The 57,671-nt window shown below is 42.4% G+C and carries 38 protein-coding genes and 6 pseudogenes (1 of these 44 running past the window's edge); 10 read left to right on the top strand and 34 right to left on the bottom strand.

Annotated features, from left to right (window positions below; genetic code table 11):
- Window positions 1-291: 291 nt before the first annotated feature.
- From IPH84_05190 to IPH84_05220, 7 genes and pseudogenes are all read right to left on the bottom strand, one after another.
- Complete coding sequence (locus IPH84_05190; GenBank protein ID MBK7172625.1) at window positions 292-537, bottom strand: hypothetical protein; 246 nt, start codon at window positions 535-537, stop codon at window positions 292-294.
- The gene (locus IPH84_05195) at window positions 534-728 is read right to left on the bottom strand and encodes a hypothetical protein (protein ID MBK7172626.1); all 195 of its coding nucleotides are present in this window, start codon (window positions 726-728) and stop codon (window positions 534-536) included. Before IPH84_05195 ends, IPH84_05190 begins: the two co-directional genes overlap by 4 nt.
- A gap of 181 nt (window positions 729-909) precedes the next feature.
- Window positions 910-1,270 (bottom strand): annotated as a pseudogene (locus IPH84_05200) (HipA N-terminal domain-containing protein).
- 404 nt (window positions 1,271-1,674) lie between these two features.
- A pseudogene (locus IPH84_05205) lies at window positions 1,675-2,274 on the bottom strand (heme-binding protein).
- A 155-nt stretch (window positions 2,275-2,429) separates the two neighbouring features.
- Window positions 2,430-2,903 (bottom strand): tryptophan-rich sensory protein, encoded by a 474-nt coding sequence (locus IPH84_05210; protein MBK7172627.1) that lies wholly within the window; start codon window positions 2,901-2,903, stop codon window positions 2,430-2,432.
- Window positions 2,904-3,100: 197 nt separating this feature from the next.
- The gene (locus tag IPH84_05215; GenBank protein MBK7172628.1) at window positions 3,101-3,682 is read right to left on the bottom strand and encodes a T9SS type A sorting domain-containing protein; all 582 of its coding nucleotides are present in this window, start codon (window positions 3,680-3,682) and stop codon (window positions 3,101-3,103) included.
- A gap of 4 nt (window positions 3,683-3,686) precedes the next feature.
- The gene (locus IPH84_05220; protein ID MBK7172629.1) at window positions 3,687-4,316 is read right to left on the bottom strand and encodes a hypothetical protein; all 630 of its coding nucleotides are present in this window, start codon (window positions 4,314-4,316) and stop codon (window positions 3,687-3,689) included.
- Window positions 4,317-5,088: 772 nt separating this feature from the next.
- Between IPH84_05220 and IPH84_05225 the strand changes: the two are divergent.
- Together IPH84_05225 and IPH84_05230 are read left to right on the top strand one after the other, a co-directional pair.
- A pseudogene (locus IPH84_05225) lies at window positions 5,089-6,442 on the top strand (sigma-54-dependent Fis family transcriptional regulator).
- Complete coding sequence (locus IPH84_05230) at window positions 6,432-7,775, top strand: HAMP domain-containing histidine kinase (GenBank protein ID MBK7172630.1); 1,344 nt, start codon at window positions 6,432-6,434, stop codon at window positions 7,773-7,775. Before IPH84_05225 ends, IPH84_05230 begins: the two are co-directional and overlap by 11 nt.
- Before the next feature lie 880 nt (window positions 7,776-8,655).
- Here the strand turns inward: IPH84_05230 and IPH84_05235 are convergent.
- The 20 genes and pseudogenes from IPH84_05235 to IPH84_05330 all read right to left on the bottom strand — a co-directional run bounded on the left by IPH84_05235 (window position 8,656) and on the right by IPH84_05330 (window position 37,511).
- Complete coding sequence (locus IPH84_05235) at window positions 8,656-10,095, bottom strand: TolC family protein (protein MBK7172631.1); 1,440 nt, start codon at window positions 10,093-10,095, stop codon at window positions 8,656-8,658.
- A 30-nt stretch (window positions 10,096-10,125) separates the two neighbouring features.
- Complete coding sequence (locus IPH84_05240; protein ID MBK7172632.1) at window positions 10,126-10,791, bottom strand: ABC transporter ATP-binding protein; 666 nt, start codon at window positions 10,789-10,791, stop codon at window positions 10,126-10,128.
- 45 nt (window positions 10,792-10,836) lie between these two features.
- Window positions 10,837-13,244 (bottom strand): annotated as a pseudogene (locus tag IPH84_05245) (ABC transporter permease).
- Between the two features lie 10 nt (window positions 13,245-13,254).
- Entirely contained in the window at window positions 13,255-15,645 is a 2,391-nt protein-coding gene (locus IPH84_05250) for an ABC transporter permease (protein ID MBK7172633.1), read from the bottom strand.
- Between the two features lie 10 nt (window positions 15,646-15,655).
- Window positions 15,656-18,053, bottom strand: a pseudogene (locus IPH84_05255) (ABC transporter permease).
- 15 nt (window positions 18,054-18,068) lie between these two features.
- Window positions 18,069-20,489, bottom strand: a complete 2,421-nt coding sequence (locus IPH84_05260) for an ABC transporter permease (protein ID MBK7172634.1) — start codon at window positions 20,487-20,489, stop codon at window positions 18,069-18,071.
- A 66-nt stretch (window positions 20,490-20,555) separates the two neighbouring features.
- Window positions 20,556-22,902 (bottom strand): annotated as a pseudogene (locus tag IPH84_05265) (ABC transporter permease).
- A 170-nt stretch (window positions 22,903-23,072) separates the two neighbouring features.
- The gene (locus IPH84_05270) at window positions 23,073-23,750 is read right to left on the bottom strand and encodes an ABC transporter ATP-binding protein (GenBank protein MBK7172635.1); all 678 of its coding nucleotides are present in this window, start codon (window positions 23,748-23,750) and stop codon (window positions 23,073-23,075) included.
- 378 nt (window positions 23,751-24,128) lie between these two features.
- Window positions 24,129-25,382 (bottom strand): HlyD family efflux transporter periplasmic adaptor subunit, encoded by a 1,254-nt coding sequence (locus IPH84_05275; GenBank protein MBK7172636.1) that lies wholly within the window; start codon window positions 25,380-25,382, stop codon window positions 24,129-24,131.
- A gap of 161 nt (window positions 25,383-25,543) precedes the next feature.
- Window positions 25,544-26,260, bottom strand: a complete 717-nt coding sequence (locus tag IPH84_05280; GenBank protein ID MBK7172637.1) for a response regulator transcription factor — start codon at window positions 26,258-26,260, stop codon at window positions 25,544-25,546.
- Window positions 26,253-27,284, bottom strand: coding sequence for a histidine kinase (locus IPH84_05285; protein MBK7172638.1), 1,032 nt, complete (start codon window positions 27,282-27,284; stop codon window positions 26,253-26,255). The genes IPH84_05280 and IPH84_05285 overlap by 8 nt, the downstream gene beginning before the upstream one ends.
- A 3-nt stretch (window positions 27,285-27,287) precedes the next feature.
- On the bottom strand, window positions 27,288-27,941 hold the full coding sequence (locus IPH84_05290; GenBank protein ID MBK7172639.1) for a hypothetical protein: 654 nt from the start codon (window positions 27,939-27,941) through the stop codon (window positions 27,288-27,290).
- Between the two features lie 139 nt (window positions 27,942-28,080).
- Window positions 28,081-28,833 carry an NADH:ubiquinone oxidoreductase gene (locus IPH84_05295; protein MBK7172640.1) on the bottom strand — a complete coding sequence of 251 codons (753 nt, stop codon included), beginning with the start codon at window positions 28,831-28,833 and terminating at the stop codon, window positions 28,081-28,083.
- A 71-nt stretch (window positions 28,834-28,904) separates the two neighbouring features.
- Entirely contained in the window at window positions 28,905-30,407 is a 1,503-nt protein-coding gene (locus IPH84_05300) for an NADH dehydrogenase subunit (GenBank protein MBK7172641.1), read from the bottom strand.
- A gap of 76 nt (window positions 30,408-30,483) precedes the next feature.
- Window positions 30,484-31,920 carry a hypothetical protein gene (locus IPH84_05305; GenBank protein MBK7172642.1) on the bottom strand — a complete coding sequence of 479 codons (1,437 nt, stop codon included), beginning with the start codon at window positions 31,918-31,920 and terminating at the stop codon, window positions 30,484-30,486.
- An 11-nt stretch (window positions 31,921-31,931) separates the two neighbouring features.
- A complete protein-coding gene (locus IPH84_05310) occupies window positions 31,932-32,564 on the bottom strand; it encodes a hypothetical protein (GenBank protein MBK7172643.1) in 633 nt (210 codons plus the stop codon).
- Between the two features lie 23 nt (window positions 32,565-32,587).
- Window positions 32,588-33,493: an NADH-quinone oxidoreductase subunit H gene (locus tag IPH84_05315; protein ID MBK7172644.1), complete on the bottom strand. Its 906-nt coding sequence runs from the start codon at window positions 33,491-33,493 to the stop codon at window positions 32,588-32,590.
- A gap of 1 nt (window position 33,494) precedes the next feature.
- A complete protein-coding gene (locus IPH84_05320) occupies window positions 33,495-35,510 on the bottom strand; it encodes a hypothetical protein (GenBank protein MBK7172645.1) in 2,016 nt (671 codons plus the stop codon).
- A gap of 8 nt (window positions 35,511-35,518) precedes the next feature.
- Window positions 35,519-36,328, bottom strand: a complete 810-nt coding sequence (locus tag IPH84_05325; protein ID MBK7172646.1) for a hypothetical protein — start codon at window positions 36,326-36,328, stop codon at window positions 35,519-35,521.
- Complete coding sequence (locus IPH84_05330) at window positions 36,267-37,511, bottom strand: hypothetical protein (protein MBK7172647.1); 1,245 nt, start codon at window positions 37,509-37,511, stop codon at window positions 36,267-36,269. Before IPH84_05330 ends, IPH84_05325 begins: the two co-directional genes overlap by 62 nt.
- 400 nt (window positions 37,512-37,911) lie before the next feature.
- On the opposite strand from IPH84_05330, the gene era reads away from it, so the two are divergent.
- Window positions 37,912-38,793, top strand: coding sequence for a GTPase Era (gene era / locus IPH84_05335; GenBank protein ID MBK7172648.1), 882 nt, complete (start codon window positions 37,912-37,914; stop codon window positions 38,791-38,793).
- Between the two features lie 119 nt (window positions 38,794-38,912).
- On the opposite strand, the gene IPH84_05340 is transcribed toward era, so the two are convergent.
- Both IPH84_05340 and IPH84_05345 read right to left on the bottom strand, forming a co-directional pair.
- The gene (locus IPH84_05340; protein MBK7172649.1) at window positions 38,913-39,911 is read right to left on the bottom strand and encodes a M28 family peptidase; all 999 of its coding nucleotides are present in this window, start codon (window positions 39,909-39,911) and stop codon (window positions 38,913-38,915) included.
- 60 nt (window positions 39,912-39,971) lie between these two features.
- Window positions 39,972-40,580: a nitroreductase family protein gene (locus IPH84_05345; GenBank protein ID MBK7172650.1), complete on the bottom strand. Its 609-nt coding sequence runs from the start codon at window positions 40,578-40,580 to the stop codon at window positions 39,972-39,974.
- A gap of 409 nt (window positions 40,581-40,989) precedes the next feature.
- Between IPH84_05345 and IPH84_05350 the strand changes: the two genes are divergently transcribed.
- From IPH84_05350 to IPH84_05360, 3 genes are all read left to right on the top strand, one after another.
- Window positions 40,990-42,381, top strand: coding sequence for an arginine decarboxylase (locus tag IPH84_05350; protein ID MBK7172651.1), 1,392 nt, complete (start codon window positions 40,990-40,992; stop codon window positions 42,379-42,381).
- A gap of 391 nt (window positions 42,382-42,772) precedes the next feature.
- A complete protein-coding gene (gene speB, locus IPH84_05355; GenBank protein MBK7172652.1) occupies window positions 42,773-43,627 on the top strand; it encodes an agmatinase in 855 nt (284 codons plus the stop codon).
- Window positions 43,628-43,685: 58 nt separating this feature from the next.
- The gene (locus IPH84_05360) at window positions 43,686-43,928 is read left to right on the top strand and encodes a hypothetical protein (protein ID MBK7172653.1); all 243 of its coding nucleotides are present in this window, start codon (window positions 43,686-43,688) and stop codon (window positions 43,926-43,928) included.
- A gap of 305 nt (window positions 43,929-44,233) precedes the next feature.
- On the opposite strand, the gene IPH84_05365 is transcribed toward IPH84_05360, so the two are convergent.
- The gene (locus IPH84_05365) at window positions 44,234-45,208 is read right to left on the bottom strand and encodes a deoxyhypusine synthase family protein (GenBank protein ID MBK7172654.1); all 975 of its coding nucleotides are present in this window, start codon (window positions 45,206-45,208) and stop codon (window positions 44,234-44,236) included.
- A gap of 298 nt (window positions 45,209-45,506) precedes the next feature.
- Between IPH84_05365 and IPH84_05370 the strand changes: the two genes are divergently transcribed.
- The 3 genes from IPH84_05370 to IPH84_05380 all read left to right on the top strand — a co-directional run bounded on the left by IPH84_05370 (window position 45,507) and on the right by IPH84_05380 (window position 51,489).
- On the top strand, window positions 45,507-47,138 hold the full coding sequence (locus tag IPH84_05370) for a T9SS type A sorting domain-containing protein (protein ID MBK7172655.1): 1,632 nt from the start codon (window positions 45,507-45,509) through the stop codon (window positions 47,136-47,138).
- A gap of 269 nt (window positions 47,139-47,407) precedes the next feature.
- On the top strand, window positions 47,408-49,204 hold the full coding sequence (gene typA, locus IPH84_05375) for a translational GTPase TypA (protein MBK7172656.1): 1,797 nt from the start codon (window positions 47,408-47,410) through the stop codon (window positions 49,202-49,204).
- Window positions 49,205-49,338: 134 nt separating this feature from the next.
- Window positions 49,339-51,489, top strand: coding sequence for a S46 family peptidase (locus IPH84_05380; GenBank protein ID MBK7172657.1), 2,151 nt, complete (start codon window positions 49,339-49,341; stop codon window positions 51,487-51,489).
- A 180-nt stretch (window positions 51,490-51,669) separates the two neighbouring features.
- Here IPH84_05380 and IPH84_05385 read toward each other — a convergent pair whose 3' ends face one another.
- Together IPH84_05385 and IPH84_05390 are read right to left on the bottom strand one after the other, a co-directional pair.
- Window positions 51,670-52,284 carry a hypothetical protein gene (locus IPH84_05385; protein MBK7172658.1) on the bottom strand — a complete coding sequence of 205 codons (615 nt, stop codon included), beginning with the start codon at window positions 52,282-52,284 and terminating at the stop codon, window positions 51,670-51,672.
- A gap of 115 nt (window positions 52,285-52,399) precedes the next feature.
- On the bottom strand, window positions 52,400-53,971 hold the full coding sequence (locus tag IPH84_05390; protein MBK7172659.1) for a T9SS type A sorting domain-containing protein: 1,572 nt from the start codon (window positions 53,969-53,971) through the stop codon (window positions 52,400-52,402).
- A gap of 274 nt (window positions 53,972-54,245) precedes the next feature.
- On the opposite strand from IPH84_05390, the gene IPH84_05395 reads away from it, so the two are divergent.
- Complete coding sequence (locus IPH84_05395) at window positions 54,246-55,265, top strand: 6-phosphofructokinase (GenBank protein MBK7172660.1); 1,020 nt, start codon at window positions 54,246-54,248, stop codon at window positions 55,263-55,265.
- A gap of 998 nt (window positions 55,266-56,263) precedes the next feature.
- On the opposite strand, the gene tnpA is transcribed toward IPH84_05395, so the two are convergent.
- On the bottom strand, window positions 56,264-56,710 hold the full coding sequence (tnpA, locus tag IPH84_05400; GenBank protein MBK7172661.1) for an IS200/IS605 family transposase: 447 nt from the start codon (window positions 56,708-56,710) through the stop codon (window positions 56,264-56,266).
- Between the two features lie 486 nt (window positions 56,711-57,196).
- A protein-coding gene (locus IPH84_05405; GenBank protein ID MBK7172662.1) for a TonB-dependent receptor crosses the window boundary here: on the bottom strand, window positions 57,197-57,671 show its final stretch. Its footprint extends 2,009 nt past the window's final position; the window shows 475 of its 2,484 coding nt (coding positions 2,010-2,484); the start codon falls outside the window, past its right edge; it ends in the stop codon at window positions 57,197-57,199.

The following is a 57,671-nucleotide window of genomic DNA, read 5'->3' on the forward strand; positions in this document are numbered from 1 at the left end:
ATCTTAAGCCCTGAGCCTGGAAAACCGGTCAGGCAAGAGATTTTTATAGGAAGATTTAAAGTCAGTATTTAAAAACTAATATCGATAAACTCCATCCATTTGTCAGGGGACTTATCCATTTTCATGAAGATATTTTCCTGTTGCTTCGCATCTAGCTTCAAGGAAGTGAAAGCAATACTGAAATCTTTCCGGTTTTAATTTTTCTTTTGCCATTTAATGTTGGCATAAATCTTCATCATCGGCGGGATTTACAAGTTACCAGCAACCATATCATAAGCCGGGGATAGTATATTACCAATTCCCGGTTGACGGATCAGAAAGAAATTCTTCAGAATGCATATCGGCATTGCGAGTGAGGAATGTAAAATAATACCTGTTCAAAGAAATTGATGACATCCCAATCCCCAGGTTGGCAGAAAACTTCCAAATAGCCTTCGCTACCTGTTCGTAAGAACCATGGTACTTATCTTCAGTTAATCGTTCAGTAACCTGGCATATGTCCTCCCATATGCAGTTTATTTCTTTTTCACGAGTCAATTCTCCTGGTCAGGTATGCTAAGTTGCCAGATTGCAGTCGAATTAGAGTGTGTGGCACCACCTTGATTTTGCAATTTCAGCCAGGTGCATAGTGAGATCTTCAACTTCAGGTAAATGTTGATAATAGGGGAGTAGGTTGGTTTCAGAATATAACTCCCAGACACCCATAATGGTGAAGCGTTTTGGCTCATTCTTTCCTAAACCCTTTTGACAAATTCAGTGATATTTTGGGGTTTGTACTCCTGTAACAGCCATCTGGCTGCTGATTACCTGCAGGGCCAGTTCTTCTATTGTGATTCATGATACTGGAGTTCAGGAATGGCCACCAAACATCTTTTTACTGCATGCGGTATGGAAATCTCTTCCTGTTTTCTAACAATCCGTAACAATATAACATCTCTTCATTAAAGTTTCCTCCCCGTTTACACTGTGAACACTTACTGCCCCGATACAATCTTTACAACATACCAATAACAATCCCATACGATCGCTTGGGTTTAATTTCCAGTTTTTTCGGCGATATCAAAGCAGCCATCCTTCCGGGGATAAGACCATCGAAGAATGGAAACAAGACCTTACTGTCAAAGGCTTATCCTGTGGTGGCAGGGGTACTCACCGGCACGGTATCAGAGGATTCCAGGAAAATCTTATCGTATTGAAAATGATACCCGTCTTCATCCTGTGTGAGCCAGCCTGCAGTTTTATCGTTCACTTTTATTTCAACTTTTCTCATCCGCAGCATATTTCGGTTTAATGGCATAGGCGCCCACTTCATAGCCCAAAGTTGCAGCACCTGATTGACCTTATCCAAACTTGGGTTTCTTTACCCTGTTCCGAGTTCACGGACAAATCGAAGACCTACGCTAGCCTTTCTGACAATTCAGGCTGAGTAAGGTTGGCTGGTCGCCTTTTTCTTTTACAAATTCATTTAAAGTCATAATATATACCCTTTCAGGTACAAATATAATACAATTTCCTTAAAATACACCCTTACGGGTATAAAACATTGTAATTATTTCAATTTTGCACCCTATAGGGTATAAAAATTTTATCATATATAGCAAAGTACCCTTACGGGTATATAATCTGTACCTTAAGTACTGAAAAGAAAGTGTCGAAGGGAAAGTCAGCCGTCACCTATTCCACTTTCCAACTGACTGAAACTATAATTTCATTGCGTCGGTTAAAGAGCTGGAAGGGTGGATTATATCCCAGGTACCTGGTATGTCCGTAGGATGTAATGCCTTTTGATTCAAGGATAGTATAAAGTTTTTCTGAATAGGATTTCAGTTTTCTGTCTGATGCAAAGCCCCCAAACTTTATCACAGCGACATATTCATCTGCGGGTTTTGAATCAGCACATTGGGATCATTTGGCTTTGGAAGGTTTTGTTCGGTATATGATGATGGCATTACAAAGCTCATGCTTGAAACGGAATCATTGATGTCCATATGAACAGGGGCAGTCATTGAGATGCTTGTGCTGCTCTCATTTCCTCCGAAAATATAGCCCGCCAGTTTGCGAAACCCGGGGTTTGCCAGTTCCTTGTAAGTTTTTGCATTGGATTTAATGGTCGCAATGGTAGGCCGATGGATAAAACCGGATTTCGAAATCCTTTTCCTGCAGGATTACAGTGTATTTCTGCTCTTCGGTTTTGGTGGATGGCATAAGCATGAAGGATTGAAAGATGATAAAAATAAATACTGCAATGGCGGATACTATCAAAAATGTTTTCATTCGCTTTATATTGTTAATATTATCAAGCAGTAAAATTCAAAAGACGTGTTTGTGTCAAGGATCAAAGGATGCGATTTTAGCGACTTATTCACTTGTTATGCAGAGGGTAAGATTATAGACAAAAACGATCAAAGATCGATTCTTTCGGTTTAACCTTAATTCAGGATAAAATACGCCGCATTCAGGGCCGTTGCAAAACTTACCCATAACAGGTAGGGGATGTTGAGGTAGGCCGCCAGTGGTTTTATCTTCCTGAAGTTGATCAGCATTAAAACGATCATTATCCAAAGGGCAATGATTTCTAATAAGGCAATCCCAATCAGATTGAAATAGAAAAAGAGGAAACTCCATCCGAAATTCAACATCAGCTGCAACATAAAAATCAGAATCGCCTGATTTCGCTGCTTGCCGGCCTCCTGTTTCCAAACCATGTACAACGAGATACCCATAAGGATATACAGCATGGTCCACACCGGTCCGAAAACCCAGTTTGGAGGATTGAAGGAAGGTTGATTGAGCGAAGCATACCATCCCGGAATTGCCTCTGTCGTAAACATTCCGGCAATACCACCAACACAAAGTGGCAACAGGATTGATGCAACTAATTTTCCAACCTGGTTTGCTTTCATCTGTCTTTATTTACTGAAGTACTCTTTCAGGAGACCTGTTCCTGCTTTCAGATTCTCATAAATCTGATAAGTTTTAGAATAATTGTATTTCCTGTTAGTCAAATATCGGCTTTCCTGACAGCTGTTTAACATTGATAGAACAATAATGCCTTATTATTCTGGCATACATAAGTCTTTTGCCTTTGTATAGCCAATTGCTACTGTATAATCAACTTTTGGTTTTTAGTCCCCTTGCTGTTTTGCAGAGTGACTACATATAATCCCTTCCCAAGCTGATCAGTGTAAATTTCTGTTTCCTGATCCTGAATGTTCATTGATAGGCATATCCTGCCACTCATATCCCGAATCTTCAGACTTGAGGCTTCTTCTGAATCATCAGTTTTAACAGTGAATTTACTGATCGCAGGATTAGGGGAAATGGAAAATACTGCTAATTCGAATTCCGGAATTGAAGTTGTGCTGTAGGCGCTTCTGGCAAAAGAGTAATTATCGCAGATAATTTCCGAGACCATAGAAGGCACATAACCCGCATAAAGTGTATTGTCAAGAGTGTTAAAAGCAATCATTTTTTCATTAAAAGCCTCATCAAATCCCACCAGCAGGAAAGTCCCCGAATTCTGGTCAAAGGAGGAGGAACCTGCCAGGTAATAAGGGAACCCTACTATCTGTCCCCTTTCAATTACCTCACCGGTTTGTGTGTTGATCTCAACGATCCACTTTGCGTCTTCATTAAAGGTTGAATCAAACTGGGTATTGACAGCAAAAAGAAGATTATTCACATTATCATAGTTTACACTGGAAAAATAATTGAAGGGGTGTAGTAGTCAGCAAGGTGGTCTTTATCCAGGAAAATCCGGATTTCTTACGGGGGATGCCATAAAGACAGATGGATGTTTCATCAAATCCAATATAATAGAGTATTCCATTGTTGGAGTCGAAACCAATGGCATCTGCAACAATGCCATTTACTCCCGGCTCAACTATGGTTCCAAGCAAAGTTTCAGCCCCTGTACTGATGTCGAATTCGTTAACACTGATAAATCCGACCGTATCTAATTCCAGGGAATAAAGCTTGCCGGTGCTCATATCAATTTCAGAAATATTGGAAAAAGCGCTGAAATTGCTCAGGCTGGGAGTATTGGTTTCTGTGTTAAATGAAAGCAACACACCCGTATCTGCTGAAAACCCGCTTAAATAGTAATTACTGTTGTAGGCATTGAATGAAGAAGAGGCAAAAAGGTATGCATCCAGGCCTGAGGGATAGCGTTCAACCGATGAAGAATCAAAAGCCTGCCATTTGACAATTTCAATGCCGCCATTGGCGCTAGAACTTGTTCCGACAAGATTGATCTGTGCCAAAGCAGTCGTGCTGATCAGGATAAATGAAATGAGAGTAAAAAGTATCTGTTTCATGGCTTATCGTGTATTGAGTGAATGCTTCGTTTGATTAAGATGGACAATTTTATTGTGGTTTCTATCAAATTTTAATTGTCTTGCGTCCTTGCGTTCCCCTTGCGTCTTTGCGTTAAAAAGTCTCTACCTCTTGATAATCCTGGCCATTCATCAATGCAATCGAGAAAGTAAGTTTCATTTTGTTCATAGAATTACATTTATCGTTAAACAAAGTTTAAAGCAATAATGTTCGATGGAGGTTCATAATTCCGGTAAATTACTATTGTTGTGGCAGATTTTCATTAGAATGTTGAAAGATTTTTCACCGCAAGGACGCAAAGAAAGCGCTAAGACGCAAGCGCTCCCTGACAGGAAGACCCTTTGCGAACTTTTTTTTAACCTTGCCTCTTTTCGGTTAAATGCGGGTTTGCTTTTTAGTTCACTCCTCAGCGAAGCAAAGAAGGCGCGAAGACTCAAGCGCTCTCTGACAGGAAGACCCTTTGCGAACTTCTATTTAACCTTGCGTCTTTGCGGTTAAAAAGAATTTGCCATTTTGCACCATTTTTATCTTCCGCTCAATTTCACAATTGTTGCATTGATATGAGCCAGGAAGCGAATTCTTACTAAATGAATATTTTCCTTGACCCATCTTCTTCCTCATTTATTTCTGCCTTACCTTTAATGACAAATTATCCGCCATCCTTAGTGTTTTAGTAAAAAGGCCAAAATACAGCCTCTCTTGTAACAAACTCAAAAGGCCAGACGTTTAATAGGGTTTAAGATCTTCCGGATTATGAGTTTATTAAAAGCAAGCATACTGGTAATTGATGATGATGTGGATGTGCTCACCGCCGTCCGCTTATTACTCAAAACAGAGGTGCAGCAGGTGGTCACCGAGAAAAACCCTGAAAATATCCTTTCCCTTATCAGCTCTCGCCCCTTCGACCTGGTGCTGCTCGATATGAATTTCAATGCTTCTATCAATTCCGGCAATGAAGGCCTCTACTGGCTGAAACGGATTAAGGAGCTGAAACCGAATATCGCCGTCATCATGATCACAGCCTATGGCGATATCGACCTGGCCGTCCGTTCTCTCAAAGAAGGTGCCGCCGACTTCATCGTGAAGCCCTGGCATAATGAGAAGCTTTTATCCACCATTTCTGATATCCTGAAGAAACAGGTTCAGCATACTGCTTCTGCCCAGCCTCAGCCTGCCAAATGTTCTTATCCCGACTTACTGGGGAATAGCGATGTGATGCTGGATATCTTCTCCAAAATCGGGAAGATTGCACCTACCGATGCCAATATCCTGATCCTGGGGGAAAACGGAACCGGCAAGGACCTGATCGCCAAAGCCATCCATGAGAAATCTCTGCGAAGTAAACAACCCTTCATAAAAGTAGACATCGGTGCCCTCACCGAAACCCTCTTCGAAAGTGAGCTGTTCGGGCATAAAAAAGGGGCATTCACTGATGCTAAAGAGGACCGCATCGGACGGTTTGAAGCAGCCAATGGCGGGACCTTATTCCTTGATGAAATTGGCAACATCTCACTGCAGCAGCAGGCAAAGCTGCTTTCAGCATTGCAAAACCGGCAGATCACCCGACTGGGTTCCAATCAATCAATCCCGGTCGATATCCGCCTGATCTGTGCTACTAATCTCCCCATGAGTGAACTGGCCAATGAGAGCAAGTTCCGCAAAGACCTGGTATACCGCATCAACACCGTGGAGATCATTGTCCCGCCACTTCGGAAACGCAAAGAAGATATCCGACTGCTGATCGACCATTTCGTGAAAATGTATTCAGCCAAGTATTTTAAGGCTCATATCCGTTTTTCCGATGCCACCCTGCAAAAACTCGAACAGTATTCGTACCCCGGTAATGTGCGCGAATTGCAGTATATCATTGAAAGGGTGATTATTATGTCGAATGAAAATGAGATCACCCCTGACGACATCATATTCTCCCCGATTGAATCTACTTCTTCGGAAGCCCGGACGGATGGGGATGAAACCCGGCTCAGCAATATTGAGAAAATACCATCCTGAGGGTGATTGAAAGAACAGCGGCAATATTTCAAAGCTGCCAAAGAACTGGGTATCACGCACCGCATTATACAGGAGGTTGAGCAAGTATGAAATTTAGGAAGAACAACCTGGGACTTTTCCTGAGGGTAATGCTCTTGATGATTACCCTTCTTGCCTTTGCCTTCACGGTATTGCAGAAGCAATATATCTATGATGCAGTGCTGGTTCCTGTCATTATTTTCCAGCTGGTGGACTTCTACCGTCTGCATAAAAAGGCTCAGGATGAGGTGGAGCAATTTGTGGAATCCATTCATTACCGCGATTTCTCGAAGTATTTCAATGTAAAGCAGGCTCCGTTGGAGGTGAAGTCGCTGAGGCAGGGATTTAATGAAATCAATACCACTTTCAGGGTGGTAAGCAGGGAAAAGGAGATGCAATACCAATACCTGCAGAAGGTGCTTGAATTGGTGGATACAGGGATACTTTCCTACGATACCAGCAGCGGAGAGGTTAAATGGATGAATGAGTCGCTGAAAAAGATGCTGGAGATGCCTTATATGCGTACCATCCACCTGCTGGAGAAAAGGGATCACCTGCTGTATACCCAGATTATGGGGCTGGTGCCCGGGGAGCGCATCATCAGCACCATTCAGCATGATAAGAACAGTGTGAAGGTGGTGCTGTCGGCAACAGCTTTCCAGACAGAAAATCTGCATTTTAAGCTGATCGCCTTTCAGAATGTGAATGAGGCCCTGGAAGAAACGGAATCCAAAGCCTGGCAGAAGTTATTGAGTGTAATGACCCATGAGATCATGAACTCTGTGGCCCCCATTTCATCCCTGGCTCATACCCTGCAGGGACGATTGCGACAGTTTAAAATGGATATCCCTGATCCGACAGGCCTTGCGGAGGATCTCGAACTGGGGATTGATACCATTCAGAAGAGGAGTGAGGGGTTGCTGAAGTTCACCGAGACATACCGAAACCTGAATAAGATAACCAAGGCTTCACTGGCAAAGGTGTTCCTGAGTGGATTGTTTGATAATATCCACCGACTGATGCAGCCCACGCTGGAACAGAAAAATATTGAAGTAAATGTGATTCTGAAGGACCCCCTGCTTTCGGTAGAGATGGATGTGGGTTTAATAGAGCAGGTGCTGATCAATCTGATCCTGAACGCTATTGATGCAGTGAAAGCCAAACCGGACCCGAAAATTGTACTTTCAGCTTATACTGATAATGATAACAAGGTAATCATCAAGGTAGCTGATAATGGCTCAGGGATGTCGAAGGATGTGCTGGAGAAGATTTTTATTCCCTTTTTTAGTACCAAGAAAAATGGCAATGGCATCGGCCTGAGTCTCTGCAAGCAGATCATGATGGTACATAAAGGAACGATCACTGTTCAGTCAAAGGAGAATGAGGGGACGGCTTTTTACCTGAGGTTTTAGTTTTTTATTTCGGATGTCGGATGTTTGATGTCGGATGTTTGATGTCTAATGTTTGATGTCTGATGTTTGATGTTTGATGTCGGATTTGGAGATGATGAGATCTTGGGATGTGGAGATGCGAGGGGGAATAAAGATGTCCCTTTAAAGGGGAGGGAGATTTTAGTTCCAGGAAGCCTTTGACTAAGAGATGTGAGAGTGATGAGTGAATTTAGTTAGAAGATTAGGAGATGTGGGGATGTGGAGATGCGAGGGTTCGGGATTGGGAATAAAAGATGTCCCCCTTTTTTAAAAGGGGGTGTCCGCTTTCGCGGACGGGGGATTTTGGCCCCAAATCACCCAGTGTTATTCTATAGAAATGGGGAGATATTGAGTAGTTTTTTTAGATTTAGGATTTTCCCGAGGGGAAGCCTTTGACTAGGAGATGATGTGATGATGTGGAGATTATGAGATTAGAAGATTAGGAGATTAGGAGATGTGGAGATGTGGGGATGTGGGGATTTGGGGATGCGAGGGTTCGGGATTGGGAATAAAAGATGTCCCCCTTTTTTAAAAGGGGGTGTCCGCTTTCGCGGACGGGGGATTTTGGCCCCAAATCACAAATTAAACTTCTTAAGAAATGATTTGATCCAAATGGTCGGTCAATCAATGGCTTTTTATTCCCAGAACTAAGGATTTTTACCAACTATTCAACTTAATCGCACAGAATTTCCATTTGTGTAAATTGCCAGCCCCTTAGCGATTTGTCCTTCCCCCGACGGATTTGTGTCCTCTTTATATTTATTTCATTCGTGTCCATTCATCCGGAACACTGATTCGTGCGAATTCGTGGATATATTTTGAACTTCATATTCCCATTCATCCCCAAAGCGCTACCCACATCTCACCACAAAGCCTTACTCTGGTAGAAATCCAGCAGTTTTGTCCTGAGGATATAATTGTACTTCATCGCCACCAGGTTCATCAGCACCCTGTCCAGGTTGTTCTTGGCAATGACATAATCCACCGTCGAAATGGCCCCGTCAGCATAACGCACCTCCGCAGCATAGAACGATTGCTCGAAATCTGAGGCTTGTGACACAAGAATTTTATAAGCAGCATAATCCGCATTCATATTCACGAAATCCTGCTCAATAGCCTGTCGCAGTAAGTTACGGGTTTGCTGAGCCTGCACGTTCAGCTGCTTTTCCGCCACTTTGGCCTGGTTCAGCCTGTTACGGACCTGCATTCCATTCAGCAAGGGAATCTGCAACCCCAGGCTAACAGCAGAATTGAAGTTATTGCCAAGCTGGGTCCCATATTGAATGGGAACAGAGTTGTAGGTAGATTGCGGCGTATAAACCGGGCTTTTTACATTATTCAGCCAAACATAGTCCGGGGTCTGGATATCGGTAGTATTCACAAACTCCTGGGTATTAGCCGTACTTGAATAATTGGTATAGAGTCCACCTGCTATATACAGGGTAGGAAGCATTTGTCCCCTGATGGCCTTAATATTTCTTGCGGCTCCGGCTACCTTGAGGTCGACGGACTTCACCATGGCCAGGTGTTGCAGGGCATTGTCATAAACTTCGCTGATCGAAGCGCTGTAGGGTTGCAGCTCAATTTCATCAGAAATAGGGGCAAAGGCCATATTCTCAGAATAGGGAATGTTCATGACTTGTGCCAGGGTGAGTTTGGCTGTTTCCAGGCTGCTTTTTGTTGTTACTACAGCCAGCTCATCATTTGCCAGTTGTCCTTTCATATCATACAGATCGGAAGGGGAGATTGCACCCTGCTCATTCTTCACCATCAGCAGTTCCACCTTTTTACGGCTGGCTTCTGCCTGGGAGAGGGCAATATTCAGTTGTTCCTGGTTACTGAGTACATAGAGATAGTTCAGGATCACACTTAACGTGATTTTATCCTTTGCATGCTGAGCATCCATTTTACCTGCCTCGTAGTTCAATTGATACTGTTTCATATAGTTATGCAGGCTAGAACCATTCCACAGCACCAGGCTGGTCGATAGCTGGTAACTGGCAGCATTGTTCTGCTCATTGATATAGGAATTGGTATAGGGATTAATGCTTCGTCCGTTGTAAGCCGAATGCGAGATCCCTGCGTTCAGGTCGGGAAGCATGCTGGCTTTGGACTGATTGTAATTCAATCGGGCCGATTCAGCCAGCAGTTCAGCCTGTTTAACATCGGTATTGTTCTTATATGCTGTTTCAACACATTGTTGAAGGGTAAACACCTCTTTGCTCCCGGTGCCCTGGGCGAACAATAGGGTTCCTCCGGTCAGGATTGATAATATGAGCAGCAGCGCTTTTATTCTTTTCATGGTAAAATACTTAAAGGAATTGATTGTATTCTAGTGTTCGATGGTTCCATCCAGCAGATGAATGATTTTTGAACCATATGCGGCATTCTTTTCGGAGTGGGTTGCCTGGATAATGGTCACTCCATCTTCGGTATTCAGCTGTTTGAATAGTTCCATAATTTCTTCCCCCTGTTTGCTGTTCAGGTTCCCTGTGGGCTCATCTGCCAGGATCAGGCGGGGTTTTGCCACCAGGGCACGGGCCACACCTACCAGTTGCTGTTGTCCACCCGATAACTGGGGAGGAAACAGGTCTTTCTTCCCGACGATATTGAAACGGTCAAGAATATCTGCTACAGCAGCCTGCCTTTCAGAGGATTTAATATTCTGGTATAACAGCGGAGTTTCGATGTTTTCATAAACGGTAAGTTCATCAATCAGGTGATAGGCCTGGAATACAAATCCGATATGGCTTTTGTACAGCTGCGACCTGTGTTTTTCCTTTAACTGGTGAACCGGTTGCCCGATAAAATTGTATACACCCTCATTGAATTCATCCAGCATGCCGATTACATTCAGCAGAGTGGATTTCCCTGAGCCCGATGGGCCCATAATACTGATAAATTCACCGGCCTGTATGGTAAGGTTGATATCTTTAAGCAGGAAGATCCGGTTTCCGCCGGAATTCACCCATTTGAAAATGTTTTTAAGTTCGATCATATCGGGATTGATTAATAGAGCATCAATTGGTCAGTATCAAGGTATTTATTCAGTTTTTAAACTATTCACAGGATTCGACAATGCTGCCTTCATGGTTTGAATACCAATTAACAGGGTCGTAATAAAGCCCAGCGTAATGATTGCTATGATGAAGGGAAGTGCTGTGATCTGAATTCTGTAAACATATCCGTTTAACCAGTGCTGCATGATATAATAGGCAATGGGAAAGGCAACACAGGCAGCAATGAGGGTGATAACCAGGAATTCTTTCATAAACAATGTGATGATGCCTGTTACTGATGAACCTAATACCTTACGTATGCCAATTTCTTTGGTGCGTCGCTGAATACTCATGGCTACAAGTCCCAGCACTCCCAGCATTACTATTACCATGGCCAGCAGGAAAGCGGTATAGGAGGCCTGCCGGAGTTGTATTTCTGTCTTATACAGCTTTCTCAGGGTTTCATCCATGAACTTATATTCAAAGGGTGCACCGGGCATGAGGGTTGACCATTTTTTCTGAATGGCTTCAATAGAAGTACTTATGTCACCCGGTTTGAGCTTAACAGAAAGATACCTGAAAATGGTGGAATTGCCTACATGTACAAAAATGATGGGAGGTACCGATTGTTGCATCGAACCAAAATGGAAATCTCTGGTCACTCCTGCAATGGTATATAGCTGCTCGCTGCCTGCAATCTTAACCTGTCGTCCAATTGCCTCTTCCGGTTGCGACCAGCCCAGTGCTTTTGCTTCAGTTTCATTAATGACAACGATGGTTGAATCATTAAATACCCCTGAAGGGCTGAAGAAATTGCCTGCCCTGAGCGGTATGCCGAAGGTGGAAGCAAAATGTCCGTCGGTATTCAGAAACTCGGTGGAAATTGCCGAAGTAGAGTCGGTTCCGGCCCTGTACACAGCTGCTCCCCCTGAATTTCTTCCGTCGGGGATCTCAAAGGAGAGGCTGACATTACTTACCTGTGGAAGGGTTGCGAGTTGTGCACGTATATTCTCCATTCTGCTTACCCCAGCGGCACTCCAATCCCTGGGCACCTGGGCCGATATGATAAACTCCTTATTATAGCCGAGGTTTTTCCAAAGAAATAATTGATCTGCTGTGTCACAATAATGGCACCTATCAGGACGATGCTTGCAATCGAAAACTGGAATCCCACCAGTGCCTTACGAAGCCAGATCTTTTCTTTCACCGTTGTAAGCTTACCCTTTAGTGAATCGACCGTCTTAAAGCCCGACAATACCAGGGCAGGATATATGCCTGAAAGAAATCCGACAAATACAATCAATGCTAGTGGCAGGAACATAAAAACCGACGGAAAGGCTGTTAGTTCCGGCAAAGCTTTGGCTAACACTCCACTGAAGTAATTCCTGCTCAATGTATAGGAAACCAATGCAAATAAGGTTGCGAGGAAAACCATTACCATCGATTCGGTGAGGAACTGAAGGATCATCTGTTTTCTGATTCCCCCAAGGACTTTACGAATGCCAATCTCCTTAAGCCTTGTGGCAGAGTGGCCTACAGACATATTCACAAAATTTACCACTGCCATCAGCAGGATAAAAAGGGCGATAAATGACAATACATAAATCATCCTTTTAACCAAACCATTGTCCTTATTGAGGTAATAGGATTTTAGAGGAACCAGGTACTGTGTTAGATTGGCATTGAAATACTCAGAGGAATTTTTTTTCATGAGTTGTTTGATCGGACCGGATAACTGCTCCGGTTTCACACCTTCACGTAACTCAATATAGCTTGCCACATGCGGGCTTTCCCAGGATGTCATTTCTCTGCCAAAGAACCTGGAAGCTTCGATAGAAGTGTAGAATTGGGTTTCTTTATCATCCAAAAGGGAAGAAACCGAGTTGCGGGTATGGTCTTTAAGGATTCCCCTGATCATGAAATCGTGTTTCTCCCCTGAGAAATTCTCAATACTCACTGTTTCGCCTACTGCATCAGTCTTCCCGAAGTATTTCACGGCTGCCTCTTCTGTGATTACCAGGGAGAATGGGTCGGCCAGGGCAGAAGAAGCATCTCCATGTAAAAGCGAAAACCCATACATCCTTAGCAGCGTACTATCCCCGATCTGGAAGGATTCCCGGAAATGTTTATCTCCTTTCGATACATTGGAAGTAACACCATCGAACCGGTAAAAATTGGCTACCAGGCTGGGGTATTCTTCGTATAAGGCTTTAGCCAGGGGGCCAAGGGTAACCAGTTCATTTCCCATATCAGGACTTGTCCAGCGGCTCTGAAGGATATATTGCTGTTCCGGATTTCTCAGGGCTGCATTCACCTGCAATTCACTCCAGGAGTAAACACTGATAACCATGGCAAACAGTATTCCTGCTGATAAACCCAGGATATTTACCAGGGAATAATATCGGTTCTTCAGGAGATTCCGCCAGGCTATTTTCAGATAGTTGAGAAACATATTCAGGACATTATTCTGTTTTCAGGATCTTCGAAGGATTGGTCCAGGCCGCTTTAGCCGAGTGATACATTGCAGTTCCGGCTGCGGTTATAACTATTACCAATGCCGATACGATAAAGGGAATCACGGATAATCCTGCATTGTAAGGAAATACCTTGAGCCAGTTATGCATAAAATAGTAGGCGATCGGGAAGGCAATTACCGCTGCGATAAGTGCTAACCACAGGTAGTTTTTGGTGATCAGGAAAACCACTTCCAGGGTGCTGGAACCCAATACCCTCCTTATACTGATCTCCTTCTGTTTTTGCTGTGTAGTAAAGGCCGTTAATCCTAATAAACCCAGGCAGGTTATAAGAATGGTGAGAATGGAGAAGGCTGCAAATATCTTTCCTCGTTTTTGATCAGCAACATATTGAGAATTGAAGTTTTCATCAAGGAATTTATACTCAAAAGGTAGTTGAGGGAAATATTTCTTCCAGACTGATTCAGCCTTGCTGATCGTGGATTTAATGCTCCCCGGATCCAGTTTCAACTGAATAATGTTATTGTTGGGACCATAGAATAAGAGCAACGGTGCAATCGGGTTGTAAAGAGATTTCTGGTTGAAGTCCTTCATTACACCTACTACTTCCAAATAATTTCCCGAGGTATCGCCCGGAAATTTCACTCTCTTCCCGAGGGCTTCGTCCCAGTCGAAATGCTTTACCAGGGCCTCATTCACAACGATGCTGTGCAATGTATCGGCCAGGCTGTTGAAATTCCGTCCTTTTATGATCCGGATACCCAGGGAGCCCATAAAGTTTTCATCAATCTGGTAGCATTCGATGCCTTTATCGACAAAGCCCGTATTGGTTTGTACCGTAAACAGGTTGAGGTTGATATTGCCACTTCCCGGGTAAGCGCTACCAGTCCCTACTTCCTTCACCCCAGGCATATTGCGGAATTCATTATTCATTGCATAGATCTTATGCCTTTCATCTTCCCCGGTATTCACGGTTACCGTCATTACCTGTTCCTTGTTAAAACCAAGGTCAATTTTGCGGAGATAGGCGAGCTGCGAATACACCACCCAGGTACAGATCAGCATGATCATGGAGATAGAGAACTGCAGCACGACCAGTGTGCGGCGGAGGTTCACATTGCCTGAAGCAGAAGATAAGGCGCCTTTTAAAATGCTTACAGGCTTGAAAGAGGAAAGATACAGGGCTGGGTAACTGCCTCCAATCAACCCGGTAAATAGTCCGATGCTCAGCAAAAGCAGGGTATTAAAGGGCTGCATCAGGGTGCTCAGGGTGAAAAATTTCCCGGAAATGGAATTGAAGTAGGGAAGTAGAAGCAGTACCAGTCCGGCACTGATCAGGACCGCAATAAAAGCAGTGATCAGCGATTCTCCCAGGAACTGCAACACCAGTTGTTTCTTGGAGGAACCGGTTACCTTGCGGATGCCTATTTCCTTTGCCCTGCGTGCCGATCGCGCCGTGGTTAAGTTCATGTAATTGATGCAGGCAATCAGCATCATAAAGAAAGCAACAGCTGAGAATATCCAGATATACGACATGCTCCCCAGCTCTTCAGGTTCGCCATCAAGGTCCGAATGAAGGTGGATGGCTGTAATGGGCTGGGCCTCGTACCTGATTTTAACATTATATTGGGCAAAGATGGGCGCCATATATTTATCATACATGGGGAGGAGTTTTTTGTTGAAAGCGTCAACATCCACGCCTGGTTTAAGCAGTATGTAGGTAAAGTTGTTGAAACTACCCCAGTTGTCAAACCCGGCCTGGTTTCCTCTCAGGATGGTTGAAAAGGAAATCAGCATATCGAATCGCATATGCGAATTCTGAGGGACATCCTCAATAACCCCCGTAACCTGGTAAACATCGTACACAGTTTTCAACGATTTCCCTACAGCTGCTGAATCCTCTCCAAAGTACTTATCAGCCAGGGTTTTGGAAATAACAATGCTGTTCGGTTTATTCAGCGCGTTTTTCGCATTGCCTTCAACGAATTTATATCCGAAAATATCGAAAAGGGTGCTATCCGCATAATAGATCTTGGTTTCATAGAAACTCTTTTCACCATACTTGAACAAGGTTCTCTCCCTGTTCAGCAAACGTGCCGACTCTTCCACTTCGGGGAAGTCCTTTTTAAGCGTAGCTGCAAGGGGTAATTGTGTGGCAGTCCAGTTGGTATTTTTATCCTTTTCCTGAATGTATGAGGCGATCCTGTAAATCCGGTCTGATTTATCGTAATACCGGTCATAATTAAGTTCATCGGTAACATAGAAGATGAGGAACAGGCTGAATGTGATACCGATGGTAAGCCCAAGGATATTCAGAAGGCTGTACCATTTGTCTTTTTTCAGATTACGGAGGGCTATGAGCAATATATTCTTAAACATGACAGTAGTTTTATTCGGTTCTTAAACTTTTAACTGGATTCGCGATGGCCGCTTTAACTGCCTGAAAACTAACAGTAGCAAGGGCTACGATGATAACAAGGGTGCTCCCTGCTGCAAAAAGCCACCAATCCAGGCTAACCCGGTAGGGATAGTTCTGAAGCCATTTGTTTGCGGCAAACCAGGCTAGCGGGACAGCAATAATCAGGGCAATGAAAACAAGAATGAGGAAGTCTCTTGACAGGGTAGTCACCACGCTATTTACAGATGCCCCCAGTACTTTTCGAATACCAATTTCTTTTGTTCTTTTTTCCGCAGAAAGCACTGATAATCCGAAAAGTCCGATACAGGAGATAAAGATGGTTAAAATGGCGCCAAAGAGGATAATCTGTTTCCAACGGGCTTCCGATTCATAATCCCTGAATCCTTTGTTCATCTTTGAAAACATAGGAGTATGGACTTAACGGGAAAAACTGCCGGAAGATTTTCTGTATGTACTTTAGGCTTTCTGTTTCTGTTCCCGGCCTTATTTTGATATTAAACATCCCATAACTGTTGGTATTTTTCATGGTAAACAATTGTGGGCCTATTTTCTGGTCAAGTGCCAGGGAATGATAGTTTTTAACGACCCCGATCACCTGGTAGATTTCATTGTTGTAAAAGAAATTCACCGTCTCCCCAATCGGGTTTTTCCATCCGGCTTCCTTGACAAAAGACTCATTCACAAGAATAGAATGGGTTGAATCGGAGGGATGCTCTTTTGAGAAATTACGCCCCATTACCAGGGGTATTTTTAAAGTCGGCAGGTAGGATTCATCGATGGTTTCATACTGGAAATTGATGGAAGAATCGTTGGCAAGCCTGGCACTGGTGCGCCATTGCCCGTTATTTTTGGCAGCTACATCTAAGATATTCCTGTTTTTAAGTATTTCAGACTTGAAAATCGCTGCTTCGCTATGGGAAACATCATATTTGTTAATTTCCACAATATTGCTGTCATCATAACCCAGGTCGGTTTTCGTGAGGAAATTGAACTGCCTGTAAATCGTGAATGTTCCGATGATCAGGAAGGAAGCCAGGGCGAATTGCAGCACAACCAGCGATTTTTGTGAATAGTTCCTGCCCGAAAACCTGATGCGGCTGTATAAGGTTGTCACGGGTTTGAATCCGGATAAAACCAGGGCTGGGTAAAAGCCGGCCAGTAATCCGGTAACCAGAAGTAATAACAGGTAGGCTGCGATTAACCGGGCATCGAAAAGGTAGGATAATGCCAGGGCTTTATTGGCAAGTCCGTTGAATAAGGGAAGGATAAGCTGAACAATGATCAGGGCCATCACAAAGGCTATAAAGGAAAGCAGGAATGATTCGCCCAGGAACTGGATGATAAGTTGTTTTCTGTCGCCACCGATCACTTTTCGTATCCCGATTTCTTTAGCCCTTTTCAGGGATCGTGCTACCGTGAGGTTAACAAAGTTGATACAAGCAATCAAGAGCACAAATAATGCAATTCCTGAAAGGATATAGGAATAGATAGGGTTGCTTGCATTTACCAACCCATTCTGTGCGGGGAGTTCAGTGCTCATATGCATATCTGTGAAGGGCTGCAGATGATAGCTCCCCATGGTGACATCCGGTCCGCCACCATATTTGGCAATCATTTCCTTAAAGGTTTTGCCGGCATCCCTCAGGTAGAAGCTCTGCATTTGTTTCTCAACAGTTTGCACACTGGTATTGGGATTCAGCACAACAAAGGTGTTCAGGAAAAAATTATACCAGTTATCGTTGTTTTGCGCATCTGCTTCCGATTCCCTGAAAGGTAACAATACATCAAACCTTATGGAAGAATTCTGAGGACAGGTTTTTGCAACTGCTGTCACTTTATAGGGTACGAATTGCCCGTTTTCCTTAAGCTGAACAGTTTTTCCCACAGCATCAGTGGTGCCGAAGTGTTGCCTTGCAGCCTCTTCTGATAAAACTATGGAATGAGGATCGGTTAAACAGGTTTGTGCATTCCCGCTCAGCAGGGGAAAGGAGAATACTGAAAAGAAGCCGGAATCGACAAACAACAATTCCTGTGACTGAATTTCTGTGCCTTTCCTGATGTCTTCTGCACCGCTCTGAACACGCACGAAAGTCTCAATCCCGGGAACGTTTTTTGCAAAACGGGGACCCTGGAGGAAGCCTGTATTGCCATCTTTAAATTCCTGTCCTTCTTGCTTGGTGTGCGTGACAATTCGATAGATATTTCCCACATTGGAATGGAACTGATCATAACTCACTTCATCTTTCACATAAAGAAGGATGAGCATGGCACAGGCAAGGCCTATACTTAATCCTGCAATATTGATGAAGGAATAGGTTTTATGTCGGGCTAAATTTCTCCAGGCGATTATGAAATAGTTTTTAATCATGGCTTTGGGTTTTTGTTATTCTGTTCGTAAACACTTCACAGGGTTTGCTGTAGCAGCTTTGAAAGCCTGGAAACTTACTGTGAGAATTGCTATCATCACTGATACTCCTCCGGCAAGTATAAATACCCACCATTGCACTGTTATCCGGTACATGAAATCCTGAAGCCAGGTTGCCATCGCCCACCATGCTATCGGTGTAGCTATAATCAATGCTATAGCTACCGGCCAGATAAACTCTTTGGTCACCAGGGTGGCTATGCCGCTCACTGATGCCCCCAGCACCTTACGGACCCCTATTTCTTTCACTCTCTGCCGGATGATGATTGAAGCCATACCAAATAAGCCCATACAGGAGAGTATAATGGCCACCAGAGCAGCAACAGAGAACATCTTCGATAGCCTTCCTTCATTTTCATACCAGCGTGCAATATTTTCATCCACAAACGAGCCTTTGAAGTCCACGCCGGGTTCAACAAGTGCATAGTTGTTTTTTATCATTTCCAGGGTGGTAACCGGGTTTTGTGTATTCACGCGGATCAGGATGTAACTGATAGCCTGATTATTATTCATGGCAATGGTAAGAGGTGTACTTTCCTCATACATCGAATACAGGTGGAAATCGGGTATTACGCCAACTATATTCCATTGTGGACGACTGCTATCCGCATAGAAAGAAGTGCCTACTATATTTTTTTCTGCAAATTGCCGGGCCATGCTCTCTGTAACAATAACAGTATTAAAGCTGTCAGCAACATATGCGGTTGAGAAATCCCTCCCTGCTTTCACCGGGATATCCAGGGTTTTAAGGATGTCGTAATCAGCCTGAAGAAAATCGGTATTGATGGATTTCCCTTTATAATCGAAGCCAAAACTCATCCTGCTGGTACTACCGTCTTTGCCAACCCCCAGGTTCACGGTTGTACCTGAAACGCTTACAACCGATGTTTGTGAAGCCAGTAAGTGACGCATCTTTCCCACTATTTCCTTGCCTTTCTCCTCATGTTTGATAGGGATACTTATAAGAGTAGAGGTATTATAACCTAATGGGGCGGTTCGTAAATGTGTGAACTGCTGATAAATAATGATGGTTGTGCACATTAAAACAATAGCAATCACAAACTGGGCTACGATGAGTGCATTGCGGAAGAATCCCGGCTTTTTAATGGATATTTTGCCTTTGAGAATTTCAACCGTCTTTAATTGTCCCATGATATATGACGGATAACCCGAAGCAATAAATGAAACCACCAGGAGGATTATCAACAGGTAAAAAATGATGGCCGGCTGGTACAACATTGCCGGATCGAATTTACCTTCCATGAATTTATTAAGGGCTTTCATTAAAATGACGGTAGCTATGATTCCCAGGACCATCGAAGCAAATACTGTAGCCAGGCTTTCTCCCCACACCTGGATCCACACCTGTCGCTTGCCTGCTCCCAGGCATTTCCTGATCCCGATTTCTCGGGTACGGGTAAACGACAATCCCAGGTTGAGGTTTATAAAATTGAAGCAGGCTATAAGGATAATCACTCCTGCAACAAGTAGTAAAATATACAGAAACGATTTGCTGACCGAATTCCCGTTGTTCAATTCATCATTGAAATGCAGTTCATTAAGGGGCAATAATTTCATGCCTGAATAGTCGCCATTGCTATCAGCCTTGTATCCCTTGTTTTTCAGGTATTCATTGTCGCTGGTTCTATACTTTTTACTGATCATCCGAAGCTGTTTTTCGACGGCCTCCTGGGTAGCATCCCTGCTCAGCTGGACAAAAACCGTATGATGCTGGTTATTCCAGTTATCTTTAGCTTCTGCATAGTCCGGGTCCAGTTCGGTGCGGGCCAGGACTGAGTATTCAATGGAGGAGTTTTCGGGAGCATTTTCCAGTACTGCCGATACAAGCAGCGTATTCCATTTTCCTCCGATTTTCACGTCGATGGGTTTTCCAATGGGATCTTCTGTTCCGAAGAGATTCCCTGCTGTTTTCTCACTCAACACTACATTGCCTGCATCAGCCAGAGGGTGTTGCTGCGTTCCTTTGATGATTTTAAAGGAAAACATGCTGAAAAAGTCATCATCAACGAGTCTGGTTGATTGTTCCAGTGATTTATCCTTGTATCGCACTTCCCGTCCGCGGTATTTGTACCTGCTGGCTTTTTCCACTCCGATTTTTTCAGATAACAGGGTACTTGCAACCGGGTAGCTCATAGCAGTGCCTTTTTCCACACCCTCAGGGGCATTGGCAAAGGCATAGACCTCATACAGCTGATCTTTATTTTCATGGAAATTATCGAAGGAAAACTCACGGTACACCAGTGTTATCAGCAGGATGCTGCAGGTAAAAGCTACTGTCAGGCCAATGATGTTAATGGCTGAGTGCAATTTGTTTTTCAACATGTTTCTCCACAGAGTCTTCAGATAGTTCCTGAACATATGCTGATGATTATTTTTGATGTAACAAACAATTTTCCTGTTGCCCTTTTTCGGGTATTCTACTCGGTTTCTCAGATTTTTTACCAGGTTGCTCAGAGCCGCTTTAATAGCCTGAAACTCACAGTCAGCAAGGCAATAAGCATGGCCAGTATTCCTGCAAAAAGGAAGACTGTCCAGCTGATATCAATCCGGTAAGCAAAGCCTTGCAGCCAGTCTTTCATGATCCACCAGGAAACAGGAAATGCTATGAGGCAGGAGATAGCCACCAGAATGAGGAAATCTCTTGAGAGCAAAGTGGCAAGTCCTTGTGTGCTGGCCCCCAGTACTTTCCTGATTCCAATTTCTTTGATTCTGCGTTCTGCAGTATAGGCCGCCAGTCCGAATAATCCAAGGCATGAAATGAAGATGGCCAGCATAGAAAAGATGCCTGCCAGTTTTCCTATCAGTGTTTCGGTTTTAAAGATCTTGTCGAATTCAGCATCAACGAAGCGGTAATGGAATGGGTAACCGGGATTATAGGATTTAATAACTTTTTCAATGGCTGGCAGAGCTTTTTCAAGATCAGCACCGGGTTTCATTCGCATTGTCATGGTGTAATTGGGAGATGCATCTGAAAAAGGATCAGGGGTGCAGCTGTTCCGTACATATCGTTATATACAAAATCATGAATAACACCCACAACGGTGAGATTGGTTTCATTGTTTGAAATAATGCTGCCTACCACATTTTTCTTCTTCAGAATTTTTGCCATGCTTTCATTAATGATGATATTGCTGCTATCGGTCTTGTTTCCAGGATAAAAGTCCCTGCCAGCCATCAGTTTCATCCCCATGGTTGAAATATATTCCCGGGCTTACACTTTCGATGGTGATCAGTACCTGCTTGTTTGGGTCCTTGCCTTCCCAGGAAAAATCTCCGGTATTGCTGCCCAACTGTAATACACTGTTATTACTTGTACAGGTGTTCTGAACATATCCTGAGGCTTTTAACTCATTCCTGATAGCTGTAAAATGTTGTTTCATCTGCCCCTGTAAGCCTGTGTATAGCAGGTCCTGCCTGTTATATCCCAGGTTACGGTCTTTAATATGAAGTATCTGCTGGTAAATCAGAACTGTACTTATAATCAGGATAACAGAAATCGAAAACTGAAGCACCACCAGGCCTTTTCTGATGTATCCGGCACTGTTGCTGTTTTGGATTCTGACGCCTTTAAGGATGTTTACAGGGTTAAAAGAGGAGAGATAGAATGCCGGATAGCTGCCTGCAATTAGGCCACAGACCAGGGCAATCAGAATAAGGCCCGAAATATGGACAGGTTGCAGAATATTTACCGTAAGTTGTTTCTCAACAATCGTATTGAATGCTGGTATTGCGAGGTAGATCAGCACTATGGCAATGGAGGCGGAAATCATCGACATAATAACCGATTCCCCGATAAACTGTCCAATCAGTTTTCCTTTCCGGCTCCCATCACCTTTTCTTACACTTCCCTGGCACGTTGTTCCGAACGGGCAGTGGAAAGGTTCATGAAATTTATGCAAGCAATAATGAGTATTATCCAGGCAATCAAACTGAATAAGTTGACATATTTGATCCTTCCGGCTATTTCTTTACCATTGTCAAAGTTGTCGTACATTCTCCAGCGGTTCATGGGATAAACCGACATCTTGGCAATAGAACCTTTGGCTTTGCTGTCAATGTAGTTATAAAGTTTTTTGTTGATAGACTCCACGTTTGCCTTAGGCTGTAATTCGGCATAGGTAATAATTCCATTGTTTCCCCATTCCTTCAGCCAATCATTCTGATTTACAAAGAGCTTAAAGGAGGCCAGCCAGTTAAACCTGAAGGATACATTGTCAGGCAGATCTTTAACTACTCCGGTAATACTATATTCCTGTTTGTTGTCTACCTTAATCGTTTTACCCACCACATCAGTCGTTCCAAAGAACTTCTCTGCCATGGATTTGGTAATAACCAGCGAATGCAGCTGGCTGAATGCATTTTTTGCATTCCCTTCAAGAAATTCGAGCTGAAACATCGTAAGAAAGGGTTCATCCACATAAAGGCCGGGTTCATAGATAGTTTTATCATTCAATGAAAAGAGCAGATTGGAGTCCCAGGAAGTTCTTGCCGTTTGTTTGATGCCGGGGATATCAGTTTTCATACCTTCTGCAAGAGGACCCGGTGTTGCATCAAAAGTATAGGTAGTGCCATCGTAGGTCTGACTGTCCTTGACCTTATAAAGATTGTCGCGGTTGCTGAAGTAATAATTAAAGGTAAGCTCGTCTTCAACCCATAAGAGGATGAGCGCCGCACAGGCAATCCCTACTGCCAGCCCGCCAATATTGAGCAAACTATATCCTTTGTTTTTCCAGAGGTTACGAAGAGTGGTCCTGAAATAATTCTTAATCATCGATTACCTGATAATATGTTTTCAAATACAATGCTTTATACTCAATGAGCTGCGGAGGTGCAATACAGTTAAGTCATGCCTGGTTGTGCAAGATATCCGCCAGATAGCGGATCACAAAAGGACTGGTCCCGGAATTAAGAGCAGGAGGGATACAACAGTAGTAGAATCCGCTATACGAGAATATTCTCTGTAACTGTTTGGCCGTCGAGCATCCTGATGATCCTGTGACTGAATTTGGCATCATGTTCACTATGTGTTACCATGATGATGGTTGTGCCTTGTTCATTCAGGTCGGTCAATAATTCCATCACCTCATTGCCATTGGCTGAGTCCAGGTTCCCTGTCGGCTCATCGGCAAGAATTAATTTTGGATTATTTACCACGGCCCTGGCTACGGCAACACGCTGCTGTTGTCCGCCGGAAAGTTGCTGCGGATAATGGTTACGGCGGTGCATGATCTTCATTTTATCGAGTACCGCTTCTACTTTGGCTTTTCTTTCTGCGGCTTTCACCCCGGTATAGATCAGGGGAAGTTCAACATTTTCATATACTGTTAATTCATCAATCAGGTTAAAGCTCTGAAAAACGAAGCCAATATTGTGCTTCCGCATTTCTGCCCTTTTCCTTTCATTGAAATTGGCCACTTCAACCCCGTTAAAGATGAAGCTGCCGTTATCGGCATCGTCCAATAAGCCGAGAATATTCAGCAAAGTGGATTTTCCACATCCTGAAGGCCCCATCACAGCTACAAACTCTCCCTCTTTAACTTCCATTGAAAGTTTATTGAGAGCTATTGTTTCCACCTCTTCTGTACGGTAGATCTTTTCCAGGTCTTTTATCTTAATCATAGTGTGTTTATTTTGAGTTTATTGGTTCTTATTTCTTGTTTTTGTTAATTTTCTGGCAAACAAAAATTCGCAATTTTAAGTGCTGAGAGCTGAGTGCTGGGTGCTGTGTGCCACGTAGAGGAGTCTTTTGCTCTGATCGCCCATGTGCCTACATGCCATGTGCCATTTGGAACCTGCAATCATCAGTGCCCCGAAGGGGATCCGTTGGCTCTGTGTGCCGGGTGCCGGGTGCTTCCTTCAGGAGCAATCCGAGTCATGCTCCTGAATAATCGCCAATCCGCAACTCCGCAATCCGCAATCCCCAATCCCCAATCCGCAATCCAACATCCGCCATCAAACATCCGACATCCGACATCCAACATCCGACATTCGACATTCCTACCTTTTCAGCACCAACTCCTGCATATCCCCATAATTCTCATAACTACTGGTAATCACCTTATCACCGGGCTTCAATCCTTGCAAGACTTCATAAAAATCAGGATTTTGATTGCCCAGCTGTATGTCAGTCTTATAAGCCGTTTTCCCATCAGCACTGAGTTTAAAAATCCAGTTACCACCTGTTTGCTGATAGAACCCACCCCTTGGCAATCGCAAAGCCTGTTTTTCATCACTTAGGGCAAGACGGATCTGCAGGGTTTGTCCGCGACGTATGCCTTCTGGTACGGTTCCTTCGAACTGCATATCCACCTGGAACCGGCCATTATTGACCTGGGTAAACACTTTGGTGATTTTTAGTTTGTAAACTTTATCAGCGAAGGTGAATTCACCCACCAGGCCAATATAGATGCGTGAAATATAATGTTCATCAATATCAACGCGAACCTTGTAGCCACTTAACACATCAATCTGGCCCAGGCGGTCACCTTGCCTTTTATTTTCACCAATTTCCGCATCCAGGGATGTGAGTTGTCCGTCGATGGGCGATTTCACGATCAGATCATTCACTTTCTGCTTCATCATATTCAGTGCTTCCTGGGAACCCTGGTACGAACGCTTGTCCTGTTCCAGCTGCTGAGCTCTCGAAATCGAATCCTGGTAAAGAATCTGCTGGGTTAATTTTTTCTTTTCGAGATAGTAGTTATAATCGTTCTCAGCTTTTTTGAATTCCTGTAAACCAATAACTTTCGAAGCGTAAAGGTTTTTATCAAGGTTGTAAATCCGTTCTGCTTCTTTAAACAGGCTCAATACATCTGCCATCTGGTTCAGCTTGCTCACAGTGTTTTGCTGGGCTGCATTGTTATTGATCTGCATCTGTGTCAGCGTATTATACACTGTATTCTGCTGACTCATCATGGTCATCAGCAGATCTGTATTTGAAAGACGGAGAATGGATTGCCCCTTTTTCATCATGGTGCCATCTTCCACAAAAACTTCCTCAACACGTCCGCCTTCGCTGGCATCGAGGTATATGGTAGAAATTGGAAGAACCACCCCGTTAACCGGGATAAATTCCTGGAAGGTCCCATTGGATACCTCGCTTACGGTAATCCGTTCCAGGTCGACATTTAACCTCGATTTCCCTGAGGTAAAATAGAAGCTGCCGGCAATCAATAAAACAATGGCTGCTATTCCAGCGATCGTGAAGATCTTTTTGGGAGTCCACTTTTTCTTTTCAATGATTCTATCCACTTTTCCTGATGGTTTTGATATGAATACTATAATGCACCTAACTGGCATAAATATAATGCCAAATAGTAAACCATCAGAAAATCAATGATATGTGGAGAAGCCTCAGGACAAAAGTGTTCGATACCGATACACAAACTGTATGATTTCGATACAACTTGCGATTACTGACTGTTTTTTAGTTTCTGTATAAGGGATTCTTTAAACATGGCACCGATCGGGATCATCTGATCGCCAATCTTGATCTGATTGCCTTCAATATATATAAGCCGGTGTAAAGGGATAATAAAGGATTTATGCACCTGGACAAACTGCTCTTCCGGTAATGAGTTGAGCAATGACTTAAAGGTTTCATGCACCACCAGGCTCTTCTCTCCCAGGTGGATTTTCACATAATCACCCAATGATTCCAGATAGGATATATCTGAAAGGTCTATTTTGTGCAATCGTTTATCGGCTCGTAGCATGATAAATCCGGAGGGTTCATTTCCAGTGACCTTGCCTTTATTGCTTGATTTAGTCTCCAGTCGCTCCATCGCACGATTCACCGCTTTCAGGAACCGTTCAAAGGAGAAAGGTTTTAGAAGGTAATCGATAGCATTTGCTTCAAATCCTTCTACTGCATACTCAGGATAGGCTGTGGTAAATATTACCAAAGGCTTTACCGGTAAGGTTTCCAGGAACCTGAGGCCGGAAATCACCGGCAGGTTGATATCAAGAAAGAGAAGGTCAATTTCATGCAATTGAAATGCTGGAGCGGCATCAGGGGCATTGGAATAGGTGCCTTTGAGTTCCAGGAATGAAACGGATTCAATATAACCGGACAGGGTGTCCTGTGCCAAGGGTTCATCTTCAATAATGAGGCAGGAAATCTTATTCATCTAATGGGACTTTCAGTTCGACCATAAACTCTGAATTGCTTTCCGTTACTGACAATTTGTGATTTTCAGGATAGAGTAAATCAAGCCTTTGTTTGAGATTCTTCAACCCGATGCCTTTGTATTTACTGTCAGTCTCTATCGAAACGCCTTTGTTATTGGTAAGGCGGGCTATGAAGAAGCCCGCCTCAATGATGAATTCAAAGTTTGCATAAGTGTTGGATACTGCTCCTTTAACTCCATGTTTGAAACTATTCTCAAGCAAAGGCAACAGTAAGAGGGGTGCAATTTTATAGCTGCCAGGGTCACCCTTAATTTCCAGGCTGATTGTCACTCCAGGCCCCGACCTGATCCTTTGCAATTCGACATAATCACTCATGGCAGCAAGTTCTACCGCCAGACTCACCCGGTCAGCTTCAGCTTCATACAGAATATGGCGAAGGAAATCTGATAGCCGTAATACAATGGTTGGTGTTTCCGGTGATTGGTTTAAAACGAGGTTGTAGATTCCTGAAAGGCTGTTGAACAGGAAATGAGGATTCAACTGACTCTTCAATGCCAGTAAGCGGGTTTCGGTGTTTTCCTTTTCCACCACCACCAGCTTGCTTTTAGTATCCATCAGCAGGAACCAGCCCTTGGATAGTTTTAATAAACTTGTTACCCCCATCAGGGCCAGGACGAACTTCAGCAGATCAAAGAACTCGTAATAGGAAATGAAATAGTAGCCAGGCAGGAGATAGTCGATGAACCTGGAAAAAACGACGATATTTAGTGCTGTCGATCCAATTGCCAGCACTGCAAAGGCAATTCCGAAGAGAATGTACTTTCTTTTTCCCAACAGGTGAGGGATGAGTAGCATCAGGTTGAGGTAAATACCTGGCAATAAGGTGAGGATAAAGATGAAGGTGTAAAGAATGTCAATTTGCAGCACTTCATCTGAAGATGAAAAGACTTTGAACAGCACATAGAAAGCACAGGCCCAGAATGCGAGATGTTGAAGAAGCCTGACTGAAAACAGCTTTTTCATGGTTTATTTTTTATTTGATGCTTTCTGCCTGGTCAGTATCATGGTGTAGTCGCTCTTATTCTTATCTGTGCCAAAAGCTTCCGGATCCTGTCCATATTTTCTGATGAATTTCTGCAGATCTGCAGTATTTGCTGTAAGAATCACCTGCTGATGATCCGGATCTTTGTCATCAAGGTCGTAAGGAGTCCGCTCATGTGCAATGCGTACCTTGTTCTGGTTGAAAAGTGTCATCAGCCATTCCTCATTGTACCATTTAATGGTCACTACATTATTGCTGATGCTTGCCTGGGCCAGGGAATGTGCCTGGACAAAGTGAAACCCTTCAAGATCGGTATGCCCGGCATCCTCTGCAGGATAAAAGTCGATATACAGTTGCTTGTCGAGCTGGAAAAGATGGGCAATAAACCGGCTTGTACCTTTTTCATCAGAATAAGCGATATCATAAGCTTTATCAGGGATATCAGCTTTAGCTAACCCTGCTTTTCTCATATGCCTGCTGATTTCCCAGTTAGAGTCATCCTTGCCGGTCCATTTGCCTAGCAGTTCCTCTTTATAAACCAGGTCTTTGTCAGTATAAAATGGATGGATCGATTTGATAAAACATCCCGGCAAAAGAGCCAGAATGAGTAGTGCGGAAATAATGATTTTTGTTTTCATGATTGTTTTGGATTGATTATGCAGCAAAATAAGCCTGCATTTCACCCCTGTAGAAATTATTTCGATGAACATCACCCGTATTTCGATGAACATGATTTTAGACTACGATTATCACATATCCACTTTGATAAATACATTTCTAAAAAGACCTTCTTGTTAGATCCAGTAAACCATTGATTACAGTAAGCGGATGTGCAGGATTTCCGGGAATATACAAATCAACAGGATACCGGTCCAGGAAGGAACGGTTAAGAGCGGGGCTTCCGGAAAAAAGCCCCCCGCTAATGGCATCCGTTCCTACCAGCACAATGAGTTTTGGATCCGGTGTGGCATCATAACAGATCTGAAGGGGTTCAGCCATATTCTCAGTAATCGGGCCGGTAATTACAATTCCATCTGCATGGCGGGGTGAAGCTACAAACTCAATGCCGAAGCGTCCCATGTCAAATTGCACATTATTAGCCGCATTCAATTCCCATTCACAACTGTTATCACCACCTGCAGATACCTGCCTTAACTTCAGTGAACGGCCAAACAGGCTGTGAATTTCTTTCCTGACTTTTTCGGGATTGATGGCTATTGGTTGGTCGTCTCCTTCTTTGACTATAAGGCCTTCACGCTCATTGGTCGAAATCTTGTAATCAGTAGTAAACTGAATTTTATCGGGGAAAGCCATCGCACATTCCCCACAGAACGTACATTTCCCAAGGTCAATGCTCACCGGGTTTGCCGATATGGCATGAGTCGGACATGTAGCCTGTAACCGTGACTCATCAACTTTCACAAGGCTAATAACCGGCCTTCCCCTGAAAATACCCGGGACTTTCGCTGTTGTAACATCAGGAATAAATTGCTTCCCCTGGTGATATAGTATTTTGAGATTGTTATACATGGGTCGTTGAGGATTAAAATGGTTAAATGAGCTTTTGCCAGGTAGTATGAGTCTAACTTCCTGAAACACATTTACAAATCATGCCCGCAATAGGATAAATTGAAACTTTTATTGCAAATAGGGAAATCAGAAATCTCATTATTTCTGACAGCCAATGCTAATGCCATCCAGTTGTGAAAGGATGGGTCCTTGATTTTATAATGCAGCAGTTCTCCTTCCGGACCAGTAATAGCTGCATGGCATATTTCTCCCCGCCAGCCTTCCACTAATGAAAGAGTAAATAAATTGGTTCCCGGGTTTAATAAATTGTCTCTTTCTGATGGACTAACTTCAGGGATTTCTTTCAGAAGTTCACGAATATGTTTTATTGACTGAAAAACTTCTTCTCTTCGAATCTGAACCCGTGAGTAGACATCTCCATGATGCTTTACAACAGGTTCGTGATTTAGCCTCGGATACATGCTGTAAGGGTGCGAATTTCTCACATCCCGCTTAAGTCCGGATGAACGGGCTGCCATCCCGACAACCCCGATGGTTATTGCATCTTCAGTCGAAACAACCCCTGTTCGTTCAAAACGTGAGAGTGCACTGGGCAAATTGGACAATTCTACATTCATTTCTGTAAAATCAGGCTCAAAGGTATCCAGTACTTCTAAGAGCCTGTCCGCCAGTTCCCTGGTCACAGGAAATCTATTCAGCCCGGGCCTGATAAAGCCCTTGGAGAGTCGGTTTCCGCACCATTCCTGCATGAAATTTACAATGGGTGTGCGTAATCGTCCAAATACAGCACTGCCGAGTTGATAGGCTATATCAGTGCATAATGCACTCAAATCACCCGTATGAATGGCAATCCGCTCCAACTCAAGGGCTATTGTTCGTGAGAAATCAATATCGGGAGTAGTTTGAAAGTTACAAAGGCTTTCCCAGGTATGGGCAAATGCAGTGGCATGCCCTACAACAGTGTCTCCTGCAATGTTTTCAGAAAGGGTTGCTTTTTCTTTCAGCGACTTGACATCAAGAAATAATTTCTCAATCCCCCGATGTTGATAGCCCAGTTGTATTTCCAGGTGCAGAATCTGCTCTCCGTTGCAAATAAACCTGAAATGTCCGGGTTCAATGACCCCTGCATGTATCGGGCCAACACCAACTTCATGAAGTTCCTCACTATCAATGGAATAAAAGGGGTACCCTGCAATTTCCTTATTCTTGTCAAAGCGATCATGCGAAAACCTGACCGGTTTTAACCACGGATGATCAGAATAATCTATTCCAAAATTTTCATGGATTTCACGCTCAAATTTTTCAAAGCAGAGCTGCTTCGCAGAAAAAGAATGATATGGATTTCCGGTTTCAACAAGGCATGAAGAAACATAAATCTGATGATCAGTATCGTCAGCTATGCAACAAATCAGCTTAATGGCATTGCCTTCTTTATAGCCGAAATAATTCACGCAATGCCGGGCTGTACTTTCGGATACCATGCCGGTGTTCAATATCAGGAAAGCCATGTAGGAAACCACTGGTATTTCCTTGACCAAAACCGGCTGATTGTTCTTTATGGTTAGGTAATGCATAGTCTGATTTTATAAGTTTTTTGTGGCAGGTTTTCAGCCTGATACTGTATTGCAGGCTTTATAACATGCACTGACTTTAAACCGGCAAAGTTGGCAGCAGGCTGACACTGTCTTTAAGTAATTCCACAAATACAGCCGGTGGATTAAGTCCCAGGTATACAGCTAAAACAAGAAGTACAAACTGGGTAACTGATTCCCAGGGACTGATTTTTTCAGCTACTGAATCATCAAATCCGATGGCAGGAACAAAAAGGATTTTAAAGATATTTTTCCCAAAGGACCAGATGATAATGGTAAGAAGCAATAATACCGGGATGAGAAGAAGGATCTGACCTTGATCAAATATTGATTTGAAGATCAGGAATTCACTCACAAACAAACCGGAAGGAGGCATTGCAGTTGCACTGATGAATCCCAGTAAAAGGACCATTGCACCTGTAGTATTGTATTTAAAGTAGTTCCCGATGTGATAGATGTTTTTGTTCTGAAAAACACGGTAGAGCTGATTGTATTGAAAGAAAAGACTCGACTTGACAAATGCATGCAATATGATGTGCAGAACTGCCGCATAATACCCAATTCCACCTGCGGCAACTCCCAGCATAACAATCCCCATATGTTCAATGCCCGAATAAGCAAACATACGTTTCACATTTTTAACTTTCAGCATATATACAGCTGAAACAAAGATGGAAAGAAATGCTGCTGTGCCTACAACCAGCTGTGCCCAGTGCAAAAGCGGAGTATTGGCGATCACAATGTAAAAACGAAAAATCCCGACAAAGCCCAGGTTCATGAGTACAGTTGCCAGTAAGGCTCCCGCCGGGGCAGGGGCTTTATCTTTTGCATCAATACCCGCTGTAAACATCGGGACTAAACCAAGTTTTGCTGTAAAACCGGTGAAAATGAAAAGAAATGCCATCCTGAGCCAGACAGGGTTCAGTTCTGCTTTGCGTGCTAACAGGTTGGTAAATGAAAGGTCATCAGAACCTGCATGCTGTAATGAAAGGCTAAGGAACAAGATGCCGATGAAAATAAATGTAATGCTGATGGCACAGATAAAAACATATTTCCAGGTGCCTTCAAGTGCGAGCTTGTTGCGATGGTGATAGATTAATGCTGAAGCACTTAAAGTGGTAATCTCAGTAAATATCCAGGTAACAGCAATGTGATTCGAAAGGTACCCGGCACTAATCGCGGTTATCAATAACACAATCGAGGTGAGGTAGATAGCTCTTGTCTGAGGATTCTCTTTATGATTTTCTATATAAATGTAACTATGTATCATCGAAGGGACGGCTATAATACTCATCGTGATAAGTAATATGATCCCCAGAGAATCAAAAGAAAAATAAATGAGTTCAGAACTTCCGTGATGTGCGCCGGCATAAATGGTAAATGCGGATTGTAAAAGCAGGAATAAACCTGCCAGTGAATAAACAAGCCATTTAGCCCTGCTAATAAACAGGATAATGGCGATGGCAAATGCAGTTATGAGATATATTCCAATCATCAGAGTCTCGTTTAATAGTCTTTTAAGTTACTTAGCTGATCCACATCCACATCTTTAAATACATCACCTATCTTGTTCAGGAAGATCCCTAGAATCAGTACACTGGCAAAAATATCCAGCATTATACCCAGGTTGACCAGCATGGGCATTTCATTGCCAATCGCTAATGATAAAACAAATACACCATTCTCAATGACCATATAGCCCATCACATGGGTAATGATCTTACGGCGGGTGGCGATAAGGTAAAGCCCGAAAAATAAGGTTGAAAGTGCAACAACAAAGAAAATCTTATCCAGGTTATCATCTTTTATGGTATTGGATATCAATATTGTAATGATGACTATCACCGTTGTGATCACTAAGGATACAAAATTTGGAAGAAAGGGCTCAGCTTCCCTGGTAATGTTATTTCGCTTAAGCAGGTATCCCAGGAAAATAGGGACTGCCAGCGACTTGAATACGATAGTTTCAAGCAGGATCAAGACCAGGTTGAGGGTATTGATTTCACTCAACTGGATAAATACCACGAAAAAAAGGAGTACCCCCTGTAGCGCCAACACCTTAATATACGTCATCAGCCGATTGGCGATGGCCATATAGAATAGAGTGATAATGAATGTGATAAGGAGAACATGTATCATAATTTCAAAGGTTTTGGAGCATCTTAAATGAACTTTTCAAGGATCAGTAAAACACCAAAAAATATCAGCAGGCTTACCGATGTTAAGGCAACAACAAATTGCGGATTATGACTCATCCTGAACCTGGCCATAAATGATTCAATCAAACCTATCGCTACAGCCATGAGGAACTGAATTCCAAAAAACGATGGAATGGCGTATTGGTAAGGTATTACCCCGATAAAAAGGTTTACAATGAGTGCTCCGTAAATGGCGAATTTCACATACCCGGCAGTTAGGATAAGTCCAAGATCAAACCCACTGTTATCTAATATCATAACTTCATGAATCATGGTCAGTTCAAGATGGGTTTTAGGGTCATCAATGGGCATCCGACTGCTTTCAATCATGGCTATCATCAATAAAACAAAGGTTGCCAGTGCCGCCAATGCATAGCTGATTTGTGATCCGATATGGAGGGCTGCAAATATTTCCTGGAAGGAGGTATGGCCGGACAACAAAGCCAGCGATCCCATCAGGATAAAGAAGGCTGGTTCGGCAAACATCGAATACAAGGCTTCGCGACTGGCTCCCATGCCTTCAAAACTGCTTCCGGTATCCATGGCTGCAATGATGCTGAAAAATTTTCCAAGGCCCAGCACATAAGCAAAGAAGATGAAATCTCCATTGAAACTCAGTACACCCCTCGATTGACCAAAAGGAACCACCAGCATAGCCATGATGACAGACGCAAAGTAAATGGTGGGTGCAATCTGAAAGACAAAACTTGTGGTTTCGCTATAAACCACACCTTTGCGAAACAAACGTACCACGTCAAATACCGGTTGCAGCAGTCCAGGTCCTTTTCGCCCGGAAGCCAGGCTTTTTGTCCGGATAATGACACCTGTAAAGAAGATGGCAGCTATCAGTATTAATATTACACTCAGCATTTTATAGTTGTTTTAAAAAGTCGATGAATGATTTCAGGTATTGATAAAGAATGGGTAAGCTTAAAACAGAAAGAATGAAAAGCACACCGTAAAGGATGTAAAACTGCAGTTTCCCGTTATTAAGAAATACAAACCGGCCAAGGAAGGCTTTATTGGTTTTCAAAGGACTGTCAATCAGCCATTTTTCCATCTTATCATATGGATGGGTATGATATTTTACTTCGTCAGGAAATATACCATGAACTTCATTTTCATGTTTTCCAATGGATAAAAAAGGAGCGAATAATTTACTATAAGTTCTCACAAATGAACTTGCTGTGTATTGCATTTTTGGTGAAGGTGAGCCATACCCACAACCCCATGTAGGACCGGTTTCAATTTTTCTGTGCTTTAATGCAAACTTCCTGAACATATAAATTGAGCCAGCCACCAGGATGAGTAATCCCGAAGCAAAACTTATAGGTTGAATAGAGCTAAAGGCTTCGTAATGTGCCGGGTTGAATGCTGGAGCACCATTTCCAGTCATAAGGCTGACCGGCTTAGACAAGAGAGTAATAAATATCATTGGAAAGAGCCCGATCAGGAGAATAATTCCAACTAAAAGGTACATGGGTAATAACTGTAGAAACGGGGCTTCCTTGCAGGATTGCGGCAACTCGCTCCTTGCATTACCCAGGAACACAATTCCGAAAGCCTTGGTGAAGCACAGCAATGCTAATCCTCCCACCATCGCAAGTCCTGCAGTGGAAAAAATAGCCGCCAGCAAGGGAACCATTGTTGCATCTGAAAGCCATTTATATAAACCGATGTAGATGATATACTCGGAAACAAACCCGTTAAATGGTGGTATCCCGCATATAGCAATGGCTGCAATCAGAAAGAGTGCTGCAGTTTGAGGCATCTTCCTGATCAGTCCGCCAAGTTTCTCAATGCTGATGGTATGTGTTGACTGGTAAACATTCCCGACAGCATAAAACAAAAGTGATTTGAAGAGCGCATGATTCAGGGTATGCAGCATGGCACCAGTAAAACCTAAAGTCGCCATCACCTGGCTCCCGGTTCCCATGCCTATGCATCCAATCCCGATTCCAATTCCTATGATCCCGATGTTTTCGATGCTATGATAGGCAAGTAGTCGTTTCAGATTATGTTGCACTATGGCAAGCATAACTCCATAAAGCCCTGAAATAACAGAGATGATTAAAATCATGTATCCAACCGATGTGATGTCGGTTACAATAAGCAAGATCATTCTCAGAATGCCAAAGATCCCGATTTTGATAATGACACCCGACATGATGCCTGATACATGCGATGGAGCTGCCGGGTGGGCATAAGGTAACCAGGTATGAAAAGGAACCAGTCCTGCTTTTATGGCAAATCCAATGAAGAATAGTACAAATAGCATAAAGGAAGAGGACACAGGAATACTGGCCGAATAGGTGGCAATGGCTTGAAAGTCATAACTTCCTGTCTTGGATGCCACCCATATGAAACCAATCATCATAAATAATATAGCCACATGGGCTTGCACCAGGTAATTAATACCGGCCTTTATGGTAATACTAAGTTCATGTTCGAAAATAATCACCAGGAATGAAGCAAGTGTCATGATTTCCCAGGCTATAAGAAATGCTAAGCTGTTCTGAATCATGCAGATACTTATCATTGCGGCATGCTGAAGAAAGAAGGCAATACTGTGGAGGGAAAGGTTATTCCGCTGTTCGCGGTAGGCTTTCATGTAAAACAGTCCGTAGAAGCCACCCGTTAAAAAGACCAGGTTAATAATCAGTATAAACCAACCTGACAGGGCATCAATGCGAATAGGAATGGTTCCAAAAACATATCCCCCGGGTAGCGATATACTGATCACTTCGCTTATAAGGCTCTGGATGGCATAATATCCTGATAATACCGAATTGATGAATACCAGGATAAATGCAGCAATTCCTTTGGCATTCACTTTCAGGAAAGGTATAATGATGATACCGCCGAAGATTATCAGGAATATTGCCATTACCATGCTCATGACACAACATTAAAAACGGTGAGTAGAAACATGGCTAAAATAAAAACGATACCATAGAGCACATAGGATTGTACCCGTCCATTCTGAATGAAGCTGAAATAATTAGCCGAATACAATAGCCTGCGGGTAAAGGGGCCAATCAGCCTTTTTTCAAAGAAATCCAGGTAATGGGATATATAGGATCTGCGCTCAGGGAAGATTTCCCCAGGTTTCAATTCCTGGTAACCTTTTTTCTCAATCAAAAGGAAGTTGAGGATCTTTCCCATCGGTTTGGAAAATGATTTACTGGTATATTGCATCCTGCTGTTGGGAGCGACATATCCGCAGCCCCAGGTACTTGCAGTTCGCTGAACCCTGTAGTGCATCATCCTGGAGCGAATAAACCAGGATATTGCGATTATACCCACCAGAAGGAGGGAGTACCAACTGATTTGGCTGACCGACACTGCATATTGGGTAAGGATAACCGAATCTGACAGGCTGGGATAAGCCTGATTAAGGGCATTTCCAACAATGTTGAGGTAGTAGGCTGGAATAAATGCTACACTCAGCATTACCAATATGATAAGATACTGAGGAATTAACATGATCTGTGAAACTTCACGTGGCTTTTCATGGAGTTCTTTACGTGGCTGTCCGAGGAAAATGGTACTGAAAGTCTTGGTGAAAGCCAGTAGTGACAAACCTCCGATAATACTTAAACCGGCTAATGACAGTACAAAGAGTAGAATCTGGCTGATACTGTTAGAACCAATTCCTTGAATAAGTCCAAGGTAGATGATGAATTCCGAAATAAAACCATTCAATGGGGGAAGCCCCACCTATGGCCAGGGCTCCGATCAGGAAAAGTCCTGCAGTTTTAGGCATTGATTTGATCAAACCACCAAGCTTTTCCATATTTCGTGTATGGGTCTGCTGATATACAGAGCCTGCAGAATAAAATAACAATGATTTGAATAAGGAATGGTTCAACACATGCAATAATGCTCCGCCGAATCCAAGAAAGTACATCACCGGGGAATGGTTCCCAATCCCAATAGTACCAATCCCAATTCCAATCCCGATGATTCCGATGTTCTCAATGGTGCAGTAGGCAAGCATTTTTTTAAAATCACGATGCACGGATGCGTTTATAATTCCATAAATGCCTGTCAATACTGAGATGGATAAAATTATTTCACCCATCAGAATGTGATCTGAATGCAGAAAAGTGATCATCCTGATAATGCCATAAATTCCAAGCTTTACGATCACCCCTGACATTACTCCTGAAATGTGGGATGGGGCCGCAGGATGTGCATGGGGTAGCCAGCTGTGAAGAGGAATGAATCCTGCTTTAAGACCAAAACCAATGAAAAAGAGCAGGAATAGCCAGGTATTATTGTTTGTTTGAAAAAAACTTCTGATCGCTTCGAAATCAAAAGAGCCGGTTGCACTATAAATCCAGATAAATCCAATCGTGAGTAATACAACACTGATATGCATCTGCACCAGGTAGTTAATACCAGCTTTCAAGGTCCGGGGTTTATGGTGATCGAATATTACAAGCATCATAGAGGAAAGTGACATCACTTCCCAGGCTAACAGAAAAGCAAAACCATTCTGTAACATACAAACCCATACCATCGACAGGTGAAACAGGATAAATAGAAACCAGTGGAGGTTGAGTTTTGAAGGAGTATTCTGATAAGCTTTCAGATACCCGGTTCCATAGAGCACTCCGGTGAAGGAAGTGAAGTTGATAATAAAGATAAACCAAGCAGATAAACCATCAATCCGGATAATAATATCACCAAGGAATGATCCGGCTCCAATTGAAAATTCGACGATTTGTCCATTCAACGCAGGAAAGGCAATCCAGGAAGTCAGCAAGGAGTTGATCAGGACTATGAAGGCAGCGGTATATGCTTTGTATGACGTTGAAGCGAAAAACATCACAAAGATTAGAAGAAGCGTAGCGATCCAACTTAGATGAACCATTTCTGTCATGCCCTGCATTCTAAGAACTTTTACTATGAGCCTGTAAATTTAGAAAATTAAACGGGTAGTTGTTCTTTAGAGTTCCTGACAGTTAATTATTAGGTGCGGAGATGATTTCATAAATGCATGGAAATAATGATGATGGTTTAAAAATCCATATTCCCCTTATCTGATATAAAGGAGGTTAGAGTTCGACAAATCAGGAGTAAAGAGCTTGTGCAAGGATTCATCATTAAATTCATTTTGAATTCTAACATGAGGCAATCGGCAATCATGCTTCATCATCTCTTTCCAATATAAGTATGTACCTTTGTCCTCAATTACTGCCACAGATACAGAGTAAGTTGAGATTTCTTCTGAGCAGTGATTCCCCCATTTTTGTTGCCATTTTAACCTTTTATTAAAGAATATGCCTCACAAATCCGGCTTTGTCAATATTATCGGTCACCCCAATGTTGGGAAATCCACCCTTATGAATATTCTCACAGGGGAGAAACTTTCAATTATTACACCTAAGGCTCAGACTACCCGCCACCGTATCCTTGGAATTGTTAACGGGGAGGATTACCAGATTGTTTATTCTGACACCCCGGGTATCGTAAAACCACACTATAAGCTTCATGAGTCGATGATGAAGTTTGTGCAGTCAGCCTTACAGGATGCTGATATATTTGTTTACCTCACAGAAGTAGGGGAGAACAGTTTTGATACAGAGGTAGTAGAAAAGATCCGTTTGTCAGGGAAACCCCTCATTTTTGTGATCAACAAAGTGGACCTGGTAAAGCCGGAAGAGGTGCAGCAGAAAATCGCCACCTGGCAGGAACAGTTGCCGGATGCATTGATTATTCCGACTTCGGCAAAGCTGAACTTCAATGTAGATAAGGTGATTCAATCGGTTATTGAGCGATTGCCTGAAAGCCCGCCTTATTTTCCAAAAGATGATGAATTATCGGACCGGCCATTGAGGTTTTTTATCTCAGAAATGATCAGGGAGAAGATTTTCCTGCAATTCCAAAAGGAGATACCCTATTCAGCTGAAGTGGTAGTGGATTCCTTCAAGGATGGGCCAAAGATCACGGTGATTATGGCCACCATTTATGTGGAAAGAGAAACGCAAAAGGCGATCATCCTTGGGCATCATGGGGCAGCCATCAAAAGACTGGGTACAGCTGCCAGGAGAGATATCGAAGCATTTATAGATGCAAGGGTTTACCTGGAACTAAGTGTTAAGGTGAGCGACGACTGGAGGCAGGATGAGCTGAAACTGAAGCGATTTGGGTATGAGTTCTAACTGAAAAAGTCTATGAGGGCAATTAGAAATCCACAAATGGACACAAATGATCCACAAATGATCTCAAATTGAAATATTTCTTAAGTCCTTTTTCGGCACGGAATTATAAATTCAGGCTTTTACTTTTCCATATAAACGGTAGTCAGTACGGTTTGGCCTACAGCATGAAGGGTTTCCTTACTAATGCCGGCAATATTGTCGTTTACAGTATGCCAGTGCTTATAAAACCCCGATTCAGTAGAAGCATCCCTCTGTATGATATCAATAGTCGGGATTTGCCGGATCTGATTGATATACACATGATCATCAGTAATAGCCTGAGTTTCTTCGGCTACAAAATAACTGCTATATCCCAGTTTAGCCGCCATTCGCCAAACCTTGTTCATCACATCAGGTGCATAATACATTGAGGTGCCCTCGAGAGTGAAAACAGCCCCTTCAGCTCCCACCATATCAAGCAAAATCCCGTATCTGGCAGTATAGGCTGTCTTATGAGGATTCCTCGACCAATACTGAGACCCTAAAGCCCAATCATTTTCAACTTCTGAGGTTTCATCCTGGGGAGCCCCATAGTCTTCACCATCGAGGAAAATGATATCTACACCGACATCAGGAGCTTTGATACTTAGCTGTCGCGCGATTTCAATCAGCACACCCACACCACTTGCCCCATCATTCACACCATCAATAGGGGTGCGGTGCTTCGATACATCCGGGTCGTTATCCGCGTAAGGGCGTGAATCCCAATGAGAACAAAGCAATATCCTGGTACCAGCCTGAGGATTAAAAGATCCGATGATGTTCTTCAGATCAAGAGGGGTGCCATTGTATGCCTTCATCTGGAAGGATTGCACAGTCACATCATTTGTGTATCGTCTTAGGGTTGTTTCCAGCCAGATGGCACATTTCTTATGCTCCGGGGTATTCGGAACCCTAGGACCAAAAGCAGCCTGTTTCTTAATAAATGAGAATGCTGAATCAGAGTTGAAATCTGCCTGGACCACCTTCTGTTCAGGGAGGTTGACTTCCTCCGTGCCCTCTGCAGGTTTAGGTGTTTGTTTACACGAGAAAAAAATACTGGCAGAAGCCATAACGAAAATCAGGAATAGTATGCGCATAGTAGATCGTTCGATGGATCAAAAGTACGTATTATCCTTGAATTTAAATCTTCACAGCCCTTATAGCAGGAATGATGCCTTCTCACCGAATTGCCCTGTAAAAACTGTTTCATCCAGTTGCCTTCGGGTTCGTGCTTCAAATTCCATCTTCCTGAGGTTAGGATGCAGTACTTCTGCATCACCTATATACCCAATGGTAAATGCAACCCTTACCTCGAAATCAGAAGAAATATTTAATAACTCTGCAGCTTTGTCCGCATCAAAACCAGCCATCTGGTGAACATACAATCCTTCTTCTGTTGCTTGTATACTCAGGTGGGCAACGGATTGCCCAAGATCATAAGCCCTTGTTTTATTTTCAGTTCCTTTAGGGTTATTCACCCTGCATATGGCAAGGCAAAGCACTGGCGCTGTTTTTACCCATAGTTGATTAAATTCTACCAGCGTTTCAAAGATCCCGGAATATACGGCATCACCTTTGAATCCAACAAGAAAATACCAGGGTTGTATATTAGATGCGGAAGGAGCCCACCGGGCAGCTTCAAAAATACGCTGAAGTTTTTCCGGCTCAACAGGTGCATCAGAAAATGCACGCGGACTCCATCGTTTATATAATAAATCATTGAGATGATAAGTGGTCTGGGGTTTCTTGATTTCTATCGGATTCATGAACTTATATAATTTATGCTCTCAAAGTTACGCTTTCTTAACAGGGAGTGTGTGTGAATATTCGAAATTTAACAACCTCCGGAGCTTTGCACGTGCTAATTGCTGATTTCAACCAATCTTTGGGTTTAGCTTATTCATGAAAATCATTCCTGTTTGAAAATTCAATGTTCCATTCACTCTACTCCATCCATCAGCAGCCTTTACCCGGAACAATTTTCAAAATGCTATCATCCTTGCATATAGCTAATTTGTGTAAAGAATTCAATTCCGAATTAAAAATATTGCCAATGTAACTTTCCCGGATACAAATAATTTTGACAATCCAAATCACTTGGATAGAGAATTATTATGAAACCCACTATGAATTTCCTACTTTTGTTCTGTCCATTCATCTTACACCCTTTACATCATGAAAAACAAATACCTGGACCTGATTGAACAAACTTTTGACTTTCCTACTGAAGAATTTAAGGTCGAGGATGGTGAGCTTCTGTTCAATAATATTCCTTTAATGGAAGTGATCAAGCAATACGGCACTCCACTGCGAATTACCTATCTCCCTAAGATCGGCAAACAGGTTCAAAAGGCAAAACGCCTCTTCAATGTAGCTATGGCAAAGGCTGCTTATAAAGGAAGTTATTCCTATTGCTATTGTACCAAGAGCTCCCATTTCTCCTTCGTCCTGGAAGAGGCATTGAAAAATGGGGTGCATATTGAAACCTCCTCTGCCTTCGATATTCCGATTATTGAAAGTTTATTCGAAGCAGGGAAGATCAGTAAGAGTAGTTATATCATTTGTAATGGGTTTAAACGCCCTCAGTATATTGAGAATATTGTTAACCTGATAGAAGAAGGTTTCGAGAATGTGATTCCAATCCTCGATAATAAGTTTGAGTTGGATGAGTACGACAGGAATATTACAAAGAAGATAAAAATAGGAATTAGAATTGCTTCGGAAGAAGAGCCCAAGTTCGACTTTTATACCTCCAGGCTTGGCATTCGATATAACGATATTATCCCATATTATGAGGAAGAGATAAAGAACAATCCTAAGTTCGAACTAAAGATGTTACATTTCTTCATCAATACCGGGATCAGGGATTCGGCCTATTACTGGAATGAGTTGTTGAAGTGCGTGAATGTATACTGTGAATTAAAAGCTGTTTGTCCGCAACTTACAGCACTCAATATAGGCGGAGGGTTTCCTATTAAGAATTCCCTGAGCTTCGACTATGATTATGAATACATGGCCGAAGAGATCATTGCCCAGATCAAGAGTGTATGCGATCGCACGGGTACACCTGAACCCGACATCTTTACTGAGTTCGGATCGTTCACTGTTGGTGAGAGCGGGGCAATCCTATATTCAATAATTGACCAGAAAAGGCAGAACGACCGTGAGGTATGGAATATGATCGATAGCTCCTTTATTACTACATTGCCGGATACCTGGGCAATCAACCAGAAGTTTATCTTAATGGCAGTGAATCACTGGGACCAGGAGTATGAACGTGTATTCCTTGGCGGACTTACCTGCGACAGCGAGGATTACTACAATGCCGAAGCTCATACCAATGCGATTTTCCTGCCCAGGCTAAAGGATGATGAACCCTTATATATCGGTTTGTTCCATACAGGAGCTTACCAGGATTCCCTGGCAGGGTATGGTGGAATCCAGCATTGCCTGATCCCCGCACCAAAGCACATTATTATCGATCTTGATGAGGATGGTGAATACACTACGAAGCTGTTTGCCAAAGAGCAAAGCCATAAGTCTATGCTGAAAATCCTGGGCTACTAGAGATTAGTGCTGGGTACCGGGTGCTGAGTGCTGAGGTTGAATGTGGTTCTAAAATTGTGAATAGAACATAAAAAAACGGATTTAGCAGATACGGACAGATAGAATTGTGCTAAAAAAGAGGATATAAATTTATTAGGAACCAAAGGGATCACAAATTGCACAAATCCATCACAAATAAACACAAATGAATAAGTCTGTAGGTTGAGGGATCTGAATTCCTAAAACGAACCGGACAGCAAACTCAGCACCCAGACTCAAGCACTCATCACTCAGCACCCAGCACCCAGCACTCAGCACCCAGCACTCAGTACCCCGGCACCCAGCACAAAATAAATTCGTAATTTTGCCACAGGAAACAAGAGACTCATCACAACCTCAAACAAGGCTTGCTATGAAACAATATGGAGATTTACCTAAGAAATTTACTGATTTTGAGACTGCTAAAGTAGTCATCATCCCTGTTCCTTATGATGGGACCAGTACCTGGTTAAAGGGTGCTGACAAAGGTCCGCAAGCTTTGCTCGAAGCATCTGCCAATATGGAAGTATATGATGTGGAAACAGATAGTGAAGTTCATAAGGTGGGGATCCATACCATGCATGCAGTGGCAGAAAGTAGTTCACCTGAAGCTATGGTGGATGCGGTTTATAACAGGATGAAGGATGTGCTGAAGAAGAAAAAGTTCCCTGTCCTGATAGGAGGGGAGCATTCAGTAAGTATTGGTGCCATCCAGGCTATTGCTGATCATTACCAGGATATTACCATCTTGCAGTTCGATGCTCATGCCGACATGCGCCAGGAATATGAAGGCTCTAAAAATAACCATGCTTGTGTAATGGCTCGTGCCAAGGAAGTTGCGCCAATTGTCCAGGTTGGTATCCGCAGCATGAGTGTGGAAGAACGTGAAGACATTCAGCCCGACCGGGTTTTTTATGCTTTTAATATTCATGAGCATAAAACCTGGATGTATGAACTGTTAAATAAGCTTACCCGTAATGTGTATATAACGATTGACCTGGATGTACTGGATCCTTCAATCATGCCTTCTACAGGCACTCCGGAACCCGGGGGATTATTGTGGTACCAGTTGCTGGAAATCCTTAAAACCGTTAGTGAGCAGGTGAATATTGTAGGATTCGATGTGGTGGAACTCCGCCCGCTCAAGGAAAATAAATCACCAGATTTCCTCGCCTCTAAGCTGATTTATACCCTGTTAACCTATAAGTATATAACCGGAATAAAATAAGTAGGAGGCTCGTCCGGATTGCATGTTTTCATGATTATCTTTGATAAAATGACTGAGGATGGAATCTTCTGACCTGAAAAGAAAGATTATTACTAAAATTAACGCTCTCGAAGAATATAAGCTGGAGGAGCTATATGGTTATTTATTAAATTCTTCAAATAGTAATTCAGATTTGTCGGATTGGACAAATCTAAGTGAAGAGCAAAGAAAAGGCATTTATAAAGCTATTCTTGAATTGGAATCGGGAGAAGGGATTCCAAATGATACAGTATTTAATAGCATACGTTCCAGATATGTCTGATGAATAAAAAAGTTGTATGGTCTACGGAAGCCGTAAATGATTTTATCTGTATTTCTGATTTTCTAAAAGCTCATTGGGAAACTAATGTGGTGATCTCTTTCATTGATTTGACACAATTATGTATTCGGGCCATTTCTCGCTTTCCCCGACAATATCCTGTTATAGAGCAAAGGAAAAAGGTTAGAAAATGTGTGGTAACAAAGCACAATTCTATATATTATAGGGAAGCTGGAAATCAGATTCATATTCTGAGAATCTTTGATACTCGTCAGAACCCTGTAAAGCTAACTTTCTGACCGAAAGTATTACCAATCCAGAAGCCACGCAAAAATCAGAGGTGCAACGATCGTAGCATCACTTTCAATAATATATTTTGGTGTATGAATATCGAGCTTACCCCAGGTGATTTTTTCATTGGGAACAGCTCCGGAATAACTGCCGTAGGAAGTGGTAGAGTCTGAGATCTGGCAGAAATAACTCCAGAACGGAACATCATGCCATTCAAGGTCCTGGTACATCATAGGAACAACACAGATTGGGAAGTCACCGGCAATGCCGCCGCCAATCTGGAAGAAGCCAACACCTTTTCCCTGTGAATTTTTTCGGTACCAGTCAGAGAGCCACATCATGTATTCAATCCCACCTTTTACAGTAGTAGGTTTCAGTTCACCTTTAATACAATAAGAGGCGAAGATATTGCCCATTGTACTGTCTTCCCAGCCCGGAACGATAATCGGAAGATTCTTTTCAGCTGCTGCAATCATCCATGAATTCCTTGGGTCGATTTCGTAATCGGGCTCCATGGCTTTTGAACGAAGCAGTTTATACATGAATTCGTGGGGGAAATACCGTTCACCACGAGAGTTGGCATCTTTCCAAATAATTTCAATATGATGCTGTATTCTTCTGAAAGCTTCTTCTTCAGGTATACAGGTATCAGTAACTCTATTCAATCCTTTTTCGAGCAATTCGAATTCCTGTTCAGGTGTCAGATCCCTGTAGTTTGGAATTCTTCTGTAATGAGAATGAGCAACAAGATTCATGATATCCTCTTCCAGGTTAGCCCCGGTGCAGGTGATGATCTGGACTTTGTCCTGGCGGATCATCTCGGCAAGGGATACACCCAGTTCAGCAGTGCTCATTGCACCAGCCAGGGTAATCATCATTTTGCCGCCTTCTTTCAGGTGCAACTCATAGGCTACAGCTGCATCAACCACAGTGGCAGCATTGAAGTGCCTGTAATGATGCTGCATGAATTGGGAAATCGGTCCTTTATTCATATTAATGGTTCTTTGTGCAAATATAGGGGATTGTTTAAATGTTTGATTGCTGGTCTTGAAAAACAAAAGTTAACAATTCTGATCTGATCCTTTTGGAAAAATATTATTCCCTCTCATCAGTTAAACATTGCAGTAAAAAATCCAGATGGGATTACAGGTTAATAAAAAAAACCACGATGAATAGTGGGCCCCCTCTTTTTGATACGCTGATTCCCATTTTTTACAATAAAGAGAACAAATGTGTCAAATCTATAGTTTTTGCAGTATTTTTGAATATTGTATTCAAATATTAAATATCATGAAAATCAACGTATTACTATTACTGACATTGACAACCTCGTTTGCTTATGGGCAGTATTCAATAAGCCACTTATCGGTTCATTCACCTGAAATGAATGTTCCTGCACTGGTCAACCTTACAGGTAACCATGATATTAAAGCAGTTGCCGGTACAACAACAAAATTGGACCGTGACGTTATTTCGCATTGGGATACCATAGTTACCTATTTACAGGATACTATTCCCGTATCGAAGTACATCCGTGTCTGTGACCAAAGAGGGGAACCCGTTGAGGAAATTACATTGAACTGGAATTCCGGTTTTGAATGGGTGAACGGGGGAAGAGTGCTCTATACCTATGATGCTTATGGATGGGTAGAAACATTGATTTATCAGCTCGGAAATGCATCCGGTGGGTGGGATAACAGCTCCCGTGAAATATATACCCATACACCTGACGGAAAGCAGCTTACAAAACTTATAGAGGTATGGTACGGACTTAGCTGGCACAATTCCCACCGGACGACTTCGGCCTATTCTGAGGCTGGCCATGTGCTCTCAACTTTACTTGAAAAGTGGAATTATAATATCTGGAAACAAGAATATCGCTATACTTATACCTATGATTTCGATGGACGGCTGATTATTTTCCAGTATTATGGTGCCGATACTGTATCTAATGGCAAAAGACACCAATATGCCTATGATTCACTCGGGAATAACGTTCAGCAACTGGCGGAGGTTCTGAATCAGGGTGTGTGGGAGAATAGTGAAAAATATACCTACACTTACAACTCCTCAAACCTCATGCTGACTGAAATGAAAGAAATATGGTCGGGGGGCTGGAATAACTATTACCGTTACACCTATACATATAACAACCAGGGTCAGAAGATTGCAGAGACCTATGAAATCTGGTTTTCAACTGAATGGCGGAACGCATCAAGATGGACTTACAATTATGATGGTAATGATCTTTGCATCTTGTTACAAATTGACATCTGGGAAAATGAAGAATGGCATCCTTACTCAAAAGAGGATTATGAATATGATGTATTTTTGCGCTTAATAAGGAACTCTTCTTCCATGTATTCTGAAAATGACTGGTTATATCAAAGCATGTATTCCTATCATTATGATGATTATTCAAATCTGACAAGCAGGAGTTTCTTTACCTGGAACGACAACCAGTGGATGAACTATGAACGTTGGATATTCACCTACGATAGTCTGGGTAATTCACTCACTGGTGCACATAACAGTTGGACAGAAACCGGCTGGGTGATAACTGAAGGAGTGCTGGATGTATATGAAAATGGTGTATGGGCCACGTCAGTGACATATTGTAGCAATTATCAGGCTCATTTCGGAAATTTATATACAAAACTGGAAGAACCGTTACCCGATTTTACTTCGATAGTCAGCATTTATCCAAATCCGGTTCATGATCAGTTTACTGTCAATTTCCCCTCGGGCAGCGAGACAGTGTTTCAATACCACATTTATGATATAAAAGGAATTTTGGTAATCTCAGGGACTAGCACCTTACAGAATTCCGCCGTGGATGTCCGAATGCTGCCCCTAGGTATGTATCTTTTAAGTATCACAAACGGTACATCTACATCAGGCTGCCGCTTTATCAGGCAATAAAAAGGTAATCATTAGTTCATATCAGATTGCTTCCATATCTGTCGGAAAAATCCTTACCTTTGCACCCCTGTTTCCAATGCATAAGGAATGTTGATTTTCAAATCTTTATATCTCTGTGCAAGGACAGAACGCTATACCAGATTGTATTTCCCTGAATTATTTAGTGCCAATCCATTTACATTGCCTCGCTTTTAACGAATGAATCATTAACGACTGCAGCACTCTAAATCGTCACTTTGTCTACTGCAAGCCAAACAAATAAACACCTTATGCCAAGCATCCGTAACATTGCCATAATTGCCCACGTCGACCATGGTAAAACTACCCTGGTTGATAAAATACTACATGCCTGCAAGCTATTCCGCGACAACGAAGAAACCGGTGATCTGATCCTTGACAGTAACGACCTTGAACGTGAACGTGGTATTACCATCACTTCCAAAAATGTTTCTGTAGAATATAAAGGTATCAAGATCAACATCATCGATACACCAGGCCATGCTGATTTTGGTGGTGAAGTGGAGAGGGTACTGAAAATGGCAGATGGAGTTTTGTTGCTGGTTGATGCTTTTGAAGGCCCTATGCCCCAGACTCGCTTTGTTACACAGAAAGCCTTGTCATTAGGATTAAAGCCAATTGTTGTAATTAACAAAGTCGATAAAGAGAACTGCCGCCCTGATGAAGTGGAAGAGCATGTATTTGAACTTTTCTTTAACCTGGAAGCAACCGAAGACCAGCTCAATTTCCCTACTATTTATGGTTCAGGAAAGAATGGCTGGATGAGTACAGATTGGAAAAAACCAACTGAAGATATCACTGCATTACTGGATGCAATTATTGAATATATTCCTGTTGCCCCAATTCCGGATGGCCCGCTCCAGATGCAGATCACTTCTCTCGATTATAGTTCTTATGTGGGTCGTATTGCCATCGGACGTGTATCCAGGGGACAAATTAATTCAGGCATGTTTGTCAGCCTGATGAAGCGTGATGGAACTATTGTTAAGTCACGTGTAAAGGAGTTATATGTATTTCAGGGTTTAGGCCGCGCAAAAGCTGATTCAGTGCATTCCGGCGATATTTGTGCGGTTGTTGGACTTGATGGTTTTGAAATCGGGGATACCATCTCTGATCCTGAATCACCGGAGGCTTTACCGGATATTCATATCGATGAGCCTACCATGAGCATGCTCTTCACAATTAACAATTCTCCTTTCTTTGGCAAAGAAGGTAAATTCGTTACATCACGCCACCTGAGTGAACGCCTGGCAAAGGAAACGGAAAAGAATCTTGCACTCCGGGTTGAAGATACGGGCTCTCCGGATCAGTTTCTCGTGTTTGGTCGTGGAATCCTTCACCTGAGTATTCTTATTGAAACCATGCGCCGCGAAGGTTACGAATTACAGGTTGGTCAACCCCAGATTATTGTAAAAGAAATTGATGGGGTTAAACATGAGCCTGTCGAATCCCTTATTATTGATGTTCCTGAAAACGTTTCCGGTAAAGCCATTGAATTGGTTACTCAACGCAAAGGGGAACTAGTGGCTATCAACCCTAAAGGTGATCTTCAGCATATGGAATTTAATATTCCCTCCCGTGGAATCATTGGTTTACGTAATGCAGTTATGACTGCAACAGCGGGTGAAGCTATTGTCGCTCATCGTTTCAAATCATTTGAGCCATGGAAAGGGGCGTTACCACAGCGCCTGGTTGGTGTTTTGGTCTCCATTGAAACAGGAATGGCTACAGCTTATTCAATCGATAAACTCGCCGACAGGGGAAGGTTTTTCATTGAGCCTTTCGAAGATATCTATGAAGGACAGATCGTTGGCGAAAATACCAGGGATAATGACCTTGGAGTGAATATTGTCAAGGCCAAACAAATGACCAATTTCCGTACAACCGCAAAGGATGAAGCTGTTCGAATGGCTCCTGTTGTGAAGTTTTCTCTGGAGGAAGCCCTGGAGTATATCCAGGTTGATGAAATGGTTGAGATAACCCCGAAGTCCATGCGTCTAAGGAAGATTCTATTGAAAGAGCATGAAAGGAAAAGAGCAGGGAAATAAGGTGCCTTGGGTTCCGTTGAAAATATATATGAATTTCTTGTTTCTGCAATCATCATCAGGATTAGCTTCCTGATGATGATTGTGAATTACGGTATACCTTCAATGAAATAAATTCATTCCAATACAAAATGATTATGAAAACCAGATTATTATTCCTTATTTACTTTTTTTCGGTTGTATCCATTTCTGTCAGAGCCGATGAAGGTATGTGGCTCCCGATGCTGATCAGCAAATATAATATCGCTGAAATGCAAAAAATGGGACTTAAATTGACTGCAGAACAAATCTATAGTGTTAACCAGTCTTGTCTTAAGGATGCAATTGTTTCATTGGATCACGGAGGGTGCAGCGGTTCCATCATTTCTTCCAAAGGATTGCTGATTACTAACCATCATTGCGGATTTGATGATATTGCAGGACAAAGTACAGTGGAAAATGATTATCTCACTGACGGTTTCTGGGCTATGAGGCCGGAAGAAGAATTACCGATCCCTGGTAAAAGTGTCTCATTCCTTGTTCGAATGGAAGACGTTACAAAGATCGTTCTCATGGGTATCTCACCTGAAATGGATGAAACTACCAGGAATCATGCAGTGGAACAGGCTGTAGATAGCCTGAAAAATCTTGCAATAGCCGATACAAAGTATGAGGCCAGTATTGAAAGCATGTTTGAAGGGAATGAATATTATTTATTCGTTTATGAGACATTCACAGATATACGAATGGTAGGAGCTCCCCCTTCAGGTATTGGAAAATTCGGCGGCGATACAGATAATTGGATGTGGCCCAGGCATACCGGAGACTTTTGTCTTCTTCGGGTTTATTCATCTCCCTCAGGTAAACCTGCTACCTTTTCAAAAGAGAATATTCCATATTCAGGTAAGCACTTTCTGCCTGTTTCAATGGACGGCGTGAAGGAAGGCGATTTTTCAATGATTATGGGATATCCCGGGGCTACTGATCGGTATCTTACCTCATTTGGGATCAAACAGAAGCTGAACCAACTTAACCCGGCTGATATTGCGTTGAAAACAGCTAAAATGGAAATCCTGAAAAAGTATATGAACCAAAGTGATGCATTGCGAATTGCCTATGCTTCTGATTATGCATACCTGGCCAATTTTCAAAAAAAATCCATCCAGGAAAGCAAAGCATTAAAGCGCCTGAAAGTTGAAGAAGATAAAGCAATACAGGAAGATGCTTTCACTAAATGGGCCATGAGTGAGGATACCCGGAAACAGCAATATGGTGAGGTTATTAATGAACTGAAAAAGGTATATGAGGAAAAGGATTCGCAACTGGCCGATGTAGCAATGATCTATCTTGAAGAGACTTTAATCGGGGCCAAAATTCTCTTTTGGGCTTATCAAACCAATGAACTGGTAAGCTCTCTGGAAGACAAGGACGATCTTGAGGAACAGGTCAAATATTTCCGCCAGAAATCGGAGGAGTTTTATAAGAATTTTAATCCGCAAGCTGATAAAGAAGTGCTGGTAAAAATGTTCAAACTCTATAAAGAGAATCTGCCGGAACAATTTTATCCGGAATTATTTACTACTATCGAAAAGCGGTACAAAAATGATTTTGAAAAATATGCTGATTATTTGTACAATTCTTCCTTCTATGCTAATAAGAAAAAATTCGATGCCTTCCTGGATAAGCCCTCTCTTAAGCGAATCATGAAAGATCCTGCTTTTAAAGCTGCAAATTCATTCCTGGCATCCTATATTCTTTCAACAGTATTACAAATGGGTACCGAAGATGCCTTCAATCTTAACAGGAGGAAATATATTGCCGGACTCAGGGAGATGTATCCAAACAAGCATTTTTATCCTGATGCCAACAGTACACTTCGTTTAACCTATGGAAAAGTAATGCCCTACGACCCGGCAGATGCTGTAGAATATGATTATTTCACAACATCAAAAGGAATACTGGAAAAGCAGGATCCTGAGAGTGATGAATTCAGGGCCCCAGGACGTTTGTTAACACTTTTGGAAAATAAAGAATATGGTCGTTATGCCGATAATGGGCATTTACCTGTGTGTTTTCTTACTACCCATGATATCACAGGCGGAAATTCAGGAAGCCCGGTAATGAATGCAAATGGTGAACTGATAGGTGTAGCATTTGACGGCAACTCAGAGGCTATGAGCAGCGATATCAAGTATGATGCAAATCTTCAACGCACCATTTGTGTGGATATCCGTTACGTACTTTTTGTAATCGACCGCTTCGCAGGTGCAGGTTACCTCCTTGAGGAGATGACCCTGGTTAACCATTAATAGATTTTTAGCTTTTATATAGAAACCACAATAGTAATTTCCTATTGTGCTCCTGTGGGTTTCCGGGAAGGTGAATTTCGACTCAGTAGATTTCTATTGTGTCTTCCTATTGTGTCCTATGTGTCTATTGTGTTTTAAAGCTCACAGGGCAAAATTGACAATAAGAAAAATAAGGAGAGATTAGAACTTCATGCACTTAACCTTCTTCTCATAATGCCTGATTCCGGCTTCATTGCAGATTCCCCGGATAAATGTATCAAACATCACATCGAATAAAGTATTGAAAGAGATTTCATCATTAGGAAAGAAATCGGGATTGTGCAAGTCAATCAGTCGGCTGATATAAATGCGTGAGACAAGTTCGGTACTAAGATCTTCACGATAGATTCCCTGGTGTATCCCATGCTCAATATTTCTGCGGATTTTTTCAAAGACAAATTTTATTCTTTTCTCAAAGAAGTTTTGCCTGGCTTCCGGGTAATAAATTCTTAAGTCGAAATTGAAGGAAGGCTGAATGTCTTTGAATCTCTTACTGATCTCTTTACTCACGAACAGTAATCCATCAATGGCATTCATCTCACTAAAACTGAAATTGGAAAATATAGCTTCAAGACTTTTCTGCTCATACTCCAGCACTTCCTCTACAAGGCCTGCCTCATTGCCAAATGAATCAATCAATGTTTCTACAGGTTGTTCAAGGTCAGTAGCAAGTGTGGAAAAACTGAATTCTTCAGGTTGATACCTGGAAAGATGCTTCCGGATATTTTCAATAAGGGAGACGACGGAATCCTGCATAAAAAATTGAAAAGGTAGGACCAATAGAATGCGTAAAAGTAAGCATTAAAAGCTTTCGAAATAAAGAGAAAAAGGAATCGATAAATGCCTAGACGGACAATGGTTACAGAGTTATTTACTTTTGATACACGACTTTCCTCTGCTGGTTGATTCCATTCCCTTTCAGGGAAAAATAATATACTCCGGAAGAAAGATTGTAGGCATCTGGATAGAAGACTTTAATGTATTTTCCTCTTTCTAACCATTCACCATCAATAAGGCTGGCAACTTTTCTGCCATGGATGTCGTAAATACATAGACTGATCTTATTTCCAGTACGTAACTTAAAAGAAAAAGCCGTACTCTCCGTGAAAGGATTAGGGTAATTCATCTCTGTAGCAAGTGGACCTGCTTCCGGCTCTTCCAATGAAGTTTGAAGGGTATCGACAATAGCTGTGTATATAGAAAGATCAAATTCATCCAGCCTGGTCCAGATGGGTCGTATTACTCCATTATGCGCAGTTATGCATGTGTAGTCACCAAAGAACACGGATGCACTGGGTATAAAAGGACTATCACTCACCTTGAAGTTGCTGAAAGTTAACCCTCCATCTGTTGAAAATGCAAGAAAGACATCAGTTTGATTATCATTATAATTCCTTCGGTCATAGAATACAACCCATATATATCCAGTCTCCTGATCAACCGTCATCCAATTGAAGAATTGTTGCTTGCCGGGAACATCATCATTGACCCTGATGGCTTCACTCCATGTATTTCCTCCGTCGCTTGATCTTGACAGCCAGACATCGGTATCATTAAGCCCATTCCTTTGATCACTCCAGCTGATATATACATTCCCTCTACTCGGACCATTACTTAGGTCACAAGCCGTTATAGGCATCCCATTTGCCCTGTATATACCGGGGATGGCATAATCCCACCCTCCTGGCATTTCATTCACAAAAATGTCATGATCAAGCCATGTTGAACCACCATCAAGGGAACGGTCGAATACAATGCCTGCCGGTCCGGCCCAGGATGTGTATATTTCTCCATTGGGCCCAATTGCAGGAACGGCTCCCTCTACTGTGCTGTCACTATCGACACAATTCCCTGAAATTTCACTGATGGTTTTGGCTTCTGTCCAACTCTCGCCCTGATCCGATGACTTGGAGAATCGAATGACTGTTTTCTGACTGGTATCTGCAACTCCATAACTATCAAATTGGGTCCATGTGACACATAATTCGTTATTAAAAGGATTCACAGCCACCCATTCCTTATCTTGCTGCTTGGGATCATTTTTGCCAATACCGGAACCATTGTTCCATGAGAGTCCGTTATTAGTCGAACGCTGACAAACAATCCTGTCTAACCACAAAGTAGGCTGCCCTTGTGGACTGGACAAATGAAAGTAGTAAAAATAGCCGGCAGTATCAATAACCAGGCAGGGGTCACCATAAACACCCAATGTTGACTGTAAGGCTCCATTCCCCCAGGTATAACCTCCATCATTTGAGTAATAAAAGGAACTTATATTGGCGCCAGCCACCAATTGACTGGTATTTTTTTTATTCATGTAGATGGAAGGCTCATTAGGCCAGTTCTGATCACTGATCAAAATATTGGGATATTGCCCAAACATAATGTTCGGGTTAAAAGCAAGCAAAATAAGAAACGATAAAATATATTGTATCTTTTTCATGCAAAATTGATTGAAAGGAGTTATGGTGAACACTGAATATGTTCGAATACAGAGTCCAACAAAGCAAAATTACAACAATTGACTGGCTGTATCCAATATTAAATTTTCATCTTTAAGTTGGTATGGAGATTTGAATCTATAAATTTGCATGGCCTTCCATATGTATTACTCGTTAATTCTGAAACAGATTTTGTTACTTCCTTGTTTATAATAACAAGTAATATAGTATTTGATTAATCTAAATTTGAACACCATGCCGAAAGAAACGAAGGGGATGAAGATAGGAATCCTTACTGCAGGAGGAGATTGTCCGGGGATTAATGCAGCAATTCGGGGGGTAGGAAAGACAGCTATCTACGAATATGGAATGAAAGTGTATGGTATCTCTTCCGGGTTCAGGGGATTGATTGATAACAATTACGCTGAACTGGATGAAGCGCAGCTGTCAGGCATCCTTACACTTGGAGGAACTATTCTGGGGACATCCAGGGATAAGCCTTTTAAGAATGATCCTACTGTTGAAAATAAATTGCCGAAACTGATCAAGAAAAACTACCAGGACCTTGGCCTTGATGCATTGGTAGTTATCGGGGGTAATGGATCCATGAAGACTGCTCATAAACTGAGTCTTGAAGGACTAAATATTGTCGGGATTCCTAAAACCATCGACAATGATGTCTGGGGGACTGATGTTTCATTTGGTTTTGATTCTGCTGTTTGGATTGCTACAGAAGCGATTGATCGGTTGCATTCAACGGCAAACTCACATAAACGTATAATGGTTATCGAATTAATGGGACATAATGCCGGCTGGCTTACCTTATATTCAGGAGTTGCAGGTGGTGGAGATGTGATCCTGATTCCTGAAATCGATTATGATATGGAACTGGTAGCCCGTTACCTTGAGAAAAGAGCTAAGAATAATAAACCTTATTCTATCGTTGCTGTAGCTGAAGGAATCCGACGTCCAAAAGGTGTTTCAGCCGCAGCCTATGTTTCTCAGTTTATTAAGGAAATCACAAAACTGGAAACGAGGGAAACAATTTTAGGATATATTCAAAGAGGAGGTACTCCCACACCAATGGATCGGATACTCTCTACCCGATATGGGGCCAAAGCAGTGGAATTTATCGCTGAAGGTAAGTTTGGGATAATGGTTGCAAAATCGGGTGAACATATCGTGCCTGTCCCATTGGAAGAGGTTGGTGGGAAAGTGAAATTGGTTCCTGCTGATCATTCACTGGTTAGAAAAGCCAGGAAAATGGGGATTAGTTTCGGAGATAGGAAAATGTGATTTCGCTTAACTTTTGTAATCTAAGTGTTTGATTGATCAAGCTTTCTTACTCACCTGCTTTCTGAAATTTTCTTGTAAGTTGAGAAGCCTGATGAAGTAAAAAAGGTTGAACCCTGCTAGGGGTCCAAATCTTTCTCCTCTTTCGGTTATTGATATTTGACCCTTCGGGTCGGGAGGCTTCGCCTTGTTTGCGGTTATTGATATTTGACCCTTCGGGTCGGGAGGCTTCGCCTTGTTTGCGGTTATTGATATTTGACCCTTGGAGTCGGGAGGCTTCGCCTTGCTTCGGTTATTGATATTTGACCCTTGGAGTCGGGAGGCTTCGCCTTGTTTTCGGTTATTGATATTTGACCCTTCGGGTCGGTAGGGCTTCGCCTTGTTTTCGGTTATTGATATTTGACCCTTCGGGTCGGGAGGCTTCGCCTTGTTTTCGGTTATTGATATTTGACCCTTCGGGTCGGGAGGCTTCGCCTTGTTTTCGGTTATTGATATTTGACCCTTCGGGTCGGGAGGCTTCGCCTTGTTTTCGGTTATTGATATTTGACCCTTCGGGTCGGGAGGCTTCGCCTTGTTTTCGGTTATTGATATTTGACCCTTCGGGTCGGGAGGCTTCGGCTTGTTTTGGTTTTGTATTTGACCCTTGGGTCGGGAGGCTCGCTTGTTGCGGTTTTGATATTGACCCGGGCGGGGCGGTGCGGGGAGGCCTTGGTTTTGATATTTGCCCTGGGTCGGGAGGCTTCGCCTTGTTTGCGGTTTTGTTTTGCCTGGGTCGGGAGGCTGCCTTTTGGGTGGGCGGGCCGGGCGGGGGCTCGCCTCTTTTGGTTATTGTATTTGACCCTTGGGTCGGGAGGCTTCGTTTTTCGGTTATTGATATTTGACCCTTGGTCGGAGGCTGGTTTTGCTTATTCTCAAAATATTGACTTTCCTAATCCCGAAGGGATTAAATATCAATAATCCAAAGAAGAATGAGAAAATCCAACCCCGAAGGGGTTGAATCCTTATAACAGATATTTGTCGTCATAAGTAATACCATGTTCTTTTAAGAGTGATATATATTCGTCTATAAAATTGTGTTTCATATGATGGGCTCTTTGATTCTCTACATAATTAATCAAATTTTCCTTTGCTGAAATAGAATACGTAAATGCTCCATAGCCTTCTTGCCATCCTTCAAATCTGCTAAAGACTCTTTCTCTGTGAATCCAATCTGATGTTCCTAGTTTGATGTCTTTTACTAATGAACTTAATGCAACAGAAGGATGTAGATGTGTTATAATATGTATGTGATCTTCCACCCCATTTATTATATATGGATGACATTTCTTATTCTCAAGAATTCCCCAAGTGTATTTGCTTAGTTCAGAGTATTTATCTAAGGAAAGGGTTCTTGTTCTTCTTTTTGTTGAAAAGACAATTTGATAGAGAATTTGGGTGTAAGTACTCATTTGGCCTTGATATTAAAAATTAAAACAAATAATGAAATTATTTTATCAACTAAAATTTAAGTTCATTCTTTTACAACTTATGTACCAAAAGTTTCCATTTTCAGACTTATTCTGAATCATTTCATGATTCGCTATCTCAAGTATAACTTTCTTCAGAAGACTATCTGGTAATATTGATATTTGACCCTTCGGGTCGTGGGGCTAGCGCCTTGCTTCGGTTATTGATATTTGACCCTCGGGTCGGGGGGCTTCGCCTTGTCCCCCCTTTTTTCGGTTATTGATATTTGACCCTTCGGGTCGAGGCCGAATTTTTTGCTTATTCTCAAAATATTGACTTTCTTAATCCCGAAGGGATTAAATGTCAATAATCCAAAGGAAAATGAGAAAATACAACCCCGAAGGGGTTGAATTAATGGTGTAGAAATGGCCTTTGATATACTGAAAAGTAAAAGTAATTTCGATAATAGAAGAGAAATTTGTCAGGCACTAAAACCCATCCTGCTCCCCATTTTCACCATCCTTGGCTGTTTTTTTATTATAATTGTTGATCTTTAATTGGATTCCAGCATATAATACCCTCGATTCCCGGTAACGTTTACTATCGATTGTGAATCCATTCCCATAGGTAGATTCATAGAAAGTACGGGTGTTGAAGACATCCGTAAGGCGTAGTGTAAAAGTGAGTTTATTTTTAAGGAAATCCTGTCGGAATGATGCGTCGGCAAAATATTGTTCCTTATGGTATTCCTGGGATGATCGTGTTGGGGAATTGTAGGACCCAATCAACTGAAAGGATCCATCTTTCCATGGGATAAAACTTAAATTCAAACGGCTGGTCCAGGAAAAACGATCAGTTCCTAAAATATCTTCTTCTGGTATTGAACTCACATGTGATTGGAAAAATGAGATGTTGGAATTGATCCGGATCCACTTAAAAGGGTTAGCTGAAAACACCCATTCC

Source organism: Bacteroidales bacterium (assembly GCA_016707785.1).
GTDB lineage: Bacteria > Bacteroidota > Bacteroidia > Bacteroidales > UBA4417 > UBA4417.

Coding starts and splice junctions, on each gene's coding strand:
- IPH84_05295 (MBK7172640.1), bottom strand. CDS start 28,833: ATGTATAACAATCTCAAAATACTATATCACCAGGGGAAGCAATTTATT.
- IPH84_05230 (MBK7172630.1), top strand. CDS start 6,432: ATGAAATTTAGGAAGAACAACCTGGGACTTTTCCTGAGGGTAATGCTC.
- IPH84_05350 (MBK7172651.1), top strand. CDS start 40,990: ATGAAAAACAAATACCTGGACCTGATTGAACAAACTTTTGACTTTCCT.
- IPH84_05395 (MBK7172660.1), top strand. CDS start 54,246: ATGAAGATAGGAATCCTTACTGCAGGAGGAGATTGTCCGGGGATTAAT.
- IPH84_05365 (MBK7172654.1), bottom strand. CDS start 45,208: ATGAATAAAGGACCGATTTCCCAATTCATGCAGCATCATTACAGGCAC.
- IPH84_05240 (MBK7172632.1), bottom strand. CDS start 10,791: ATGATCGAACTTAAAAACATTTTCAAATGGGTGAATTCCGGCGGAAAC.
- IPH84_05330 (MBK7172647.1), bottom strand. CDS start 37,511: ATGACAGAAATGGTTCATCTAAGTTGGATCGCTACGCTTCTTCTAATC.
- IPH84_05285 (MBK7172638.1), bottom strand. CDS start 27,284: ATGAAAAAGCTGTTTTCAGTCAGGCTTCTTCAACATCTCGCATTCTGG.
- era (MBK7172648.1), top strand. CDS start 37,912: ATGCCTCACAAATCCGGCTTTGTCAATATTATCGGTCACCCCAATGTT.
- IPH84_05280 (MBK7172637.1), bottom strand. CDS start 26,260: ATGAATAAGATTTCCTGCCTCATTATTGAAGATGAACCCTTGGCACAG.
- IPH84_05300 (MBK7172641.1), bottom strand. CDS start 30,407: ATGCATTACCTAACCATAAAGAACAATCAGCCGGTTTTGGTCAAGGAA.
- IPH84_05270 (MBK7172635.1), bottom strand. CDS start 23,750: ATGATTAAGATAAAAGACCTGGAAAAGATCTACCGTACAGAAGAGGTG.
- IPH84_05360 (MBK7172653.1), top strand. CDS start 43,686: ATGGAATCTTCTGACCTGAAAAGAAAGATTATTACTAAAATTAACGCT.
- IPH84_05250 (MBK7172633.1), bottom strand. CDS start 15,645: ATGTTTAAGAATATATTGCTCATAGCCCTCCGTAATCTGAAAAAAGAC.
- speB (MBK7172652.1), top strand. CDS start 42,773: ATGAAACAATATGGAGATTTACCTAAGAAATTTACTGATTTTGAGACT.
- IPH84_05385 (MBK7172658.1), bottom strand. CDS start 52,284: ATGCAGGATTCCGTCGTCTCCCTTATTGAAAATATCCGGAAGCATCTT.
- IPH84_05390 (MBK7172659.1), bottom strand. CDS start 53,971: ATGAAAAAGATACAATATATTTTATCGTTTCTTATTTTGCTTGCTTTT.
- tnpA (MBK7172661.1), bottom strand. CDS start 56,710: ATGAGTACTTACACCCAAATTCTCTATCAAATTGTCTTTTCAACAAAA.
- IPH84_05370 (MBK7172655.1), top strand. CDS start 45,507: ATGAAAATCAACGTATTACTATTACTGACATTGACAACCTCGTTTGCT.
- IPH84_05305 (MBK7172642.1), bottom strand. CDS start 31,920: ATGATTGGAATATATCTCATAACTGCATTTGCCATCGCCATTATCCTG.
- IPH84_05340 (MBK7172649.1), bottom strand. CDS start 39,911: ATGCGCATACTATTCCTGATTTTCGTTATGGCTTCTGCCAGTATTTTT.
- IPH84_05380 (MBK7172657.1), top strand. CDS start 49,339: ATGAAAACCAGATTATTATTCCTTATTTACTTTTTTTCGGTTGTATCC.
- IPH84_05315 (MBK7172644.1), bottom strand. CDS start 33,493: ATGCTGAGTGTAATATTAATACTGATAGCTGCCATCTTCTTTACAGGT.
- IPH84_05195 (MBK7172626.1), bottom strand. CDS start 728: ATGAGCCAAAACGCTTCACCATTATGGGTGTCTGGGAGTTATATTCTG.
- IPH84_05210 (MBK7172627.1), bottom strand. CDS start 2,903: ATGAAAGCAAACCAGGTTGGAAAATTAGTTGCATCAATCCTGTTGCCA.
- IPH84_05310 (MBK7172643.1), bottom strand. CDS start 32,564: ATGATACATGTTCTCCTTATCACATTCATTATCACTCTATTCTATATG.
- IPH84_05220 (MBK7172629.1), bottom strand. CDS start 4,316: ATGAAACAGATACTTTTTACTCTCATTTCATTTATCCTGATCAGCACG.
- IPH84_05345 (MBK7172650.1), bottom strand. CDS start 40,580: ATGAATCCGATAGAAATCAAGAAACCCCAGACCACTTATCATCTCAAT.
- IPH84_05235 (MBK7172631.1), bottom strand. CDS start 10,095: ATGAAAAGAATAAAAGCGCTGCTGCTCATATTATCAATCCTGACCGGA.
- IPH84_05320 (MBK7172645.1), bottom strand. CDS start 35,510: ATGGCAATATTCCTGATAATCTTCGGCGGTATCATCATTATACCTTTC.
- typA (MBK7172656.1), top strand. CDS start 47,408: ATGCCAAGCATCCGTAACATTGCCATAATTGCCCACGTCGACCATGGT.
- IPH84_05290 (MBK7172639.1), bottom strand. CDS start 27,941: ATGAAAACAAAAATCATTATTTCCGCACTACTCATTCTGGCTCTTTTG.
- IPH84_05260 (MBK7172634.1), bottom strand. CDS start 20,489: ATGTTCAGGAACTATCTGAAGACTCTGTGGAGAAACATGTTGAAAAAC.